The following is a 54986-nucleotide window of genomic DNA, read 5'->3' as shown; positions in this document are numbered from 1 at the left end:
CCGCCACCCTGCCGACCGCGGCCCTGACGGCGTGGCGCTCGCTGTTCGGCGACGACCGTCTCAAGCCCGGACAGAGCGTGCTGGTGCAGGGGACCGGCGGAGTTTCGATCTTCGCGCTGCAGTTCGCGAAGATGGCCGGCGCGCGGGTGATCGCCACCTCGTCGAGCGACGAGAAGCTCGCACGGCTGCGCGAACTCGGCGCCGACGAGACCCTCAACTATCGCAGCGATCCGAAATGGGGAGCGACGGCGCGCAGGCTGAGCGGCGGCGGGGTGGATCATGTCGTGGAGGTGGGCGGCGCGGGCACGCTGGCGCAGTCGATGGTGGCGGTGCGGGTCGCCGGCCACATCTCGGTGATCGGCATTCTCTCCGGCACCAGCGGCGAACTCGACCTGATGCCTGCGCTGGCCAAGCAGATCCGGCTGCAGGGCGTGCTGGTCGGCAGCCGGGCACAGCAGATCGAGATGATCCGCGCGATCGATGCGTCGGGGCTGCGGCCGGTGATCGATCGCAGCTTCGGGCTCGAGGAAATCGCCGACGCGTTCCGGTATCAGGAAAGCAACCGGCATTTCGGCAAGATCTGTCTGGAATTCTAGCGCGTTGCCCGGAAGCGCCAGCAGGCGCGGGCCCCCTGTCCGGCAGCGACAGGCTCGACATCGCGGCCAGGTCCAGGGACGCACCCTCGCCTCTGTCGTAAGACATCGTATCCCGAAGGCAGATTCCGGAAGTTCTTTGATTCTTTCTTTCAAGAAAGAACTTCTTCGTAGCGCCATACCCATAGCCGCGCCGCACCGTGCGTGCGTTCGGCCAGCAGCGCGCCTGCCGGTGCCGGCGCCTCGCGTCCGGTCTCGGCGACGATCAGCGCGCCGGGGGCCAACCAACCGGCGGCGGACAGGGCGGCGAGGGCGGGATCGATCAGCCCGGCAGCGTAGGGCGGGTCGAGAAACACCAGATCGCACGCGAAAGCCGAGCGCGGCGGGCGGGTGGCGTCGGCGGCGAGCCATGTGGCACGGGCGGCGGCGCCGGGCAGGCCAGCGATGTTGGCGCGGATCGCGGCCTGGGCGGCGCGGTCGGTATCGAAGAGGGTAGCGTGGGCAGCTCCCCGGGAGAGGGCTTCAAGAGCCAGTGCACCGGAACCGGCGAAGGCGTCGAGCACGATGCGACCCTCGATTCCGGGCGACCAGGGGGCGTGGGCGAGCATGTCGAACAGCGCCTGGCGGACGCGCTCGGCGGTGGGGCGGGTGGTCTGGCCGTCGGGGGCGACGAGGGCGCGGCCGCGCCAGACGCCGCCGACGATGCGCAGCGAGGCGGCGCGCGCCATCAGCCGCGTTTCGCGGGGCGGTCTTTCGCGACCTGGGCGCGCGAGGCGGTGGGGAGCTGGTCGCGCAGTACCTTGCCAGGCACCTCCTCCAGCTCGCCGCGGCCGAGGGTGCCGAGCTGGAACGGGCCGTAGGCGACGCGGATCAGCCGGTTGACGTGCAGGCCGAGCGCCTGGAGCACACGGCGGACCTCGCGGTTGCGGCCCTCGCGCAGCGAGACGGTGAGCCAGGCATTGTCGCCCTTGCGGCTGTCGAGCCCGGCCTCGATCGGGCCGTAGCGCACGCCCTCGACCTCGCAGCCATCGGCGAGCGCGGCGAGACGGCGCTCGTCGACCACGCCCCAGACCCGGGCGCGGTAGCGGCGCAGCCAGCCATTGCCGGGCAGCTCGAGCATGCGTGCGACGCCGCCATCGTTGGTGAGCAGCAGCAGGCCCTCGCTGTTGAGATCGAGACGGCCGACGCTGATGACGCGTGGCAGGGCTGCGGGGAGCTTCTCGAACACGGTCGGGCGGCCCTGCGGGTCGCGATGGGTGGTCACCAGGCCCTCGGGCTTGTGGTAGCGCCACAGCCGCGCGCGGCCGGGCGGCTCGACGGGCTGGCCGTCGACGGTGACGAGGTCGGATTCGGTGACGAAGGTGGCGGGCGTCTCGACGGGGGCGTTGTTGAGGCGGATGCGGCCCTCGGCGATCATGCGCTCGACGTCGCGGCGGCTGGCGACGCCGGCATGGGCGAGGTATTTGGCGATGCGGTCGCCGCGGGGCGCGTCAGGCGCAGCGTCGGGTGGGGTGTCGGTCATGCCGCGCACGCCGCGACGAAAGCGGCGAGCAGGCGTGCATCGCCCGGATCGGTCTCGAATTCGGGGTGCCACTGCACGCCGACACAGAAGCGCCGGCCGCGCGCCTCGATGCCCTCGATGACGCCGTCGGGGGCGAAGGCGCTGACCGTGGCGGTACCGGGATCGCGCACCGCCTGGTGGTGTGAGGAATTCACGAACATGGTCGGGGCGCCGACGATGTCGGCGAGGAGGGTGTCGGGCACCAGGGCGACCGGGTGACCAGGCATGTGACCTTCGTGTTCGAGCGCGTCCTCGATCGCGTCGGGGACGTGCTGATGCAGCGTACCGCCCAGTGCCACGGCCAGGAGCTGTTCGCCGCCGCAGATGCCGAGGACCGGGATGTCGCGCGCGATGGCGGCCTTGAGCAGGGCGAATTCGGCCGTGGTGCGCAGGGGCTTGACCTGCGTCTTGCCGTGCCAGACGTCGTCGCCATAGAGGGCGGGATCGACGTCGAAGGCGCCGCCGGTGACGACGAGGCCGTCGAGGCGTTCGATGAAGTCGATGGCGAGATCGGGCTCGTGCGGCAGGGCGACCGGCAGCGCGCCGGCGGCGGCGAGCGCGCCGAGATAGTTGGCGCGCAGCGCATACCACGGGTATTTCGAGTAGCCGGGCGCGTCTTCCGTGGCAGGCGGCTCGGCATCGAGAGTGACGCCGATCAGGGGGCGGGATTTGGTCATGACGCCTGTACTGCTAGCCCAAACACCGGGCGGATGCGATGGCTGAGACGCCGGATTCGGCAGCCCTCGGCGTTATGGCGATGACGCGCGCGCTCGACGAGGCGCGGGCGGCGGCCGCCCGGGGCGAGGTACCGGTGGGCGCGGTGGTGGTCGGGCCGGATGGTGCGGTGCTGGCGGCGCACGGCAACGAGATCGAGCAGCGGGCGGATGCGAGCGCGCATGCGGAGCTGCTGGCGATGCGGGCGGCCGCAGCCCTGCGCGGCAGCCGGCATCTGGCGGACTGCACGCTGGTGGCGACACTGGAGCCGTGCGCGATGTGTGCGGCCGCGGCGGGGCATTTCCGCATCCGGCGGATCGTGTTCGGCGCCTGGGACCCCAAGGGCGGCGCGGTGGATCACGGGCCGCGGCTGTTCGACCAGCCCGGCTGTCTGCATCGGCCGGACTGGGCGGGCGGGTTCGAACAAGACGTTTCCGCAACGTTACTGCGGGATTTCTTTCGGCAGCGGCGCTGAATCCGGCGTCGATTTCGCTGGTTTGTGGCTGCATGGACACAGTTTCATCGGCCCGTCAGTGGCCGGCAGAGGGCGTGCCGCGTAAAACATGGACGCGATGACGAAACGGACGGGCCACGGGCGGCCTTCTGTCAGGGTCGTCGCCCAGGAACAGGACACCGAGACACACCGATGCCAAACCAGCCGACCCCCCGCCCCGCCATGCACCGCGCACTGTCCCGCATCGCCCTTGCCGCCCTGCTGTGCGGCGGCACGGCATTCGCGACCTACGAGTTCGTCCCGGCCGGGCATGCCGAGCCGACGGCCAATGCGGCGCCGATCAAGCCGGTCGGGCCGAGCGAGCGGCTTCCGGACTTCTCGCACCTGGTCAAGCAGGTGAAGCCGGCGGTGGTGTCGATCACCTCGAAGATGCCCGACCCGGACGATGACGACCAGGGCGGCGGGCAGCAGTTCGGCGGCCAGCAGTTCGGCGGCGGACAGGGATTTCCGTTCCCCTTCCCGTTTCCGTTCCAGATGCAGCCGCAGGGCCGCTCCTCGCAGATGGTGGAGGCGCGCGGGTCGGGCTTCATCGTCTCGGCGGACGGCACGGTCATCACCAACAACCACGTCGTCAAGGGCGCGACCTCGATCAAGGTGACGCTCGATGACGGCACCGTGCTGCCGGCCAAGGTGGTCGGGCGCGATCCCGGCACCGACCTCGCCGTGCTCAAGGTGAGCTCGAAGACGCCGCTGCCCTATGTGGAACTCGGCGAGAGCGACGATGTCGAGCCGGGCCAGTGGGTGGTGGCGATCGGCAACCCGTTCGGCCTCGGTGGCACGGTGACGGCCGGCATCGTCTCGGCGCGCGGTCGCGACATCGGCGATGGAAAATATTCCTCGTTCCTGCAGATCGACGCGCCGATCAACCGCGGCAATTCCGGCGGTCCGCTGCTGACCCAGGACGGCAAGGTGATCGGGGTGAACACCGCGATCCTGTCGCCCTCGGGCGGCTCCATCGGCATCGGCTTCGCGATCCCGTCCGACACCGTGCGCAATGTCGAGGAACAGATCCTCAAGACCGGGCATGTGGTGCATGGCTATCTCGGCGTGCTGGCCCAACCGGTGAGCCCGGGCATCGCCAGCGCGCTGGGGCTGCCGAAGCCGGCCTCGGGGCCGGCCTCGGGCGCGCTGGTCGCCTCGGTGAGCAATGACAGTCCCGCCCAGAAGGCCGGTGTGAAGCCGGGTGACGTCATCACCGAGGTGCAGGGCAAGAAGATCGATACCCCGCACGACCTCCAGATCCAGGTGGGATCGGTGAAGCCCGGCAACACGCTGGCGCTGACGGTGATCCGCGACGGCAAGACACTGAACCTCTCGCCGGTGATCGGCAATCTCGCCGATGCCGACAAGGACAAGGGCAGCGAGGGCATGGGCGGCAGCACCGCCGGCGGCAAGAGCCTTGGCGTGTCGCTGACCGAACTGACGCCGCAGATCCGCCAGCAGCTCGGCATCAGCGGCTCCGTGCATGGCGCGGTGGTGCGCGGCGTGACCCCCGGCTCGCCGGCGGACCAGGCCGGGATCGGCGCCGGCGACGTGATCGTGGGGGTGAACAACAAGAGCGTGAACGATCCCTCCGAGACGGTGGCCGCGGTGCATGCCGCGCTGAAAGGCACCGGTACGGTCGCATTGCGGGTGCTGCATCAGGGACAGATGGCGTTCATCGCCATCACGCCGGGCGGTGGCAATGGTGATGGCGGCAGCGCCGGTGGCGGGTCGGACGACGATCAGAACGGCTGAGTCGCGTCTCGAGGGACATATGGGAGGGGGACCACGGGCCCCCTTTTCTCTGTATTGCTCACGATGTGGGTTTGCATCCCATATATTGACATCTGCGAGGCCGGGGTGATGATCGGCGCATGTCGCTCTCCCAGCCACATCCGGGCACGCAGGCGCTGTCGCGAGGACTCGCAGTGGTCGAGGCGGTGGCGGCCGGGGCGGAGACGCTGGCGGCGATCGGCGAGGCCATCGGATGCACGCGCAGCACCACGCAGCGTCTGACGGCGGCCCTCGTGCGGGCGGGCTATCTGCGCGTGGCGGGCGGCCTGCATCGGCTCGGGCCGGCGCTGATCCGGCTCGGCGCGGCGGCACGGACGCAGATGCCGCTCGCTTCCCTGGCGCGGCCGGAGCTGGAGCGTCTGGCCGCAGAGACCGGCGACACCGTGCATCTCGGCATCGAGGCCGGGGACCAGGTTCTGTATCTCGACAAGATCGGTGCGCGGCGGGGGCTGGAGATGCGGTCGCGCATCGGGTCGCTGCTGCCGCTGGCGCTGACCGGGGTGGGGCGGGCGCTGCTGCTCGACGCGGCACCGGCGCGCTGGCAGGCGCTGCATGCGGGGGCGGTGCCCGCGCATGGGCGGCGGAGCGGCTGGACGGAGTACGAGGCGTCGATGCAGGCGGCGCGCGGACGCGGGACGGTGTTCGACCTCGAGGACAACGAGACCGGGATACGCTGCGTCGCAGCCCCGGTCCGCGATGCGGACGGCGCGATCGTGGCGGCGATCTCTGTGGCGGGTGCGGTGCAGTTCATGCCGGAGGTGCGGATGCGGGCGCTGTCCGGGCGGGTGCTGGAAGCCGCCGGTGCGATCGCGGCACAGCTCGGGCATGGAGGAGCAGGCGCATGCTGATCGCGCTGGACTGGGGGACGTCGTCGCTGCGCGCGATGCTGCTCGATGGTGGCGGGGCGGTGGTGGAACGGCGCGAGCGCGACTGGGGCATCCTGTCGCTGCCTCAGGGCGGGTTTGCCGGGGCCTGTGCGGCGATCACCGAAGGTTGGCCGGCGGTGCCGGCGATCGCCTGCGGCATGGTCGGCAGCGCGCAGGGCTGGCGCGAAGTGCCGTATGTCGCCGCACCCGCCGGGATCGACGCGATCGCGTCGCGGCTGGTGCGGATCGCACCGGCGGGCGGGCCGGTGCTGCATCTGGTGCCCGGAGTGAGCGGGCGCGACGCGGCCGGCGCACCCAACGTGATGCGCGGCGAGGAGACGCAGGTGGCGGGGGCCGGCGTCGAGACGGGGCTGGTGCTGCTGCCCGGCACGCACAGCAAATGGGTGCGGCTGGAGGGCGGGCGCATCACCGGGTTCGACACCTTCATGACCGGCGAGCTGTTCGCGGTATTACGCGGGCATTCGATCCTGGGCCGGGCCGTCCCGGCGGATGGCGCGACGGCGCCCCTGTGTCGCGATGCGTTCACCCGCGGGCTGGCGGCGGCGCGTGCCTCGCATCAGGGGATCGCGCCGCTGCTGTTCTCGACCCGCGCGCTGGTGCTGAGCCGGCAGATCCGGGCGGAGGAAAGTCTCGACTACCTGTCCGGGCTGCTGATCGGCGACGAGCTGCGCGCCGGGCTGGCGACCGGAGGGCGCGCGCCCTGCACACTGATTGGCAGTGCGGCCCTCGTCGAGCGCTACCGCACGGGGCTGAAGCTGTTCGGCGCGCCGGCGGCGCGCGAGGTCGAGGACGCGGCGGCGTCCGGGCTGTGGCGGATCGCGCAGGCGGCGGGGATTGGACGATGAGCGTGACGTTCGAGGACTGTCTGGCGCGACTGCCGCTGGTGGCGATCCTGCGCGGCATCACGCCGGAGGAGATCGCCGCCGCGGGCGAGATCCTCACCGAAGCGGGGTTCGCGATGATCGAGGTGCCGCTCAATTCGCCGCGGCCGTTTGACAGCATCGCGCATCTGGCCAGGCAATATGCCGACACCTGTCTGGTCGGGGCGGGGACGGTGACCGATGTGGCGGATGTCGACCGGGTGGCGGATGCGGGCGGGCGGCTGCTGGTGATGCCGCATTCGGACGTGGCGGTGATCGGCCGGGCGGTGGCCCGGGGGATGGTCTGCCTGCCCGGGGCGGCGACGGCCACGGAAGGATTCGCGGCGCTGAGGGCCGGGGCGGCGGCCATCAAGCTGTTTCCGGCCGAATCACTGGGAATGGCGACGCTGTCGGCCTGGCGGAGCGTGTTTCCGCGCGCGACGCGCTTCCTGCCGGTGGGCGGCATCACGCCGGACAACATTCCGGCCTGGCGGGACGCGGGAGCTGCCGGATTCGGGCTGGGCTCGGCGCTCTACCGGGCCGGCATGAAGATGGACGAGCTCGAGCGCAACGCGCGGCGGTTCGCTCAGGCAGGAGACTGGCGATGAAGATCACCCGGCTGACCACCTATATGGTGCCGCCGCGCTGGCTGTTCCTCAAGATCGAGACCGATGCCGGGATCAGCGGCTGGGGCGAACCGGTGGTCGAGGGACGCGCGCATACGGTCGCAGCCGCGGTCGAGGAGCTTGCCGACTACCTGATCGGGCGTGATCCCAGGCTGATCGAGGACCACTGGCAGGTGATGTATCGCGGCGGATTCTATCGCGGCGGCGCCGTGCACATGAGTGCGATCGCCGGCATCGACCAGGCGCTGTGGGACATCAAGGGACGCGCGCTCGGCGTGCCGGTGCACGAGCTGCTGGGAGGGCGGGTGCGCGAGAAGATCCGTGTCTATAGCTGGATCGGCGGCGACCGCCCGGCCGATACCGCGCAAGCGGCGCAGGCGGTGGCGGGGCGCGGGTTCACGGCGGTGAAGATGAACGCCACCGAGGAACTGCAGTATGTCGACAGCCATGCGCGCATCGATGCGGCGGTGGCGCGGGTGGCGGCGATCCGTGCGGCGCTGGGGCCGGATTTCGGCATCGGCGTGGATTTCCATGGCCGCGTGCACCGGCCGATGGCGAAGATTCTGGCCCGCGAGCTCGATGCGTTCAATCTGATGTTCATCGAGGAGCCGGTGCTGAGCGAGAATTTCGAAGCCCTGCGCGACATCGCCGGCAGCGTGAAGACGCCGATCGCGCTGGGCGAGCGGCTGTTCTCGCGCTGGGACTTCAAGCGCATCCTCGAGGCCGGCGTCGTGGACATCATCCAGCCCGATCCGTCGCATGCCGGCGGGATCACCGAAACACGCAAGATCGCGGCGATGGCGGAGGCCTATGACGTGGCCGTCGCCCTGCACTGCCCGCTCGGGCCGATCGCACTGGCCGCCAATCTCGCGCTGGACGCGGTGTGCCACAACGCCTTCATCCAGGAGCAGTCGCTCGGTATCCACTACAACCAGGGCAACGATCTTCTCGACTATATCGCGGACAAATCGGTGTTCGACTACGCTGACGGCTTCGTCGCGATCCCCGGCGGACCGGGCCTGGGCATCGAGGTGAACGAGGACTACGTCGTCGAGCGCGCAGCGCAGGGGCATCGCTGGCGCAACCCGGTCTGGCGTCACGCGGACGGGAGTGTCGCCGAATGGTGAACAACACTTATCCGTCGCTGGCGGACCGGGTGGTGCTGATCACCGGGGGTGCGAGCGGTATCGGTGCGGCACTGGTCCGCGGCTTCGCGACACAGGGTGCGAAGGTCGGGTTCATCGACCTCGACGACGCCGCCGCCGAGGCTCTGGTTGCGGATCTGTTCCACGTGAAACATTCGCCGCTCTACCGCCATTGCGATCTGACCGATACGGCGGCCTTGCGCGCGACGATCGACGAGTTCCGCGCGCGGCTGGGCGCGATCGGCGTGCTGGTCAACAATGCCGCCAACGATGTCCGCCACGGCTTTGCCGATGTCTCGCCGGAGCGGTTCGACCAGCTCGTCGCGGTCAATCTGCGCCATCAGTTCTTCGCCACCCAGGCCGTGGCCGGGGACATGCGGGGCCTCGGCGGCGGCGCGGTGATCTGTCTCGGCTCGGTCGGCTGGATGCAGAAGAATGCCGGCTATCCGGTCTATGCCACTGCCAAGGCCGCCATTCACGGGCTGGTCGGCGGCCTGGCGCGCGAACTCGGCGCGAGCGCCATCCGCATCAACGCGCTGGTGCCCGGCTGGGTGATGACCGAGAAGCAGAAGACGCTGTGGCTCGATGCGGAGGGCGAGGCGACGATCGATCGCATGCAGTGCCTGCGCGCGCGCCTGCAACCCGACGACATCGCCCGCGCGGCGCTGTTCCTTGCCTCCGACGACGCGGCGATGATCACCGGGCAGTCGCTGATCGTCGATGCCGGCTGGGTCTAGCCCCGCCGCACGAACTCATGTCATGCACCGGTGTTTGGCCATATCGGCCGAACAACAAGAAACGCCAGGGGGAGACGGGATCATGGATGCAACAACGGAGCCGCAAGCCGGCTCGCTCGCCGAGGTCGGCCGCAACGGACAGGCCTTCTTCACCGGCCTCCTCGCAGCGCTCGCTGGGCTGATGTTCGGTCTCGACATCGGGGTGATCTCCGGGGCGCAGAGCCTGATCGCGAAACAATTCGCCGCAGACGACGACGCCATCCAGACCATCGTGAGCGCGATGATGGTGGGCGCCGCGATCGGCGCGCTCGCCGCCGGCTGGCTGTCGTTCCGGCTCGGGCGCAAGAAGTCGCTTGTGCTGGCGGCGGTCCTGTTCGTCGCCGGTTCGCTGTTCTGCGCCTTCGCCTGGTCGATCCCCTCGCTGGTGGTGGCGCGCTTCGTGCTCGGGCTGGCGATCGGCGTCGCGACCTTCGCAGCCCCGCTGTATCTGTCGGAAATCTCCGCCGAGCACGTGCGCGGCGCGATGATCTCGCTGTATCAGCTGATGGTCACCATCGGCATCCTGCTGGCCCTCCTCTCCGACCTCGCCTTCTCGCAGATGGCCGAAATCTCCGCCTGGCGCTGGATGCTCGGCATCGTCGCCGTGCCGGGCGCGCTGTTCCTCGCCGGCATCCTGTTCGTGCCGAACTCGCCGCGCTGGCTGATGATGCGCGGGCGCACCGACGAGGCACGGCACGTGCTGCTGACCCTGCGTCAGGATCACCAGGAGGTGGAGCGCGAGATCTCCGAGATCTCCGAGCAGATCCGGGTCAAGCAGCAGGGCCTGTCGATGTTCCTCGCCAATGCCAATTTCCGCCGCGCGGTGATGCTCGGCATCGCCTTGCAGGTGGTGCAGCAGTTCACCGGCATGAACGTGATGATGTATTATGCGCCCAAGGTGTTCGGCCTTGCCGGCTTCGGCGCCAATGCAGCCCTCTGGGCCACCGCCCTGGTCGGGCTGACCAACGTGCTCGCCACCTTCATCTCCATCGCCCTGGTCGACCGGCTCGGCCGGCGGCCGTTGCTCGTCATCAGCTTCGTGGTCATGGCGATCGGGCTCGGTGCGGTCGGCACGCTGCTGGGCCTCGGCACGCCGACCCACGCGATGCAGCTCGCCACGGTGGTGATGCTGCTGGTGTTCATCGTCGGCTTCGCGATGGCCGCCGGGCCGGTGATCTGGATCCTGTGCTCGGAGATCCAGCCGCTCAAGGGCCGCGATTTCGGCATCGCCGCCTCGACACTGACCAACTGGGTCGCCAACGCGATCGTGGGGGCGACCTTCCTCACCCTGATCAGCACGCTGGGGGCCGCGCACACCTTCTGGCTCTATGCGGCTTTCAACGTGGCGTTCATCCTGTTCACCCTCGCCCTGGTGCCGGAGACCAAGGGCGTCTCGCTCGAACATATCGAGAGCCGGCTGATGTCGGGCCGCAAGCTGCGCGACATCGGCGCCTGACAGGGACCCGCCCTTCGGGGGCGCGGCCCGGGCGTCAGCCGGTCGTGCCCTCGTAGAGGCGGAATCTCTTCGAGGGCCTGGGCACCAGCTGCTCGATCAGCCGGCGCATGGCGACGTTGTCTTCGAGAATCCAGCCGAGCTCGACGCTGCGCAGCGGCATCTCGCGACCGCGGGTCATCAGCTCGCCGATCATCAGCGACGGCAGCACCGCACCCAGCACGCTGCCCCGCAGCTCGGCGCGCACACCCAGCAGGATCACCCGCCCCGAGCGGAAACGATGGCCGAGCAGGCGGCGGGCGAACCGCAGCCAGCCGATCGGCGACGGGCTGCCGCCGAGATCGCCGACGATGTCATAGAGATTGGGCAGCACCAGCGTCACCGCGATCGGACGGCCGTCGCGCTCGACCAGCACCATGTGCTCCGGACGGATCAGCGGCTTGAGCTCGCGCGCCATGGCCCTCGTCTCGGCCCGGGTGATCGGCACGAAACCCCAGTTGTCGTGCCAGGCATCGTTGTAGATCTCGGCCATGATCGCCGCGTCCTCGGCCAGGCCCGGGCCGCGCGTGCGCATCCGCCGCACCGAGATGCCGCCGCCGAACGACTCCAGCCGTGTGCGCGACTGCGACAGCGCCGCCTCCGCCTTCGGCCCCACCGCCAGCTCGTAGGCGAGCAGGTCCTTCACCTTGCGCAGCCCGGACGCCTCGACATGCGCGCCGAGCCAGGCCGGATGCCACGGCGACATCAGCATCGCGCGTTCGGTCTGCCCCTCGATCAGCAGTCCGGGCTCGCCGTTCGGATTGAGCACATACGGCCCGACCATCCGGCGCATACCCTGGGCTGCCAGCCAGCCCCTTGCCGCGTCGATCAGTGCTGCGACCACCCCGGCATCGTCGATCGCGTCCAGCGCGCCGAACAGCCCGACCGGCTCGCGTGATTCGGGGTCCCACGCCGACTGCGTGACCGGATCGACCTGCGCGGAGATCCGTCCCACCGGCCGGCCGTCGCGCAGGGCGAGGAAGAACTGTGCGCGACCCTCTTCGTAGAAGGCCGACTTGCCCGGGGCGAGCATGCCGCGGCGCTCGAAATCCAGCGGCGGGACGAAGCCGGGCAGCCCGTGATACAGACGCCGCGGAAGCTGGATGAACTGCTTCAACGCCCGCCGCCCCGCGACCGGCACGATCTCGACCCCGGTGCTATCGGGGGGTGGGGCGGGCGAGTCGAGGGCGGCAGAGATCGTCATCGGTGGAAGATAAAGATGCAATCGTTGCCCGGCCGCAAGCGCGGCGCCTCCCGCATCCTCGTCACCGGGGCGTCCAGCGGCATCGGCGCCGCCCTGGCGCGGCATTACGCCGGTTCCGGACGCCGGCTGATGTTGTGGGGGCGCGACCGGACGCGACTCGATTCGGTGGCGGCGGAGTGCCGCGCGCTCGGCGCGCAGGTCGCCACCCGCTCGATCGACCTCGCCGACCCCCAGGCGGCCCGCGCCGCACTCGCGCTGGATGACGATGCGTTCGCCTTCGACCTTGCGATCCTCGCCGCGGGCCTGGGCGACATCCGTCCCGACGGCGCGTTGACCGAGCGGCCGGAGCTGGTCATCGAACTCGGCTGCGTCAACTTCACCACGCCGGCGATGATGGCGACCCTGCTCGCCGGCCACATGGCGGCACGCGGCGGCGGCCGGATCGGGCTGCTCGGCTCGGTCGCCGCCTTCCACGACCTGCCCTATGCCCCGGCCTATGCCGGCAGCAAGGCGGGGCTGACCCGCTTCGCGGCCGCGCTGAGGCTCGGGATGCGCGACCATGGCGTTTCGGTTACGCTGGCCTCGCCGGGCTTCGTGGACACGCCGATGAGCCGGCGGCTCGACTGCGCCAAGCCGTTCCTGCTCGACGTGGAGACTGCGGCGGCGCGAATCGCACGGGCGGTCGATGCCGGCCGTGCGCATCTGGTGCTGCCGTGGCCGTTCTCGGTGCTGCGCGCGGCACAGGCGCTGCTGCCGGGGCCGGTGGCGCGGGCGATCCTGACCCGCACACGGGTGGTGCAGACGCCGAGAGGGTGATCTTCTCCGTTCCCGCAGACAACGCGAGGGGCGCAGATGCTGATCCGCACCGATGAACAGGCCGATATCGGCACGCCCACCGGGGAGATGCGGGTGCATCTCGCCCGGCCGACCGCAGAGGGGCGCTTCGCGGCGATCGTGCTGTATTCGGAAATCTACCAGATCACCGATCCGATCCGGCGCCTCGCGGCCCAGCTCGCCGGCGAGGGATTCCTCGTCGCGATGCCGGAAGTCTATCACGAGCACGAACCCCCCGGCACGGTGCTGGCCTACGACACGCCGGGCACCGAGCGCGGCAATGCGCTGAAATTCGTCAAGCCGGCCACGGCGCACGATACCGACGCACGCGCGCTGTTCGACTGGCTCGAAGCCCATCCGGCCTGCACCGGGGCGTTGGGCACCTTCGGCGTCTGCCTCGGCGGCCATCTCGCCCTGCGCGCTTCGCTCGACCCACGCGTGCGCGCTGCGGTGTGCTTCTATCCGACCGACCTGCACACGCGCACGCTCGGCCGCGACGCCGGCGGCGACGACACCATGGCCCGGATCGACGAACTGCGCGGCGAGGCGATGCTGGTGTTCGGCCGTCAGGACCCGCACGTGCCGTTCGCCGGCCGCAGCGCGATCCGCGAGCGGCTGGAAGAGGCGGGCCGGTCCTACACCTGGTTCGAGGTCAATGCGCAGCACGCCTTCCTGCGCGACGGCGCGCCGCGCTTCGATGCCGCCCTCGCACGGCTGTCGATGGGTTGGGCACTCGCCCATCTCAGCCGCTGGCTGACGCCTCCGCGCTGAGAGGCGCCGGGGTCCGCCGCGTCACCAGCAGCTGGTTGATGCGGAAGCCTTCCACATCCACCACCTCGAACAGCAATCCCTCATACTCGACCCGGTCCGCCTTGCGCGCCATCCGCCGCAGCCGGTGACTGACGAAGCCGCCGATGGTCTCGTAGAGGCCCGAGGCCTCGAACGCGTCGACCTCGAGGGCGCGCGCGACATCGGCGAGCGGGGCGAGCCCGTCGATCAGCCAGGACCGGTCGTCGCGGCGCACGATCACCTGCTCGTCGAACGGGTTGGCGAGCCCGTCCATCACCGCGCCCATCACGTCCTTGAAGGTCAGCAGCCCCACCACCAGCCCGTATTCGCTCACCACCACCGCGAAGCCGGCACCGAACGCCTCGAACTGGGCGAGCGCCTCCCACAGGTTCAGCGTGTCGGGGATCGACAGCACGTCGCGCCGCATGCGGGCGAAATCGTCCGGCACCGAGCCGTCCTGCACGGTGGAGGCGAGCACGTCCTCGGCCCGGATCGCGCCGACCACGTTGTCGATGCCGCCACGGCAGAGCGGATAGCGCGAATAGGGCCGCGCGCGCACCTTGTCGCGCCGCGCCTCCGGCGTCTCGTCGAGATCGAGATAGACGATCTCGTCGCGCGGGGTCATCGCCGAGGTGACGGAACGGTCCTGCATGCCCAGCACGTTGGTGATCAGCCTGTGCTCCTGCTCGAGCAGCGCGCCCGAGGCGGTGCCGGCGGCCAGGGTGGCGCGCAGATCCTCCGCGGTGAGCGGATCGGCGACCACCCCTGTCGGCAGCCGCAGGAGGCGCAGGATCACGTTCGACAATTTCGCGAACAGCCACACGACCGGCCGCAGCACGCCGATCGCCAGCGACGGGAACCAAGCCACCGACAGCGCCACGCGCTCCGGCGCGATCAGCGCGGCCCGCTTGGGCACCAGGTCCGACAGCAGCACGAAGCTGCCGGTGACCAGGCAGAAGCCGAGGATGATGCCGGCCTGCCGCGCCCAGTCGCCCGCCCCCGCGTGCTGCAGAAGCTCGGTCAGCGGTGCGGCGATGAAGCGGTCCGACAGCATGCCGGCCAGGATGCCCACGGCGTTGAGGCAGATCTGCAGCGCGGTCACCACCCGGCCGGAATCGCGTCGCAGGGCCAGGAAGCGCGCCGCCCTTCGGTCGGTGCGGGCGAGGCCGCGGATGCGCGCCTCGCGCGCGGCAGCGAACGACATCTCCGACAGCGAGATCACGACGCTGAAGCCCAGCAACGCGATCATCAGCAGCAGCCCGACCGAGAGCAGCGCGGCAGCACTCATCGGGCGGCCGCCGCGTGAGGTTCCACCCGGTAGAGCACGGTATGCCGCTGGTCACGGTCCTCGAGCTCGCGGCTGGTCGGCACGTCATAGGCGGCGAGGGCGACCATCCCCTGTCCGGGGCGGTAGGTGCGGCCCGGATCGGCGACGATCACCTCGGCCGTCTCGGCCATGCGCCGCAGCCAGGGCATGATGTGTCGGGTCATCGGCTCCTCGTAGCAGACATCGCCGCACAGGATGACGTCCCAGCGGCAGGCGGCGCCGACGATGTCATCCGGCAGTGCGATGACATCGACGCCATTGGCGCGCGCGTTGATCCCGATCGCCGCGATCGCCAGCGGATCGATCTCGCTGGCCTCGACCGAGGCGGCCTGTCGCTGCGCGCAGGCGATGGCGGCGAGACCGCACCCCGAGGCGAAATCGAGCACGCGTCGGCCGGCGACCGGCAGGTGCCCGTCCAGCACGTGCCGCGCCAGCGCCTGCCCACCCGGCCAGGCGAACGCCCAGAACGGCGGTGCGACACCCGCGCGGGCCAGCCAGTCTTCCGAGGCCTGCCAGATCGGGGTGATCTCGGTGGCCAGCCGCAGGATGATCTCGCCGACCAGCGGCGCATGGCTCGGCGCGGTATGAGCCGCGATGAAGCGGGCCGTGTCGGCGCTGTCCCCGTCCATCGATCCTCCGCGTTACGGGCCGAGGGCCGTCATAGCCGCTCACGCAGGCGGGAGCCACCTGCGTGCGGCGCGGCGGTGGTGGTATAGGGGGCGATCCGCAGCGATCGCGCAGCAGCAGCAGCAGCCAGAGGTCCGATGCCCGACTCGATTTCCGACCCGATCGCCGATCCGGTCTCCGGCCCGATTTGCAACGCCGACGCCTTCGCCGCGCTGCGCGCCGAGACGCAGACACAGTCGCCGCTGCGCGCGGCGGTGAGTGCGGCACGCTTCGTGGGCGAGCGCGAGCGCGTCGCCGCCCTGCTGGCCGAGGCTCCAACCGCGTCGGAGGCGGCGGAGGCGCTGGCCGGTTTCCTGGTCCGCAAGCTGCGCGCGCACCGCCCCGGGCCGGTCGAGGCGCTGATGCGCGCCTTTCCGATCGGCACGCCGGCCGGGCTGGCGCTGATGAGCCTCGCCGAGGCGCTGCCGCGCATCCCCGATGCCACCACCCGGCAGGCGATGATCGAGGAGATGCTGTCGTCGGTGGACTGGAACGCGCTCGGCGCCGAGGGCGGCCGGTTCGGCCTGCGCCGGGTGATCGCGGAGGCGGTCGGCACCGGCCGGGCGGCGTCCGACATGCTGCCGGGGGCGAAGGCGGCGCTGCGCGTCGGCCTGTCGGCGGCGATCGGGCGCATCGGACGGCACTTCATCGCCGGCGCCACCATCGAGAGCGCGCTGCGCCACGCGGCCAGGCGCGAGGCGCTGGGGTATCGGCACTCCTTCGACATGCTCGGCGAGGCGGCGGTCTGCGAGGCGGATGCGGCGCGCTATCTCGATCTCTACCAGAACGCCATCCACGCCGTGGGCGCGGCGGCGTCCGACGGGCTGGTGGCACGCTTCGCCGACCGGCCGGTGGAGGGTCCCGGCGTGTCGGTCAAGCTCAGCGCGCTGCACCCGCGCTTCGTCCGCGCCCAGCGCGCGACCGTGATGAGCGTGCTGTTGCAGCGCCTGACCGGGCTGGCACGGCTGGCGGCGCGCTACGATATCGGGCTCACCATCGATGCCGAGGAGGTCGACCGCCTCGACCTGACCCACGACCTGTTCGAGGCGCTGTGCGCCGACGAGGTCACGCGCGACTGGCACGGACTTGGCATCGTGGTGCAGGCCTATCAGCGCGCAGCACCCGAGCTGATCGACCATCTCGTCGATCTGGCGCAGCGCAGCGGGCGGCGACTGATGGTGCGCCTGGTGAAGGGCGCCTACTGGGACAGCGAGATCAAGCGCGCGCAGCTCGCCGGGCTGGCCGATTTCGCGCTGTTTACCCGCAAGGAGCACACCGATCTGAGCTATCTGGTGTGCGCGCAGCGCCTGCTGGCGGCGGGTGGGGCGGTCTATCCGCAGTTCGCCACCCACAACGCCCAGACCGTGGCCGCGATCTGGCGCATGGCCGGCGGGCCGGAGGCGCCGCGCACGGCTTACGAGTTCCAGTGCCTGCACGGCATGGGCGAGCCGCTCTATGACGAGGTGGTGCCGCCCGACCGGCTGTATCGTCCAGCCCGCATCTACGCCCCGGTCGGCGGACATGATGCGCTGCTCGCCTATCTGGTGCGCCGATTGCTGGAAAACGGCGCCAACTCGGCCTTCGTCAACCGCATCGCCGACCCGCAGACCAGCGAGGCGGAGCTCACCCGCGCGCCGCAGGCCAGGATCGCGGCGGCCGACGAGCCGGGCGCGCCGTCGCCCTTCGTGGTCGCGCCGGACGCGCTGTTCGGCCCCCGGCGCAACGCCGCCGGGCTCGATCTGGCCCATGAGCCGACGCTGCATCGGCTGGCCGAGTCCCTTGCCGGCTGCGAGCTGCCGCTGGTCGATGACGGCGAGGGCGCCCGGGTCATCGCCGAGCCCGCCGACCCGTCGCGTCGCCTCGGGCGGGTGGCGGACACCACGCCGGCCTCGGTCGCCGCGGCCTTCGAGGCGGCACCCGCCTCCGGATGGGCGGCGACGGCAGCCGAACGCGCCGAAGTCCTGCGCGGCGCGGCCGACCGGCTCGAGGCCCAGATCACCGGTGCCGCACCTCCGGTGCTGCTGGCCCTGGTGGTGCGCGAGGCCGGCCGCACGCTGCCGGACGCGATCGGCGAGCTGCGCGAGGCGATCGATTTCCTGCGCTATTACGCCGACGCAGCCGGGCTCGATGCCGGCCCGGGCAGCACGCCGCTCGGACGGGTGGTGTGCATCAGCCCGTGGAATTTTCCCGTTGCCATCTTCGTGGGCCAGATCGCTGCGGCCCTCGCCGCGGGCAATGCGGTGCTGGCCAAACCGGCGGTGCAGACGCCGCTCTGCGGCCTGGCCGCCGGTGCGCTGCTGCACGCGGCCGGTGTGCCGCGGGACGTGCTTGGGGTGCTGCCCGGCGACGCGGCAACCGGCCAGGCACTGACCGCCGACCCGCGCTGCGACGGTGTGATGTTCACCGGCTCCACCACGGTCGGCCGCCAGATCGCCATCACCCTGGCCGGCCGGCTGGCCGCAGACGGTCGCCCGGTGCCGCTGATCGCCGAGACCGGCGGCCAGAACGCCATCGTGGTCGACTCCTCCGCCCTGCCCGAGCAGGTGGCGATCGACGTGCTGACCTCCGCCTTCAATTCGGCCGGGCAGCGCTGTTCCGCGGCGCGCATCCTGTGCCTGCCGACAGCCACGGCCGAGCATGTGCTGGGCCTGCTGCGCGGCGCGATGTCGGCCTTGCGCCTGGGGCCGCCCGAACGGCTGTCGAGCGATATCGGGCCGATGATCTCCGCCGCTGCCGTCGACCGTGTCGCAGCCCATGTCGGCCGCCTGCATGGCTGGGGGCGCCCGGTCTACACGGCCCCGTTCGCACCCTCGGGCGGACATTTCCTGTCGCCGACCCTGATCGAGATCGCCTCGGTCGAGGAAATCGGCGCCGAGGTGTTCGGCCCGGTGCTGCATGTGGTGCGCTACGGCGAGGGCGAGCTCGAATCGCTGGTCGACCGGATCGCCGCCCTGGGCTACGGGCTGACCTTCGGTGTGCAGTCCCGGCTGCGCGAGCGGGCCGCCGCCCTGGTCGAACGCTCCGGCGCCGGCAATGCCTATGTCAACCGCAACACGATCGGCGCTGTGGTCGGCGCGCAGCCTTTCGGCGGCCATGGCCTGTCGGGCACCGGCCCGAAAGCCGGCGGCCCGCTGATCCTGCGCCGCCTGATGGCACACGCGCCCGCGGCGCCACGACTGCCGCGGGCGAAGAGCCTGCCGGGCGCGTTCGTGATCTGGCGCTCGTGGCTGCATGGCAACAAGTTCGTCGAGTTGACGGACGGCCAGGAACAGACCGCTCTCGGCGCGGCCGAAACGCTGCCCGCGCCGGTCGGCGAACGCAATGTCTACAGGCTGGTGCCGCGCGGCGCCGGCCTGTGCCTGGCCACGGATCGTGCCGGCCTCTATCGGCAGATCGGCGCCGTGCTTGCCGCCGGCAGCCGCGCGATCGTGACGGAGGACGATGCGCAGCGCCTGGGCGGCCTCGACCGCCTGTCTGTCTTTCTCGACGGCGAAATCCGCCGCATGTCGCGCAAGGCAGCATTCGCGGCCGCCGATTTCGCCCTCGTCGAACCCGGCACCCCCTGGCAGACATTGCAGGAGCTGGCCACGGGCGCACACCGGATCGTTCCCCTCTTCGCGCCGGATGACACCGGTCACTACCCCGGCGAGCTGCTGGTGTCGGAACGGAGCGAGAGCATCAACACGGCAGCCATTGGCGGCGACGTCACGCTGCTCAGCTTGGCCTGAGCGGCGACGCAGGCCCAAGCATCAGGATGCCGCGATCTCGCAGTCCTGCCGAACGCCGCCCCCATTGTCCGCCACGCCGAGGACCGCATCCTCGTGCCGGATGATCCTGCGGGTCAGGCGCAGCGCGCGGTAGCAGTCGTCGACCGTCACGGCCTGCTCCACCTCATCGAGAATGAGGCGGGCGGCAGCCGAGGTGGTGGCGTCGCGAAACATCCTGATCAGCCGGCTGGCGATGCCACGGGCCTGCTCGCGCTCCTCGTCCGACCCGATATAGGCCGTCTGCAGCGCCGAATAGATCCGTCGCGCCGGCGTCGTGGCTTCTTCCGGCGCCATGATCTGCTTGCCGAACAGGAAACGCGCGCGGGAGGCGAGTTCGATCCGGCTTCGCGAGCGAAAACGGATCGCGGCTCCGTTGACCACCATCATCTCGCCAGCGCGCAACTCAAGAACCAGATTGGACATATTGTCTTTCCTAAATCCGGGCCCCATTCTGGGCGAAAATGGTTAAGACCCGGTCAACTCTACCGTCCGCGTATCGAGCGGATCACAGATAGGCGGCGAGCGAGAGATTCTTCATGTCGGCGATCAGGCTGTAGGACGCCGTCAGCTGTGACTGCACCGCAGATTGCTGCGTCGCCACCGTCGCCAGATCGACATCGGTCAGGTCGCCATACTGGGTGCTCAACGCGGTCGACATCATCTGGCTGACCGAGGACTGCGCCGTCAGCGCCTGCTGCTGCGCGCCGATCCCGGCGTTGGCATCGACAAGCCCGCTGGCCGCCGACGAGACCATCTGGCCGAGCTTCGACAGCAATCCGCTCGACTGGGCCGCCTGCAACTGTGTCGGTGACAGACCGGCAAGCACACTCAGTCCAGCGATCAGGTCGCGCACGGGCGAGCCGGTCGATACATCACTCGACGTGCCGGCGGACGTCGCGACATAGCCGGTCGCCTGCCGCGCCTGCGGTCCGGTCACCGTCGAGGATTGCAGCGCGGTGGCCGGCACGGATGTCAGGGGCGAGGAGAACGGGATATCGCTGCCGACTGCGGCGAGGATCGCCGACATCGCGGCACTTGCGTCTTCGGGGTTGTCATTGAGGGCGGACTGGACCGCGTCGGCGAGCGTGCCGCTCGAGAGGTCCGCGCCACTCTCGATCACCGGCGTATCCGACGCGGTACCCGAAAACACATACCGCCCGGCGCTCTGTGTGTTGAGCAGCGACTTGATGTTGCTCAGCCCGGCAAGGGCAGCACCTGTGACGGCAGACAACTTGTCGGTCGAACCATCCGACTGCAAGGCGACGAGCGAGGTCGAGAGCGAGGTCGCGATGTCCTGCATGCCGGTGAGCGCGGTGGCCGAGACGGACAGCCCCGCCTGCGCCTGGGTCATCGCGCCCTGGCAGGCCGACAGCGCGGAGAGTTGCGGTTGCAGCCGCAACACGCTGCCGGCACGCGCCCCCAGACCGGAGATGTCGTCGCTGATCAGCCCGCTGGATGCCTGTGCGGCGAGGGTCTGCTGCTCGCCCTGCATGCGCTGCACGCCCGCCATCAGGATTGCCAGACCGCCGCCATTGCCCAGAGCGCTGATCATCACTGCACCGCCGCGAGAAGGGACTGGAACATGCTCTGCACGGCGGAAATCACCTTGGCATTGGCGGCATAGGAATTCTGCAGCGAGACGATGGACGCCATCTCGTCATCGACATTGACGCCGACGGCGCTGGACAGCGAGGTGTCGAGCTTGGTCTGCACCGCCTGTTCGGTTGTGAGCTGCGAACTCGCCGAGGAGATGACCGATCCTTGCGATGCCCCCAGACTGCTCGCCAGCGCCGTCAGCGAGCCGCTGCCGCTGTAGCCCGTCGACAGCGAGCCGCCGACGCCGAGGCCCGACGAGGTGGCAGACGCGCCGGACGTGCCGAACGTGGTGTTGAGCACGGCGTCGATCACGGTCTGGTCGTCGGCGGTGCCTGTGGTGGCGGCACCGGACGTGCCGTCACGCAACTTGGACGGGTCGGCGATCACCGCGGGGTTGACGCTGATCTGCGCGGAAAAGCCGAGCTGTCCGGCAGGCGCCGGTTCGCTCCCCGACGCACCGGGCAAGGTGCCGGATGCCGTGGAGAACAGATCGAGCCCCGCCGCGTCGAAGCGATTGGCGACCGCGCCCGAGAGGGAATCGAGCTGGGCCTGCATCGTCGGCAGGGTCGTATCACGCAGCGTCAGTGCCGCACCGATCTTGCCGCCGGTGAGCAGGCTGGTGACGTCACGGCCGCCGAGCGTGATCGGCGCGATGGTCCCGGGATAGGCGTTCTGGAGATCGATGGTCACACCCGCCGGCGTCGACAGCGTGGCCGTACCGCGGGTCGGCAGCGACAGTCCGCTGGCCGTGCGAACGAGCATGTCGCCGGTGGGGGTCTGCTGGAACTGGACCGAGACGAACTGCGCGAGATCGCTCATCGCCGCGTCACGCTGGTTCTCGAGATCGGCCGTGTCGCTTCCCTGCGCCTTGAGCAGCACGATGCGGTCCGACAGGGTGCCGATGGTCGACAGATCGCTCGCTGCCGCCTGCACGCCGTCGGCGATGGTGTCCTGTGCGGTCTGCCGCTGCGCCTGGTAGGCCCCGGAGAGCCCGTTGACCCTGGTGGTGAAGAGCTTGGCCGCGGACAATACCCCCTGCTGCGCCGCCGCACCCGAGGGATCGCTGCTGAGGGTGACGAAGGCAGCCTGCACCGAGCCGAGCAGGTCCGACAGCGTCCCCGAGCCCTTCGACGCCGTACCCGTATCGGCCGAGGTCGTGCCCAGCAGGCTGTCGATGGCGCCAAGGGCATTGTCGGTCGTCTGCAGACCGGCGACCGTCGCGCTCTGCGCCCAGACCTGTTTCTGAAGCCCCGGATCGCTGGCGCGCAGGGTGAGGCCGGCACGTACACCGCTGCCGACGCCCTGACCCTCGACAGCGACGAGGCTGGCGCTCTCGCGGACATAGCCCGACGTGTTCGCATTCGAGACATTCTGCGACGCGACGGTGAGCGCATACTGCACACCGTTGAGGCCACTCGATGCGATCGAAAGGGCCGAGGTCAGACTCACGGCACGATCCTACCGGTGCTTGTCGACATCCTCGCATGCCTCCTTGCTGCAGGCGCCAGTGTCGACAGGCTTGGTTAAGGGGACGTTAACATACGAGATCGTGATCACTGCTTCATCTGAAGCGTCGTCTGAAGCATCTGGTCGGCGGTGGTGACGACCTTGGCATTGGCGCTGTAGGCCTGCTGCGCGACGATCAGCCTGGTGAGATCGGTGTCGATATTGACGTTCGACGCCTCGGTCGCACCGGTCTGCAAGGTTCCGGCGCCGGAGGTGCCGGCATCGTAGAGCCGCGCACTGCCCGACAGCGCAGACGCGGTGAAGGCCTGCCCGTTCTGTCGCTGCAGGCCGTCCGGATTGGCGAACTTCGCCAGCGGGACATGGGCAATCACCTGCGTCGAGCCATTGTCGAACACCGCCGAGACGTCGCCGTTGGTGCCCATCGCGATGCCCGTGTAGTTGGCGGTGGCGACACCGTCCTGGGAGAGTTCCGTGGCGCTGTAGCCGGTGGTGGAATCGGTCGCCTGCGTGGTACCGCCGCTGACGCCGATCTTGCCGAGATCGATCGCCACGCTGGCTCCGTTGACCGGCACGGAGAACGACGCCGTGCCGCCCAGCGTGGAGGTGGTCGTGCCGCCCGACGCGATCGAGGCGATCGTGCCGCTGCTGTTGAAGGTCACGGTGGCCTGCGTCGCGGCCGCACTGCTGCCATCGGGAGTGGCGGTGACCGTCCACTGGTTCGCATTGCTGGCGCTCTGCTGCCAGTTCAACGCCACGCTATGCGCATTGCCGGCCGAATCATACACGCTGACGCTTGAACTCGGCGTGGTGGTGCCCTGGCTCTGCGGCAGCGTGACGGTGGCCGAGATCGTCGAGGTCGGGACCGGACGGAATGCAACGTCGCTCACATTGATCGGCTGCAGGGTCGACGACAGCGCCCCGGTGCTGGCATTCGCCATGTAGCCTTCGAGATAATCGCCGGAGGTGTTGACCAGATAACCCTGGAGGTTCTGCGAGAAATCGCCGTTGCGGGTATAGAATTGCTGATTCTGGAAACTGGTGGTCTTGCCACTCGACGAACCCGAGACCTCGGCGACGTTGAAGAAGCCCGAGCCGGAGATGGCAAGGGCGAGCTTGTTGCTGCTCTGCGTGATGCTGCCCTGGACATCGTTTTCGTAATCCGGGGTGGCGACCACACTGCCGGAATCGTTCTGCCGCGCGCTGCTCGATGTGAGATAATCGGTGAAGCTGGTGCCGGTGGACTTGAAGCCGGTCGTCTGGCTGTTGGCGATGTTGTCGCTGATGTTGGTGAAGGCGGCGGACTGCGCGCTCAGTCCGCTGACGGCGGTACCCATGGCAGAAAAGATCGACATGCTCGACACTCCGGTTGCAAGACGCTGATGGCGAGTGCGATGCACAAGCCATGCCAGAGCGGCGACGCAGGATCCGCCGGCATTTGTGGAGCAACTGACCCGGCATTTTCTGCCGGGCACGCCGGATGTGCCGGGCAGAAACTGCCGTCGCGCGATGTTCGATGACGCGGAGCGGCGGCGTTATGGCGAAATCCCTCTGGCCCGCTTCTTGCTGAGAGTCAGTCATGACGCTCGTTATCGCAAGTTCCCCCGCCACAGCCGTCCAGGCGACCGGCGCACAGTCCTCGACATCACCGGCCGTGACGTCGAAGGCCAACCCGTTTGCCGAGGCCCTGGCCGGGATGGATCCGCAAGCGCAGACCGGCTCCCCTTCACGGCACGCCGACACACGGCCTGCGCACGGAACCAGGTCCGACGATGCGCATCCGCACCGCGACACCGTCACATCCGCCGATGACGATGCGTCAGGCCAGCCGGCACAGACTACCGGCACGACACTCGCCCTCCAGCCGCCGGCAACGCTGCCCTCGCTTCCCGATCCGTCGCAGCCTCGGCACGCCGGCGGCGGGTCGGCAGCGGGAGAGACCGGCCCCGTCGCGCCGGGCCGTGACGTGTCGCAGCGCGGCCCGCAGGTCACGCCGCCTCTTCCAGGCGATTCGCCGCTGCAGACCGGCCCAGCCACGAACGATGACACGCCGGCCTCCCAACCCCCGCCAGCCGCATCCGGCCCGTCGGGACAGGACGAACCGTCCGCCACGACCAATGATCAGACGCTGCTGTCACACCCCGCGGACACCGGCGGAGCCCTCGACCTGATCGTCGCACAGACCGTGCCGGTCGAGACCCGGGCGTCGGAGCCTGCTGCCACACACGAGACGGCCGCCACCGGTCATGCTTCCACAGCCACCCCGCTGACGTCGCAGGTCGCGCCTGCGATCATGACGCTCGTCGGCGGCTCGGGGCAGCCGGGTCAGATCGTGCTGCATCTGTCTCCGGACACACTCGGAACGGTGCGCGTGACCCTGTCGCGGGATGCGGCCGGGCATACGACGTTGACCTTCGAGGCGGGCCGGCCCGAAACCCTGCACGCCCTGGCGGGGGAGGTCGGACAACTCCGACACGCCGTCAATGAGGCCGGACTTGGCGAGCACAGCCCGGTCGAGGTGACGTTCCGGCAGGAATCGATTGCCCCTGTCCGACCGGTCGACACAGACAACACGCTGTCGATGTCCTTCGACGACAGGCAGCAGCATCATGCCCAGGCCACCGAACACTCAGCGGGTCTTAACGATGCTTTCACTTCCAGCGGGAATAATTCCGGCGGGAGCGAGCATGGGTCGTTTGGGCGGCCGGACCGGACGCAGAGAGATCGGTCGCGCATGCCCGGCATGGGCGAGGGGATGTCTGTCACCTGGCCAGATCGCGCCACCGCGCTGGCAGCCGGGTCCAGACCCGTCAACATCACCGTCTAGCCCGACCGCACCGATTGCACCACGGAGTTTGCCATGAGCCAGTCGACCCTTTCGACAAACAGCCTCACCCAAGCCGCCATCGCCAGCGCCCGTACGGCCGCAACCACCGCCGCCAGCGCGGACACGTCCGCCACGGCAGCGAGTTCGAGCAGCGCGCTGTCGTCACTGACCAGCAATTTCAACACATTTCTGACCTTGCTGACGACGCAGCTGCAGAATCAGGACCCGACCAGTCCGATGAGTTCGGACAGCTTCACAAGCGAACTCGCGCAATTCGCCGGCGTCGAGCAGCAGGTCAAGACCAACACCAATCTCACCCAGCTCATCACCGCCGGCCAGTCCAGCACGCTGACTTCCGCACAGTCGCTGATCGGCGACACCGTCAGCGTCTCCGGCAGTCAATTCGCATTGCAGAATTCCGCCGCGACTTTGCAGTTCTCGACCACCGGCGCCGAGCCGGTCGCCATCGCAATCACCGACAGCAGCGGCAACGTGATCCGGACCGAACAGGTGAACGCCACCAAGGGCGCCAACACCTGGACATGGGACGGAACCAGCGACGATGGCGTCGCCGAGCCCGACGGCACCTACACGGCCGCTCTCGTCGCCCAGGGCAGCGGCACCTCAACCACGCCACTCACCTTCGGCAGCACCGCCAAGGTGACCGGCATCACGCGCGCCACTGACGGCAGCACGCAGGCCCAATTCGGCAGTGCAACCATTCCACTCTCCAGCGTGAGCACGATCACGACCAAATCGACCAGCTGAGGACGGCCATCCCGGCATGATTTGCCGGGTCGTTAAGGGCTCATTCACCAACTCGGGCGCAAGATGGTTGCTGCCGGCAGGATGCCGGTCAGTCCGGGATATCCAACCATGCGATCGAGACCCTCGCCTGTTCCAACGCCGCAGATCGCCATTTACCCCTCGGGCATCGGCCTGCAATGAAGCCGCTGCTCGACAGCCTCAAATCACTTGGCCCGGCACGGCTGGGGGCGATGGGTGCGGTGGCGATCGGCATGCTTGCCATGCTGGTTGTGCTCGCCAGCGGTGGATCACACCCCGCGATGGCGTTGCTCTACGGTGATCTCGACCTTCGCGAGGCCGGGCAGATGGTCGATGCGCTCGACAAGGCGCATATCCCGAACCGGCTCGGCGGACAGGGTGACCGTATCGAGGTTCCCGAGAACCAGGTGCTCCAGGCACGGCTGCTGCTGGCGAAATCCGGGCTGCCGTCCGGTGGCTCGGTTGGCTACGAGATCTTCGATCGCGGCGACAACCTGACACAGACGCAGTTCGAACAGACCATCAACCAGACCCGCGCCCTGGAGGGCGAGCTGGTCCGCTCGATCAGCCTGGTGCACGGCGTTCGCACCGCTCGGGTGCATCTGGTGCTGCCTCATCGCGCGCCGTTCGCTTCCGACACCCAGCCGGCACAGGCGAGCGTGCTGCTGTCGCTCAGCGGTGCGGCCCGGCTCGATCCGGAGGCCGCCCAGGCGATCCAGACGCTGGTGGTTGCCGCGGTCCCCGAGCTCAAGGCACAGAACATCTCCATTATCGACACGCGCGGCAATGTCCTGGCCCGCGCGGGTGTCGCGCAGCCCGGGCTGGACGGCGCCGGCTCGATCGCCGATCTGCGCCAGCAGACCGAGCTTCGGCTCGAGCGGACCATCGAGGATCTGCTCGCACCCTCGCTCGGCGCCGGCAATGTCCGCGCCGAGGCTTCGGTCACCATGGACATGCAGCAGCGCCGCGAGACGCAGGAGAGCTTCAACCCCGACCAGCAGGTCCTGCGCAGCCAGAAGACCAGTTCGGACAAGTCCCGCAACAGCGAAGCGACACAGACCACCTCTGTTTCGAACAACCTGCCCAACGCCAATGCAGGTCAGCCCGCCAATGGCAGCCAGGCCGACCGTGAGGAAGAGACCAACAACTACGAGATCGGCAAGACCGTCCGCACCGTCATCGACGACGAGCCCAGGATCGGGCGTGTGACCGTCTCGGTGCTTGTCAATGGCGCCGACGAGACCACGGGTGGGCCGAATGCAGTCTTCAAGCCGAGATCGCAGGCGGAGCTCGACCAGATCACCAGCCTGGTCAAGACCGCGATCGGCTTCGACCCCAAGCGCGGCGATGCCGTCACCGTGGTCAGCATGCGCTTCTCCACCGGCGACGCGGCAATCGGCGCCGATACAGCGACAGCACCCTCGCGGTGGCTTTCTTTCGGCAGCCCGGATCTCATGCATGTTGTGCAGACGGCGCTTCTTGGCGTGTTTGTCCTGCTCGCCCTGCTGCTGGTGGTGCGTCCGACCATGTTGCGACTCGCCGCGCCTCCCGGCGACCAGTCGCCGGCGAACCTCCCGCCAGCCAGTGCGCTCGCGCGTCTGCCCGGACCGGAAGGGAACGCCGCCACGCCGGAGGATCTGCCCGCATTGGGGGTCGAGGCGTCGAACAGCGTCGATACGATGATCAACCTCGCCCGTGTGGATGGACAGCTCCGCGCATCGTCACTTCGCCAGATCAGCGATCTGGTCCGAACCCATCCGATGGAAAGCCTCAGCATCGTTCGCGGCTGGCTCGGACATGAGGCAGGCTGACATGACACACAATGAAACCCGCGTGCTCAACGGTCCGCAGAAGGTTGCCGTCCTGATGCTGGCGCTCGGCGAGGAGCAGTGCGCACAGATCTTCTCGATGCTGCATGAGGAGGAAATCCGCGACATCTCCTTCGCGATGTCGCAGCTTGGCAGCATCGATGCCACACTCGTCGAGCAGCTTTGTGGCGAATTCGCTCAGATGATGGGTCAGTCGAGCGCGCTTCTCGGTACGCTCGACAGCACCGAGCGCCTGCTGCAGAAGACTCTGTCTCGCGATCGGGCCACCCAGATCATGGAGGAGATCCGCGGCCCCGCGGGCCGCACGATGTGGGACAAGCTCGGCAACGTCAACGAATCGCTGCTCGCGAATTATCTCAAGAACGAGTATCCGCAGACCATCGCCGTCGTCCTGTCGAAGATCAAGCCAGAACATTCCGCAAGAGTTCTGGCGTTGCTGCCCGAGGCCCTCGCCAGCGACGTCGTCATGCGCATCCTGCGCATGGAGAGCATTCAGAAGGATGTCCTCACGGGCATCGAGAAAACCCTGCGGGCCGAGTTCATGTCGAACCTGACCCGCAGCGCGCGTCGCGACAGTCATGAGCTGATTGCCGAGATCATCAACAACCTCGACCGGTCGGTCGAGGCCCGCTTCATGGCGTCGCTCGAATCCCGTTCGCGGGAATCGGCGGACCGGGTCAGATCGCTGATGTTCACCTTCGAGGATCTCGGTCGTCTGTCGATGTCGGCGATCCAGACCCTCATGCGGGCCGTAGACAAGGAACTCCTGCCCCTCGCACTGAAGGGTGCATCCGAACAGGTCCGGAACACCTTTCTCTCCTGCTTGTCCGAACGCGCCGGCAAGATGATGCGCGATGACATCGCCTCCCTCGGTCCGGTCAGGCTTCGCGACGTCGACGACGCCCAGATGAAGATCGTCGCCAACGCGAAGGAGCTTGCAGCACAGGGTGAGATCGAGATCTCGGGTCGACAGGACGAGGAGATGGTGGAGTGACCCATCATGCTGCATGGGCCTGTCAGCTGCCCGACATTCTATACGCCGAGGATTTCGACGAGCCGCCACGGGTCGCGCCGCCGCCTGAACCCATGGCGGTCGCCATCCCTGATCCGACGGCGCTCGATGCGGCCTGGCAGGAAGGATTCGCAGCCGGCCAACATGAAGCGAGCGTCTCCATCGCCGCGTCGCAGGCCGCCGAGACTGTCCGTATGGTCGCGATGCTGCGCCAGGCCATCGACAGCGCCGACACCGCCCTCGCGGCGTCGCTCTCTGCGACTGCGAGCGAGGTCGTGGGGCTGGTCGGCGAGGCATTGCGTGCGATCCTGCCGTCCTTGCTGCGCGAGCATGGTCATCTCGATGTGCAGGCCGCACTGACGGCACTGCGCGCCGGTATCGACCCGGCCTGCCGGCTGGTGATCGAGACGAGTGCGGAGACACATCGACGACTGGCCGGGCTGCTGGCCGACCTGCCGCCCAACGCGGAGTGGTCGTGCAGCGACACGCTGGGGCCGGGGGACGTCAGGGTTCACTGGCGCCATGGGCATTTCACGCGCAGCGGGCAGACCATCCTGCAGACGCTGATGGCCTGCCTCGCCGATCTCTCCACCACGACCACAATCCGAGGACATCAAGCATGACACAGGAATTCGATGTGATCGACGCGAAGGGATTTGCGGGATCCGCGAGCAGCGATCTCGGATCGGGCCATGGCAGCCGCGCCGCCCAGGATCTCGACGCCGTCTACGACATCCCGGTCACCGTAAGCGCGGTACTGGGCAAGACCACGATGCAGGTCAGCCAGCTCCTCAAGCTGGGGCGGGGCGCCGTTGTCGAGCTCGACCGCAAGCTCGGCGAGGCCATCGACATCTACGTCAACAATCGCCTTGTCGCGCGCGGCGAGGTCGTGATGGTCGACGACAGCCGCCTGGGCGTGACGATGACCGAGATCGTCAAGGCCGATCGCGCCGTCTGAACTGAGGGAGGTCGCAGATGCATCTTCTGGTCATCGGACCCGATGACGTGGCGCTGACGTTCGGCAGCGCGGTCGCCGCGCAGCGCGGCACCGCGTTCACGCGCGTGGCCTCGGTCGCTGCGGGTATCGCGCGTCTTCGCGAGGAAGGCCGCTTTGATATCGTCATCTGCGACATCGACGGCGATCCGGACAGCGTGGGCAGGCTCGGCAGCGCAATGGCGAGCGAGCGTATCGCGCTGCCTGTCGTGGCGTGCGGCAGCCGGCTCGATCCGGTGGCGGCCGGACGCGCGATCCGCGACGGGGCACGTGAATTCATCGCACTGCCGCCTGATGCGGAAGCCATCGCGGCCATTCTGACAGGGCTTGTCGAACGCAGTGATCCTATGGTCGCGGTCGATCCACGCATGCGCCAGCTTCTGCGTCAGGCCGAAAAAATCGCAGCATCGGAAGCGACCGTGCTGATCTGCGGCGAGTCCGGCACAGGCAAGGAGGTGATGGCGCGCTACCTCCACCGACACTCCCGGCGTGCGCCGGCGGCGTTCGTCGCGATCAACTGCGCCGCGATTCCCGAGGCACTGCTGGAATCGGAGCTGTTCGGACACGAGAAGGGCGCGTTCAGTGGCGCTGTCGCCAGACGCATCGGCAAATTCGAGGCCGCCTCCGGCGGCACGCTGTTGCTCGACGAGATCAGCGAGATGGACCTGCGACTGCAGGCCAAGCTTCTGCGTGCCATCCAGGAGCGCGAGATCGACCGGCTGGGCGGCAGCGGGCCGGTGCGCGTCGACACCCGCATCATCGCCACCACCAACCGCGACCTCGCCGACGAGGTCGCGGCGGGTCGGTTCCGGGCCGATCTTTATTTTCGACTCGATGTCGTCAATCTCAGACTCCCCGCGCTGCGGGAACGGCCCGGCGATATCGGACCGCTTGCGCACCATTATGCCCAGCACTACGCCAGCCTGAATGGTCTGGAACCGCGCCGGCTCGCACCTTCGGCGCTCCAGGCGCTGGCGAGGCATGCCTGGCCGGGGAACATCCGCGAACTCCAGAACCTCGTGCATCGCGCCGTGCTGCTCGCCGAGGGCGAGGAAATCGATGCTGACGCGCTGGGTCTGACGAGCGCCACTGCCGTCACAGCACCCATGCCGGTCCACAATCTGGTCGGCCAGACCGTGGGCGGTCTGGAACAGAAACTCATCATCGAAACCCTGCATCATACGCTCGGCAACCGTACACATGCGGCGACCCTGCTTGGGATCTCGATCCGCGCACTGCGCAACAAGCTGCGCGACTATGCAGCACAGGGGGTCAGGGTGCCGTCACCTGAAATGAGATCCGCATGACCGGCGCGGTCCTGCCCGCCCCTCAGGTCGCCGCCGGCCAGCGCGCAACACTCGCGCTCGGCGGCCTTGGCGACATGGCCCGTCGGTGGCGCCGTTTCGCGCCCGGCGCCGATATCGGCCTCGCCATCGGCGTCGTGTGCCTGCTGTCGCTGCTGATCCTGCCGCTGCCCACCCTGCTGCTGGATTTCGGACTCGCCGTATCGGTCACGTCCTCCGTGCTGGTGCTGATGGTGGCCCTGTTCCTGCGTCGTCCGCTCGATTTCACCAGTTTTCCGACCCTTCTGCTGCTGACCACCCTGCTGCGGCTGTCTCTCGAGGTCGCGACGACGCGTCTGATCCTCGGGCACGGCCATGAAGGGCCACTCGCTGCCGGTCACATCGTGGCGGCGTTCGGCGGCTTCCTGATGGGCGGTGACGTGGTGATCGGCGTCATCCTTTTCGCCATCTTGATGATCGTCAACTTCATGGTGATCACCAAGGGTTCGGGCCGAATCGCCGAGGTGGCCGCGCGCTTCAGCCTCGATGCCATGCCCGGCAAGCAGATGGCTATCGACGCGGAACTTTCCGCCGGCGCGATCACCGAAAAGATTGCTCGGTTGCGGCGAAGCGAGCTCGAGCAGGAGAGCGCCTTCTACGGCGCGATGGATGGCGCGGCGAAGTTCGTCCGCGGGGATGCGATCGCCGGATTGCTGATCACCGCGATCAATATCGTCGGTGGACTGGCGATCGGATTGCTCCGACATGGCATGCCGTTCGCCGATGCGACATCCACTTTCACCACCCTGACCATCGGCGACGGGCTCGTGTCACAGATCCCGGCACTGATCGTCTCCACCGCCGCGGGCATCGTGGTCACGAAGGGCGGTATCGAAGGTACCGCGGATGCGGCCCTGATGCGACAGCTCGGCGGCAGCGAGAAGCCTCTGGCCCTCGCCGCTGCCGCCGCCGCGATCCTTGCCCTGATGCCCGGACTGCCGGCGATCCCGTTTCTGGGTCTGGCCGCGCTTGCGGGTGGCGCTGCCTGGTTGCGTCGGCGTCATCCGGTGCGCGCGGCGACCGACGACGACGATGCGAGCGTGATCGCGCCTGCCGCCAGCAGCGAGCCGCCGATCGCAGAGGCAATGCGCATCGACATGATCCGCCTCGAGCTCGGATTTGGCCTGCTGCCCATGGCGGGCGGCGACAGTCCACGCCTGACCGAACAGATCCGCACCCTGAGGCGCAGCTTCGCCTCTGAAATGGGCTTCGTCCTGCCGCCCGTGCGCATCCAGGACAACATGCAGCTCGGCGCCTCGCAATATGTCGTTCGTCTCAAGGAGATCGAGGCGGGTCGCGGCGAGGTGCATCCTGCCCGCCTGCTGGTGATGGACCCGAAAGGCGGCACGCCCGATCTGGCCGGCGAGCCGACCGTCGAGCCCGCCTTCGGCCTGCCGGCGCTGTGGATCGATACCGCGCAACGTGAGGATGCCCTGTTCCGCGGGCTGACCGTCGTCGATCCGGCCAGTGTGATCACCACGCATCTGTCCGAGATGGTCCGGCAGATGATGGCGGAGCTGTTGTCCTACAGCGAGACGCAGAAGCTTCTCGACGAACTGCCCCGCGAACAGCAGAAACTCGTTGCTGACATGATCCCCACACAGATCAGCGTCGGCGGCGTGCAGCGTGTCCTGCAGGCCCTGCTGGCCGAGCGGGTCTCGATCCGCGACCTGACCACGATCCTCGAGGGCGTGCAGGATGCGTGCAGCGTCGGCATGCGCGCCACCACTGCCATCGTCGCACACGTCCGAGCCAGGCTGGCGCGACAGATCAGCGACAGCCATGTCGGGCCAGGCGGCTATGTGCCACTCGTGACGCTCTCGCCGGAATGGGAAGCCGCGATCATCGAGAGTCTGGTCGGTCCGGCCGACGACCGGCATCTCGCGATGGCGCCGAGCCGTCTTTCGGACTTCATTAACCGTCTGCGTGCGACACTTGACCAGGTAGCGGCAACGGGAGAGTCGGCTGTGGTGCTGGTGAGCGGATCGATCCGGCCTCAGATTCGCGCCATCGTCGAGCGCATCCGTCCGCACACGCCGGTGCTGGCCCAGAACGAGATCTCACCCCGGGTCCGCATCCGCACGCTGGCCACCATCTGATGCGGGTCAAGGTGTTTTCCGCTCCGACCCTGCGCGGGGCGATCTCGCTGCTGCGCGAGGAGCTTGGTGCGGACGCTCTGCTGTTGTCCTCGCGCGAGATCGCGGGCGGCGTGGAGGTGACTGCGGCCATCGACCCGGAAGACGCCGCGCAGGACGAGCTGGAGCGTTTCGACGACGTGCCCGCGCCGCCACCGGATCCGGCGCTGATGGCGAGCTTCGTGTGGCACAATCTGCCACCGATCCTGGTCGATGCGCTCAGCCCTCGAACCGGGGAAAGCCTTTCCGATGCCTGTTCACGACGGTTCGTCTTCCGCCCGGCAAGCGACGATCGCGCCCGACAGGCTCTCCTCGTCTGCGGCGCTGCCGGCAGCGGGCGCACGAGCAGCATCGTTGCCCTCGCGCGGCGACATCTTCTTGCCGGCGGCCTGCCGATGGTCATCACCGCCGACCGGCGCCCCGGCGCTGCCGAGACCCTGGCTGCGGCGACGCGCGCGCTCGGGCTGACGCTCATCGTTGCCGACCGGCCCGACACGCTGCGGCGCGCTCTCGCGCGGCAGGATGCCGAGACGGTATTGCTGATCGACACCCCACCTCTGGATCCGTTCAGCCCCGATTCGGCCGAAAGCATCGGAGCGTTGGCCGAGACCGCCGGGGCGAGACCCATGATGACGATCGCCGCGGGGACCGATCCGCTGGAGGCGGCCGAGTTCGCCTGTGCCGCGCGACAGGCTCTGGACGAGCTGGACAGGCTCATCATCACCCGCTTCGCCAGTTCGGGACGCCTGGGCGGACCGCTGGCCGGCTGCCTCGCCGGCGAATTCTCGCTGGCCGCTGCCCTGCTCGGGACCGCCGGCATCAGTGATCTGGGTCCGGACCTGCTCGCCCGGCGGCTGGCCCAACGCCGACCGCTCGCACAGAGCGCGCCGATCAACATCGTGCCCGACGCGACACCCCGCACCTTCAATGACCGACATGCAGCCCTGATTAGCGCTCACATCGCCGCCCAGCAGGCAAGACGCTGACCGAGACAAGGACAACCCCGATGGTTTCCATCAACACCCTGCCCTCCCGAGCCCCGGCAGCCGCGCATGCCGTCGAGCGCCCGGCCGCGACGACCGTGCGGACGCCGGCCTCCGAACCCACGTCGCGGGTGATTGCCATTGCCTCCGGCAAGGGCGGCGTCGGCAAGACATGGTTCTCGGTAAGTGCGGCCTGCCTGCTGGCCCGCGCCGGGCAACGTGTGCTGCTGTTCGACGGCGACCTGGGACTGGCCAATGTCGATATCCAGCTCGGCCTGCTGCCGGAACGCGACCTGTCCAGCGTCATCGGCCGCGACGTGCCGCTCGAGGAGGCGGTGACGCGCTATGGCACGGAGCCCGGCCAGCGTTTCGACGTGCTGGCCGGACGGTCCGGGGCGGGGACACTGGCCGGCATGGATGCGCGCAGTCTCGAACGGCTGCTCGACGGCATGCGCCGCGCCTCCCAGTACGATACCGTGCTGCTTGATCTCGGCGCCGGGATCGATCCTGCGATGCGACGGCTGGCGGCCTCGGCCGATATCAGCCTGGTGCTCGCGACCGACGAGCCAACCTCGCTCACCGATGCCTATGCGGTGCTCAAGCTGCTGGATCGCGACCACCGTCACCTCCGTCGCGGAGCCGCCGCCGATGCACGCATCGTGATCAACCAGGCCAGCACGCTCGGCAGTGGCGAGAAGACCCACGCGATCCTGGCACGGGCCTGTCGGACCTTTCTGGGCAAGGAACCGCCGCTGGCGGGGGTGATCCGTCGCGACGAGCGCGTCAAGGATGCGATCCGCCACCAGGTGCCGCTGCCGGTACGACATCCGGGCAGCCTCGCCGCACGTGACATGCAGCGTGTGCTGACGACGCTGGGCTGAGCGGACAGGCGCGGCCGACATGACAGCCCGGACCTGAAATCCGGACCCGCCATGCAACCGCGCCAACGGCAAGGCGATGTGATGAGTATGATGACCCAGCGTTTCACAGGATCTGTGACACCACGCGGCCCGATCGATGGTTCTGCCTTCGATCTGTGGGTCGAGCGCTCGCTTGCCGGACGGTTTACCGGCTCCCTCGCCGAAGATCTTCCCGAGGAGTGGCTGACGCTCGCATCACGCCTTCCGGTTCGCATATCCGGGGGTACCGACGGCCACTGAGGCCCATCTTTCCCTAATCGGCATCGAGGTGCACGACGCGCGCAATTGAGATAGGACTGCCCCGGCCGGACATGCGGCGGAATTGAGGCGGGAGCGATCAGATCCATGCGCGTCAGCGTCGTGCAGACTTCGCCGGGGACGGACAAGCAGGCCAATATCGCGACCACGATCCGCTTGATCGACGAGGCCGTCGATGCGGACCGTCCGCAGCTGGTGGTGCTGCCGGAAGTGTGGAACAGCCTCGGCGGGACACGAGAGACCAAGTTCGCGAATGCCGAACCGCTGGCCGGCCGCGAACCGGGCGAGACATACGAGGCACTGTCGGACGCAGCGCGCAGGCATCGCATCGTGCTGCATGGCGGATCGATCGGTGAGCGTGACCCTCAGCGCCCGGATCGGCTTTTCAATACCTCGCTGGTGTTTGGTCCGAACGGAATGGAGCTGGCGCGCTACCGGAAGGTGCATCTGTTCGACATCGTCTCGCCGAGCGGCCACAGCTATCGCGAGAGCGACACCTATGCATGCGGCAGCCGGCTTGCGACGTTCGACGCGGGGGGGCTGATCGCAGGCTGCGCGATCTGTTACGATCTGCGCTTCGCCTACCTGTTTTCCGCGCTGAGGGCCGCAGGAAGCGAGTTGATCGTGTTGCCGGCGGCCTTCACGGCCGAAACCGGAGCGGCCCACTGGCATACACTGCTGCGGGCCAGGGCGATCGAGACGCAATGCTGGATCGCGGCAGCCGGAACGTGCGGGCCGCATGCCAACGAACAGGGCGCGACGCGGATGACCTTCGGCCATTCGCTGATCGTCGACCCATGGGGAACGGTGGTGGCCGAGGCCTCGCGCGGGCCGGGCTGGGCCAGCGCGCGGATCGACCGCGCACTCACCCGCCGCGTCCGGGCGGACATGCCAGTGGTCGAGCACCGGCGCGAGTTGTCCGCGTGAGCCGCATCGCCTTCACCGCATCGGCCACCGAGTCGGCGCAAGCCCTGCTGAGGCAGTTCGTCGCCCGTTATGGCGACGTTGGATTCGAGGCGGCGGAATACATCGTCTGCCTCGGCGGTGACGGCTTCATGCTGGAGACCCTGCATAGGGCGCTGCGCACCGGGACGCCCGTATACGGGATGAACTGCGGATCGGTGGGGTTTCTGATGAACGGCGTGCATCTCGACGATGTGCCGGACCTGCTTGCCCGGGCCCAGGCGGCGGTGCTGCACCCGCTGCGCATGCTGGCCACCACGCTGGACGGGCAGCGCCATGAGGCCCTCGCATTGAACGATGTCTTCCTGTTCCGCCAGACCCGGCAGGCCTGCAAGATCGAGATCACCGTGGACGCCAAGGTGCGGATGGAGGAGCTGATCTGCGACGGGGTGCTGGTGGCGACCCCGGCCGGGTCGACGGCCTACAACCTTTCCGCGCATGGGCCGATCGTGCCGCTTTCGGCCAATCTGCTGCCGCTCACACCGATCAGCGCCTTCAGGCCGCGGCGCTGGCGTGGCGCGTTGCTGCCCAGCACCGCCCGGGTGCGTTTCCGCATCGGCGAGGCGGACAAGCGGCCTGCCGCGGCGGTCGCGGACTTCACCGAGGTGCGCGACGTTGAGGAGGTCGAGGTCGCGGAAGATCGCCAGCTCGGAGTGACGGTCCTGTTCGATCCGGAACAGGGGCTGTCCGAGCGGATTGCGATCGAGCAGTTCACGACCTGAGCCGCTGCGGCCTCAGGCCGCAGCGGCGACAGGCGCTTTCGACAGAATGGATGCCGCCGACGCCGCGACGGGCGCGCGGGTTTCCTCACGCAGCATGTAGCCACGTCCCCACAGGGTGGCGATGAGATTGTCGGCCCCCGCCAGGGCGAGCTTCTTGCGAAGCTTGCAGACGAAGACGTCGATGATCTTCATTTCCGGCTCGTCGAGACCGCCATAGAGGTGGCTGAGGAAGGCGTCCTTGGTAAGGACCATGCCCTTGCGCAGCACCAGCAGTTCGAGGATCGCATATTCCTTGCCGGTGAGGTGGACCGGCCGGCCGGCGACCGCGGCCTCGCGCGTTTCCATGTGCAGGGTAATGTTGCCGACACTCAGTGCGGCGTTGCTGTAGCCGCGACTGCGGCGGACGATGGCGCGCAGCCGGGCAAGGAATTCGGCAGGGTCGACCGGAGCCGCCATCACGTCATCGGCGCCGGTCGCGAAAGCGCGCAGACGCAGGTCGCTGCGCGCGGGGGCGCCGATCATCATCACCGGCGCCAGATTGCGCGCGAGACGCAGGCGCCGCAGCAGTTCCACCCCATCCATGTCGGGCAGATCGGACGCGGTCACGACGATATCGTAGTCGTAATGGCGTGCCATCTCGAGTGCGTCGTCGCCGCTTTCAGCCACATCGGCCGTCAGCCTGGCGCTCTCGAACAGGGCACTCATCATCCGTGCATTGTGCAGGTCATTTTCAACCATAAGTACACGCATCACCAACTTCCTTTGGCTTGGTAACCTTTTGGTACCACTTTTGCGTGTATGAAAGCGAGGTAAATTCGCTTGCGAAGCGAATAATTCGTGTCATGTTGGTTAATGTTATGAAAAACCATGTTTTTTTGGGTAGGTGTCGCTCTTGATAATGCATCCTGAGGTTGTGTTGGCGCGTCATCACATCTCCGTAATGCCCTTTGGCGAGGTCTGCGGGCGGGTGACGGGTGTCTCGGGCCTTGCCGTTGCCGTGGAGGGACTCGGCGGTCATGTCGCGATCGGCGATCGGCTTGACCTGCGCAGTCGCGGCGGCGAGGGCATCGCGGCGGAAGTCGTCGGCTTCACCCTTCAGGAGGCGGACGCGCCGCCGGTGGCACAGGCCATGGTGTTCGGGTCGCTCGACGGGATCGGGCCTGGCACACAGGCCCGCCTCGATCTCTGGCTCGAGCCCGGCAGCCCCGATGCGTGCTTTCGCGACCGGCGACCAGGGTTGGCGGTGCATGAGAGCTGGCTCGGACGGGTCATTGATCCGCTCGGCCGTCCTGTCGACGGCAAGGGGTCACTTGTCAGCGGCGATGTGGTGCGCCCGGCGCGCGCCGCACCGCCGCAGGCCACCGACCGCGCCAGGCTGGGGCCGCGGATCGACCTTGGAGTACGGGCGCTGGATCTGTTCACCACCTGTCGGGCGGGACAGCGGCTCGGGCTGTTCGCGGGCTCGGGCGTAGGCAAGTCGACCCTGTTGTCGATGCTGGCCCGGCATGCGGATTGCGACGTCGCCGTCATCGCCCTGGTGGGAGAACGCGGCCGTGAGGTGCGCGAATTCCTCGAGGACGACCTTGGCCCGGATGGCGTGGCCAGGTCGGTGACCGTCATCGCCACCTCGGACAGTCCGCCGTTGATGCGGCGCGAGGCGGCCTATGCCGCGATGACCGTGGCCGAGCATTTCCGCGACCAGGGCCTGTCGGTCCTGCTGCTGATGGACAGCGTGACGCGGTTCTGTCTGGCGCTTCGGGAGATCGCCCTGTCGGCGGGTGAGATGCCGGCGACGCGCGGCTACCCGCCGAGCGTGTTCGCGGAACTGCCTCGGCTACTGGAACGTGCCGGGCCGGGGCCGGTGACACCGGCCGGCGCCGCGGGGCAGATCACGGCGCTGTTCACCGTGCTTGTCGAGGGTGATGACCACAACGAGCCGGTCGCAGACGCGGTACGCGGCATCCTCGACGGACATGTGGTGATGGACCGCCGTCTCGGCGAGGCGGGACGCTATCCGGCCATCGACGTCCTGCGCTCGCTGTCGCGCAGCGTGCCGCGCTGCAACGACGCCGACGAGAACGCCCTGACCTCGCGCGCACGCCGGGTGATGAGCACGCATGCCGAGATGTCCGACATGATCCGGCTGGGGGCCTACAAGGCCGGCAGCGATCCGGATGTCGACGAGGCGATCGTGCTGATGCCGCGGCTCGAGAAAGTGCTCCGGCAGGGACGCGACGAGCACATGTCGCGTCTCGACGCCTTTGCACAGCTTCGCTTGGCACTCGACCCGGCCTCGGCCGCACCAGGAGGGAACAGCTGATGAAGGACCCGCTACTGTCGCTGTTGCGGCTACGCAAACAGGCCATGGACGATGCACGGCGCATGGTGGCCGAGAGTCTCGATGCCCATCATGTCGCCCAGCATCGCCTCCATTTGGCCGAGGAGAACCTCGAACGGGAGACGCGGGCGGCCAGTGCCCTGGACGCCGGCGACGGCGCGGTGGAAGCATTCGCCCGCTGGCTGCACATCGGTCAGGCCGAGATTACCCGATGCCGCGACACCGAGCGCGAGGCCGGCGGGGCGGTCGACCGGGCTCGGGCAGCGCTCGGCCTCGCCAGGGCGGCGGTGGAAGTGGTCGAAAGGCTGATCGCGAGCCGTGCCGAGGCGGAGGCGCGACAGGCGATACGGCGCGAACAGGCACAGATCGACGAACTGCGTCGCCGGGCCCTGTAGCGCCGTGCGGACCGGGCTGGACCGACGGCGCCGGGCCCGTGTTTTAGCGGCGTCTGACCGAGCGGCGGATCAGCCCCACCAGCGCCATCCCCGCCCGGCGCCCGATCGGGCCGGTCAGGGCGGCGGTGAGCGCGGTCAGCGCGAAGGCGTTGCGCATCTCCGTCAGGGAGCGGTCACGGGTGATGCGGGCCTCGATCTCGATCGGATCGGCCACCTTGCCCCGCCCCAGCATCAGCCCGATCAGGGCGATGACCAGATCGACCGCAAGGATGATGACCGACGCCCAGATCGGGCCGACCGCGTCAGGACGCGCCAGCGCCTCCCAGCCGAGCACGTGCAGGAACGCCAGCGCGAACAGGCCGAACAGCCCGGCGACGACGAAGGCTGCGACCTGCGTCCCGGTCCGGCGAACGATGCGTTTGACGCGAAGCAGTTCGGCCTGCGCTGCGACCTTGCCGAGTTCGATGCCGCGCATGCCCTCAGCCCGCCACGCGACCGATGAGATAGCCGGCCGCTGCGGCCAGGGCCAGAGCCACCAGCGGCTGACCGTGGACCTGCTCGGTCACCGTGGCGAGGTTCTCGCTGGTGAAATCACGGGCGGTGTTCAGCGCACTCTCCGCGCGATCGGCCGCATCGGCGACGGCGGGCGTGACGCGTTCGTTCAGGAGCTGTTCGACCTGTTCGCGCAGCGAACTGACCTGTGCCGCGATTTCGTCGGCCTTGCCCTTCGGATCGTCGATCACCTCGGCAGACGCCGATTTCGCCTTGCTGAACCAGCCCATGTTATCCTCCACCTATGACCCGACCGATGTCTACCGAGGTCTGCCTGCCTGCGATACCCGTGCCGTGCCGGCATGGCACGGGTGATGGTTGTGACCGATACGAACGTGATCCGGCCGGGCGGGTTTCCGTATCCCGTCCGCGGGAGCGGTGGCGATGCTGACCCTGAGCGGACTGGCGACCTGCGGATGCGGTCCGGTGAGCCTCGAGCTGGGCCGTGGGGAGGCAGTCGCCCTGCTGTGCCGTCCGTTGTCGTCGGGCAGCGAGTTGTTCGCCGCACTGTCGGGGCGACAGGCGGCGATCGCGGGACTTGGCTGCATCGACGGACGGCCGATCGCAGGCCCCGGGCTGGGAACCATCCGGCGCGATTCGACACCACGGCCCGATCCGCGCCTGGTGGGACTCGCCAGCGCACGGGATCCGTTGCTGGCGCATCTCGACCTGGCTGCGAATGTCGCGCTCGGGCTGCGGATCATCGGCCATGACCGGGACCGGGCACTGGCACGCGCCTCGGAGATGCTGGCCTGGCTCGGGCTGGACGCGGTGGCACATTTGCGACCGACGCAGGTCTCGGCCGCCGAGCGCGTGCGGGCCCATATCGCTCGGGCCCTCGCCTGCCGGCCGCGCCTGCTGCTGCTGGACGATCCGGGCGGCGGCCTCGCACCGCCCGAACGCAGCACCCTGCTGGCGCGGCTGCGGCGACTGATCCTGGCGCACGGGCTGACGGCGATGCTGGCGACCGACGATCCCGACGAGGCATTGGCTTTCGGGGCACGCGCGGGGCTGCTGGAGGCAGGCGGCCTGCGGCAGGAGGGGCGCGCGCGCACGCTGCTCGAGGAACCGTGGCACGCGGCGGTGGCCGAGGCGTTCGGCCATGCCAACCTGCTGCCCGGGCAGGTGCTGGACCTGGACGACATGCTCGACGTCCGGCTCGCCTGTGGGGCGCGGATCGGGGCAATGGCGCCGCGCCGGCCCGGGGCGGGGGCGCTGGCGGAAGGATCGCCCTGCGAGGTGGCGATCCGGCCCGACCGACTGGCGGTCGCCTTCGTCGACCGGCTGCCGGAGCAGACCGAGCGCGGCGATCTCGCCGCGACACTGCTCGATGCGCAGCCGCTGGGCGAGCGCGTACGGCTGCGTTTCCGGCTCGCCGACGGCACGGAGCTGGTGGCCTTGCGGCCGGCCCAGGCGATCCGCGGTGCGCTGGAGCGCGACCGGCCCGCCCTGCTCGCCTGCCGGTCCAGCGACGCGATCGCCTTCCCGCAGGACTGAGCGAGGCGGGGCGGCCGTTGCCCGATACGGCGCGATGGGTTAGCTGCGAGACGTGTCCCCGATCAGGTTCGCCCCCGTCTGGCCTGCCGCGCTGCTGGCCACTGCGCTCGGTTGTGGCGCACACCCGGCACCGGCCAGGGCGGGACGTGTGCCGGCGCCGCGGATCGGCATGCCGGCAGGGCAGCTCAGCAGGCTCGTGGGTCAGGCGATGTCCGGCGGCGGGGCCCGGATGGCGAGCTGGGAGGGCGATCCGTCCGGGATCGGGAGCGGCGCGGGCGCGCCGTCGCCCTTTGCCGTGGTCTACCTCGCCGACAGCTCCGCAACCCTCGCCTGTCGAAACCGGTTGCTGCTGGCCCTGCACCCCGGAGAGGATGGATGCCTGCGTGCAGCACCCGGTCAGAGCCTGGTTCCCGCCGCCCACCCGCGTCGATCGCCTGCGCCGCAAGGGTGGTCGAGCCTGTGGGACCCTGTGCGTTTTCCCGGACGGCGCGGCCTGCCACGCGATCCGCGCGGCACGTTGGAGGTTGCCCTGCTGGCCGACGGGGTGCCGCCGTCGGACATCTACCGACAGCTCGAGACGCCCGCCGGGCTCGACCGGGCGTTCCGCCGGCTCGATCAGCTCCGGCCCTATATCGCCTGGTGGAGCAGCCCGGCGCAGGCGATGGAGCTGCTGCGGCGCGGCGATGTGGTGATGGTCGCAGCCCCTGCCCGGGACGCGGAGGGCCGCGTGATGGCCGGGCCCGCGGTGCCGTTGGCGGCCGACTGGGCGATCCCGGCCGCGCAGACGCCGGCCTTGCGACGACAGGCCCTGGCATTGCTGGACCGGCTCGACGGTGCCACCAAGGCGCTGTCTGACTCCGCCCCGACGTCCCGAGGGCTGGATGCGAAAGTCTCGACCGCGTTCTGGCGCGCCCGTTACACGGTGTTGCGGCAACGCTTCGACGCCTGGCTGGCCGCCGGATGAAACGGATGCCCGCCGGCCAGGCATGGATCGAGGCCGGCTGGAGCCTCGCGCTGACGCTGGCCCTCCCGGGCGCGGCGGTGGGTGGATGGCTGGTCCGACATGGCATCGGGGACATCTCGTCGGGCCGGGCGGTGGGGCTGGCCTGTGTGTTCCTGCTGCCGGTGATCGTGCTGCCGGGACTGGCGCGCGCCCGGCGCAATGCGCTGGGCGAGGCGCGGCTGCTGCGCGATCTGGGGGCGAGCCGGATGGCGCGCTGGCGTCTGCTGTGGGGGCCGGTCTATGCGCCGAGACTGCTGCTCGGGATCGGGCTGGCCGCGCTGTGGCTGGGCGCGGCTGCGCTCGCCCCGCCGCTGTCGCGATGGCTGCCCGCACAATTCTTGCACCCGCATCCACCGCGCCCTCTATAAGGAGTCATGGTCGACCTTCCCTTCTGGCGGACGACGCCGCTCGACGCGATGACCGATGCGCAGTGGGAGTCGCTGTGCGATGGCTGCGGGCGCTGCTGCCTGCACAAGCTGCGCGACGAGGATGACGACATCCTCTACACCGAGGTCTCCTGCCGCCTGCTCGATACGCAGAGCTGCCGCTGTTCGGACTATGCCAACCGTCAGGCGAAGGTCCCGGACTGCGTGCGGCTGACCCCGGCGGAGCTCGCCACCATCGACTGGCTGCCGCCGAGTTGCGCCTACCGGTGCGTCGCCGAAGGACGCGGGCTGGCCTGGTGGCACCCGCTGGTGTCCGGCCGGGCAGAGAGCGTGCACGAGGCCGGGGTCTCGGTGCGCGGCCGCGCGATCGACGAACGCGAGGCCGGGATGCTGGAAGACCATATCGTCGCCTGGCCGGCACGCACGCCGAAGGGTGTGGGACTGCGCGCACGCAAGCCGGCCAGCGCGCGGTGAGCCGCCCGCCGGCAACACCGCTGCGACGGGATGCCGACGATGCCGTCGAGGTGATCGAACTGGGCTGCGGACCGGTGCCGGTGCGCTGGCGGGTCAGCCGCAGGGCGCGACGGCTGTCGCTGCGCATCGATCCGAGCGGCGGGCATGTGGTGGTCACCCTGCCGCCGCGGGCATCGCGGTCCACGGGCCGGGCGCTGCTGGGACGGCATTCGGACTGGATTGCCGGCCGGCTGGCGGCGCTGCCGAGCCGGATCGATTTCGCCGACGGCGTGTGCATCCCCCTCGACGGGCTGACGCATCGGATTCGTCACGATCCGCTGTCGCGCGGCGGGGTGCGGGTCGACGCCGGCATGCTGGTGGTCAGCGGGGAGGCGCAGTTCCTGCCGCGCCGGCTGTCGGATTTCCTGCGTGCCGAGGCGCGGCGGCGGCTGGCGGTGCATGTCGGCCGGATTGGCGCGGGTCTCGAGCGGCGGCCGCGGCGGCTGTCGATCAAGGATGTGCGGTCGCGCTGGGGGAGTTGCACCGCAGATGGCACCCTGATGCTGAGTTGGCGACTGGTGATGGCGCCGCCCACGGTGCAGGACTATGTGGTGGCGCACGAGATGGCGCATCTGTCGCACATGGACCATGGCGAGGCGTTCTGGCGGCTGGTGGACCGGTTGACCCCGAATCGGCTGATGGCCGAACGCTGGCTGCGCGAACAGGGGCCGGCCCTGTTGCGAATCGGCTGACCCTGGGGCACGTTCAGATCAAGTGCGGACGTGGCGAAACGGTAGACGCAGCAGACTTTAACGACCCAATTGGAGTGCGCGCGCGGAAACGCGCGACGTAGAACCGCTCAAAGTCGGGGAACGCTTCCGGGCCGGTGGTCCGATGCCGATCCCGAGCCAAGCCCGTCGCCATGGCGGGAAGGTGTAGAGACTGGACGGGTGGCGCCTGGGGCCCGGATTCCGGGTGATGGCGAAGGGACAGTCCAGCCCACGAACGCTGCCTTCGGGTGGCGGCGGCGAAAGCCGAAGTGGGATGAAAATCTGCTTTCCGACAGGAAGTGCGGGTTCGAAACCCGCCGTCCGCACCAGACTTGCGGGGCTCTGCCGCGCGCCCCGGCAGGAGCCTGAGGCTCCTGCACCTGCATCAATGTCGGGGAGGTGCAGGGCGGCGCCCTGCGATCAGGCCTGCGCGGTCTCGACCCAGGCCTGCGCCGACAGGACCGCGTCCTGCAACGGCAGCAAGGTGGTGATGTCGGACTTGTCGGCGTCGTCATAGGCCTTCTGGGCCGCCGCAAGACGCGTCTCGCCCTCGGCGCGGGACAGCTCGGCGAGCGGGGTCGCCTCGTCGGCCAGCACCGTGCAGCGCTCGGGGGTGATTTCGGCGAAGCCGGCGGAGACGAAGAACCGGTCGGTCACCGAGCCGCCCTCGTGCAGCTCGACCACGCCGCCGCGCAGCAGGGTGATCAGCGGCGCGTGGCCCTCCATCGCGGCGAGATCGCCCTCCGAGCCCGGAATGACGACCATGTCGACATCGCGGGCCAGCAGCTCCTTCGCGGGGCTGACGATCTGGAGCGCGACCGGCATCAGGCTTTCGCCTTCGCGCTCTCGGCCTTGGCGATCGCCTCGTCGATCGAGCCGACCATGTAGAAAGCGCTCTCGGGGAGGTGGTCATATTCGCCGGCGACGATGCCCTTGAAGCTGCGCACCGTGTCCTCGATCGAAACCAGCTTGCCAGGCGCGCCGGTGAACACCTCGGCGACATGGAAGGGCTGGCTGAGGAAGCGCTGGATGCGACGGGCGCGGGCGACGGTCTGCTTGTCGTCTTCCGAGAGCTCGTCCATGCCGAGAATGGCGATGATGTCCTGCAGCGACTTGTAGGTCTGCAGGATGCGCTGCACGTCACGCGCGACCTGGTAGTGCTCCTCGCCGACGATCTTCGGATCGAGAGAGCGCGAGGTCGAATCCAGCGGATCGACGGCCGGGTAGATGCCGAGCTCGGCGATCGAGCGGTTCAGCACCGTGGTCGCGTCGAGATGGGCGAAGGAGGTGGCGGGCGCGGGGTCGGTGAGGTCGTCGGCCGGCACGTAGATCGCCTGCACCGAGGTGATCGAGCCCTTCTTGGTCGAGGTGATGCGCTCCTGAAGCGCGCCCATGTCGGTGGACAGCGTCGGCTGGTAGCCCACCGCAGACGGGATGCGGCCGAGCAGGGCCGAGACCTCGGAGCCCGCCTGGGTGAAGCGGAAGATGTTGTCGACGAAGAACAGCACGTCCTGGCCTTCCTCGTCGCGGAAGTATTCCGCGATCGACAGGCCGGTCAGCGCGACGCGGGCGCGCGCACCCGGCGGCTCGTTCATCTGGCCGTAGACCAGGGCCACCTTGGAGCCCTCGGTGGTGCCCTCGCCGAGCTTGATCACGCCGGCATCGATCATCTCGTAATAGAGGTCGTTGCCCTCGCGGGTGCGCTCGCCGACGCCGGCGAACACCGACACGCCGCCATGCGCCTTGGCGATGTTGTTGATCAGCTCCTGGATCAGCACCGTCTTGCCGACGCCCGCACCACCGAACAGGCCGATCTTGCCGCCCTTGAGGTAGGGGCAGAGCAGGTCGACCACCTTGATGCCGGTAACCAGGATCTCGGCCGAGGCGGCCTGATCCTCGAAGGCCGGCGCGTCGCGATGGATCGACCAATGGGCCACGGCCTGCACCGGGCCGCGCTCGTCGATCGGCTCGCCGATGACGTTGAGGATGCGACCCAGCGTGCCCGGACCGACCGGGACCGAGATCGGGCCGCCGGTGTCGGTGACTTCCGCGCCACGCACCAGACCGTCGGTGGTGTCCATGGCGATGGCACGCACGGTGCGCTCGCCGATCTCCTGGGCGACTTCGAGCACCAGCGTGCTGTCACCGACCTTCACGGTCAGCGCGTTCTGGATGAAGGGCAGTTCGCCCTCGAACTGCACGTCCACCACCGCGCCGCGGACCTGGGTGACGCGGCCGACATTGTTGCGGCCCTGGGTTTGTGTCTCGGACATCGGGGTGCTCTCCGGTCGTGCTTTTCGTGATCGCGATCAGACGGCTTCGGCGCCGGAGATGATCTCGATGAGTTCCTTGGTGATGTTGGCCTGGCGGGTGCGGTTGTAGTTCAGCGTCAGCCGGTCGATCATCTTGCCGGCATTGCGGGTGGCGGAGTCCATCGCCGTCATCCGCGCTCCCTGCTCGCCGGCCGCACTCTCCAGCATCGCGCGATAGATCTGCATCGACAGGTTCTGCGGCAGCAGCCGTGCGAGGATGGTCTCCTCGTCGGGCTCGAACTCGTATTGCGGCGCGTCGGCGTCATCGGCCGCGTCTTCGGCGTCGTCGAGTGCCAGCGGGATCAGCTGCACGGTGATCGGCGTCTGCGACATCACGTTGTTGAAGCGGTTGAACACCAGCGTGCAGACGTCGAACTCGCCCTTGCTCAGCATGTCGTTGATCTTGGCGCCGATCGACGCCGCCTGGCCGTAATCGGTCGGCTTGTTGCCGATCAGCTCGCGGTGCACGAGATCGCCGCGGAACTCGCGTTCGAGGTAGTCCGCACCCTTGCGGCCGATGGGCAGGAACTTCACGGTCTTGCCATCGGCACGCAGCTTGCGCGCATGGTTGCGCGCGGCCCGGCCGACATTGGAGTTGAAGCCGCCGGCGAGGCCGCGATCGGCACTCACCACCACCAGCAGATGGGTCTGATCGCGGCCGGTGCCGGCAAGCAGCGGCGAGGCGTTGGGCTGCCCGGCCAGCGATTTCGCCAGCGCGTTCAGCATCCGCTGCATCGCTTCCGCATAGGGACGCGCCGCCTCTGCCGCGCCCTGGGCACGCTTGAGCTTCGACGCCGCGACCATCTTCATCGCGGAAGTGATCTTCTTCGTCGACTTGACGGAGTTGATACGCCCGCGGAGCTCCTTCAGGCTCGGCATGTCAGTCGGCCGTGAAGCGACGGGCGAACTCGCCGAGAACGCCCGAAAGCTTCTCCTCGGTGTCCTTCTTGATCTCGCGGGCGTCGCGGATCGCGGTCAGGATGTCGGCATGGTTGGCGCGCATGTCGGCAAGCAGCGCCGCCTCGAAGGCGACGACCTTGTTCACCGGCACCTTGTCGACGAAGCCGCGGGTGCCGGCGAACAGCACCACCACCTGCTCCTCGACCGGCAGCGGCGAGTTCTGCGGCTGCTTGAGCAGCTCGGTCAGGCGCGCGCCGCGGGCCAGCATCTGCTGGGTGGCCGGGTCGAGGTCGGAAGCGAACTGCGAGAACGCCGCCATCTCGCGATACTGGGCGAGCTCCAGCTTGATCTTGCCGGCGACCTGCTTCATCGCCTTGATCTGGGCCGCCGAGCCGACGCGGGAGACCGAGCCGCCGACGTTCACCGCCGGGCGGATGCCCTTGAAGAACAGGTCGGTCTCGAGAAAGATCTGGCCGTCGGTGATCGAGATCACGTTGGTCGGGATATAGGCCGAGACGTCGCCGGCCTGGGTCTCGATGACCGGGAGTGCGGTCAGCGAGCCGCCGCCATTGGCGTCCGACATCTTCGCCGCCCGCTCCAGCAGGCGCGAATGCAGGTAGAACACGTCGCCCGGATAGGCCTCGCGCGCCGGCGGACGGCGCAGCAGCAGCGACATCTGGCGATAGGCGACCGCCTGCTTGGTGAGGTCGTCATAGGCGATCAGGGCGTGGCGGCCGTTGTCGCGGAAGAACTCGCCCATCGTCGCACCCGTGTAGGGGGCGAGATACTGCATCGGCGCAGGGTCCGACGCGGTGGCGGCGACGACGATGGAGTATTCCATCGCGCCCTCTTCCTCGAGCGTGCGCACGATCTGCGCCACCGTCGAGCGCTTCTGGCCGACCGAGACGTAGATGCAGTAGAGCTTGCGGCTCTCGTCGTCGCCGGCATTGACCGGCTTCTGGGCGAGGAAGGTGTCGAGGATGATGGTGGTCTTGCCGGTCTGGCGGTCGCCGATGATCAGCTCGCGCTGACCGCGCCCGATCGGCACCAGCGCGTCGATCGCCTTGATGCCGGTCTGCATCGGCTCGGTGACCGACTGGCGCGGCATGATGCCCGGCGCCTTCACCTCGGCGCGCTTGCGCTCGACATTGGTGAGCGGACCCTTGCCGTCGATCGGGTTGCCGAGACCGTCGACCACGCGGCCGAGCAGGCCGAGGCCGACGGGGACGTCGACGATGTCCTTCGTGCGGGTGACGGTGTCGCCCTCGCGGATCTGGCGGTCATCGCCGAAGATCACCACGCCGACATTGTCGGTCTCGAGATTGAGCGCCATGCCGCGCAGCCCGGCATTGGGAAACTCGACCAGCTCGCCCGACATGACGTTGGCCAGGCCGAACACGCGCGCGATGCCGTCGCCGACGGTCAGCACCTGACCGGTCTCGGCGATGTCGGCCTCGCTGTCGAACGAGGCGATCTGCTGCTTGAGGATGTCCGAAATCTCGGCGGGACGGATATCCATCACGCGGCTCCCTTCATGGCGTGTTGCAGGCGCTGCAGGCGCGATCTGATGGTGGCGTCGTAGAGGCGGGCGCCGATGCGCAAGGAAAGCCCGCCCAGCAGGGCGGGATCGACCGTCTCGCGCAGATCGACCTTCGAATAGCCGGCCTCGGTGAGGCGGGCGCGCAACTGGGTGCGCTGCAGGTCGGTCAGCGGGAAGGCGGAGGTGACATCGGCCGCCACCACGCCGCGGCGCGCGGCGAGCAGGGCGGCGAAGGCGCTCACGATCCGGCGCAGTTCGGGCAGGCGGCGATTGGCGGCGACGACGCCGGCGAAATCGGTGACGGTCTTGCCGAAGCCCTGCGCGGCGAGCACGGCGTCCAGCGCCTTCGCTCCTTCGCGGATATCGACCAGGGGGCTGGCCAGCAGGCGGCGCAGGTCGGCGCTCTCGTCGATCAGCCGGCCGAGGGAGGCGATCTGGTCGGCGACGGCATCGACCTCGCGGCGCTCGTCAGCCAGGGCGTAGAGCGCGCGCGCATAACGCTCGGCGAGGCCGTCGCTCGCCGGGTCGAGAGTGCTGGTCGGGGTCGAGATCGCCGCTTCTGTTCCGCCCGGGGCCACGCGCACGTTTCCATCTTGTTTTGTTGCGTCCGGATCACCGGACCGGTCGCTTCCGCGCGGCCTCTAGCATGCCATGGTGAAGATACGCAACAAGCCGACCTATCTCCGCGGGTGCAAACCTCGCACCTTCCGGAGGCGTTGTCGCGGCATCGAGACAGGAGCGGATCGGTCGATGAGTGAACGCACAGCTTTCGTGGTGATCGCCGAGTTCGTGGCGCGGCCGGAGCGGATGGGCGATTTCCTGGTCGAATGCCGGGCGGATGCGGCGAGTTCGGTCGGGCTCGAACCCGGCTGCCGAAGCTTCGACGCGGTGGTGCCGGACGACGCGCCGGACCATGTCGTGCTTTATGAGGTTTATGACAGCGCAGCCGCGTTCGCGGCGCACAAGGCGACGGCGCATTACGCTCGGTTCGCGCAGGCGGTGGCGGAGATGACGGTGGGAACGCCGGTCGTGCGGAGCTGCACGCGCGTCGGTTGAGACGATCAGGACGTGCGCGGGTGATAAAGGGCGGTCGGGCCGAGGGGTGAAAGTGTGGTGCTGCCCGGGTGCCCGGTCACCAGGGAGGCGCTGGCCGCGGCCGGGGTGCCGTCGCCGTGCCAGCAGCCGAAGGCAAATCCGACGCGGTAGAAACCCTGCTTGAGGCCGAGCTGGACCGGCTCGTAGACCAGCTCCTTGCCCGCAGGCAGTCCGAGCTGGACATCGGAGATCGCCAGCACATGGCCGATGCCGACGCGCGAGAGGCAGTTCGCCGGAGCGGTGTCCCGGCCGGCTGGCCGGGTGATGCGTACAGACAGGGCGGTCTGTCCGCCATCGCGCACCAGCCAGACCCCGGTCGCCGCGAGAACGTGCCGCCCGGGGCCGGGCGCAGCCGCGATGAGACTGGCCATGTCGAGGGTGGTTTTCGGCAGATCGACGGTGCCGAGCGGCAGCTCGGCAAGACCGAGATCGAGGTCCTCGCGGCCCTGCACGGACAGGATCTGTCCCAGCCAGCCGGGCGCGAGCCGCGACAGTGCGGTCGCCGGGCCGTCGGGCGGCATCGCCTCGTCGGGGGCGATCGCGGTGACGGTGCCGTCCTGCGGCAGGCCGGCGCCGGGCAGCGGCTTCGCCCATCCGGCAGCACCCGACGGGGTCGCACCCGGCCAGGGGATCGCCGCCCAGGCCTGGGCGAGCCAGGCGGGCGCGGTGCCGGCGCGCAGTTTCGTCAGCTCATGCGCGGCCCCCAGGGCGAGGCCGAGCCCGAGCAGCACCGGCGGGCCAAGCACGATGGCGATGCGGTAGGTTTCATCGCGCTGCCACAGCCAGGCATGGGCGAAACGCGCCCGGGCGAACAGCAGCCTCATGGCTCGGCGTCCTCGGTCAGTACGGCGCGGATATCGGCGACCTCGATCAGTTGCAGGTCGATATCGCGCTGGCCAAGCGACGGGCCGAGGCGTACCGCCTGCGCCTCGCGGGCGCGTTCGAGCACGGTGCGGGCGGTGCGGGCGTTGGCGAAATCCGGCAGGCCGGAGGCCCAGTCGAACCAGGCACGCAGCTCGGGCGCGGCCTTGGGGCTGATGTGCAGGCCGTCGTCCTGGGCCATGTTGTAGATGATGCCCACCAGCTCGTCGGCCGAGTAGGGCGGAAAATCCAGAGACTTGGTGAAGCGCGACGGCAGGCCGGGATTGCTGCGCAGGAAGTGCTGCATCGGGCCCGGGTAGCCGGCGACGATCACCACCAGCCGGTCGCGATGGTCCTCCATCTCCTTCATCAGCGTGTCGATCGCCTCCAGCCCGTATGGGTCGGCCATGCCGGGGCTGCGCCCGGCCAGCGCATAGGCCTCGTCGATGAACAGCACGCCGTCATGCGCGGAGGCCAGCACCTCACGGGTCTTGATCGCGGTCTGGCCGGTATAGCCCGCCACCAGCCCGGAGCGGTCGGTCTCGATCACGTGACCGCGTTCCAGCACGCCGAGGGCTCGGAGCAGTTCGCCATACAGCCGGGCGACCACCGTCTTGCCGGTGCCGGGCGGACCGGCGAACACCATGTGCAGCGAGGCGGGCGCGACGGGCAGGCCGCCCTCGCGCCGCGCCGCCTCGACGCGCAGGCGTTCGACCAGGCGGTGGATCTCGGCCTTGACCGGTTCCAGCCCGACCATCGCATCAAGCTCGGCGAGCAGGCGCGGGACTTCGCGCGGGTCGCCGGAGCGGACATGGAGCGCGCGTTCGCTGCGACCGGCGATCCGCGGCCAGAGCCGTGCGAGGCGAAAGCCGGCATAGAGCGTGCCGGCGAGGCCGAGCACGGCCACCAGCCCGAGCGCGTCGGCCTGCGAGACGCGCGGCACGGCATGGAAGGCGACGAGCACCGAGACGGCGGTCATCACCACCATCGAGGCGCCGATCACCGGCGAGGGGCCGAGGGCGCGGCGGATCCACATCATGTCGGGCGACCGCCGCTCAGAACGGCTTGTCGCAGTCGGGGCCGGGCGTCCAGCTCACCGCCTGCGTGTTCGGCCCGTCGGGCAGCACGTGCCATGACGGCAGCAGCGAGACGACCGCGCCGCCGCTGGCGATGACCGAGATGGTGCCGTGGCCGGTCGAGAACGGAGCAGGATAGGGGATCGCCACGCGCAGCGGGGTCGGGCCGAGCGCGAATAGCGGCGAGACATAGCCGCCGGAGACGATCCGCGCGCCGGCCTCACCCTGCGCGGGGGCGGCGGGATCGCGCTGGAGCGTGATGTAGGCGAGATGCATCGGGCAGGTGCGGTCATTCTCGGCGAGCTTCTGCGCGAAGGTGCCGCGATGCGACAGGGTGGTCAGCGCCGAGGTGAGATCGCCCTGCGCGACCGCCGACAGCGCAAGGGGCTGCTCGGGATCGGCGATCCGCGGCGGCGCCTGCATCGCGTCGGCCGCGACCCAGGCGCCGAAGCCGGTGGCGGCGGCGAGCGACAGGCCGGCGGCGAGCCTGCCGGGGGTGGCCGCACGTCTGGGGGCGAGACGCGCGCGGCGCCGCATCTGAGGTGTCTGCACGTGCTGTCCGCTGCTCCCGTCCGCCTGCGCGATGCGAGGCTAACGCAGGAGCGGCGCAAATGTCGTTAATTTCGCGTCACCGCGTTAACCGCTTGCTCATCTGCTGCGGCGATACTGGCCGCGAACCTGGTCGGAGCCCCTGATGAGCGGCAGCGTCGGCGACACCACCAACATCACCGTCGTCGCGCCGCACCCGCCGGCGGCGGCGGCGACGACGCATGGGCTGAGCTTTCATTCCATCCTGTCGGCCCTGAACCCGCTGCAGCTGATCCCGGTGGTGGGGTCGATCTATCGGGCGGTGACCGGCGACGAGGGGGATCCGACGGTGCGGTTCTTCGGCTCGCTGGCGGTCAGCGGACTGACCGGCGGGCCGATCGGGCTGGGGATCAACATCCTCGAGAAGATCACCGGCATCGACCCCGAGGCGATCGCCTTCAAGCTGCTCGGCATCCACATGCATCACGAGGCGGCGACCGCGACTTCGGCCGAGACCCCTGCCCCCGCCGCTGCGTCTTCCCCTTCCCTAGCCACTGCCACGCCGGCGGCCGATCCGGCGGCGGGCGGTGGGTGGAGCCAGGCGGCGCTGCGCGCCTATGGGGTGTCCGACACGAGACTGCACCAGGCGGGGGCGGATGAGCTCAACGGGCTGGAGCTGACGCGGCTGCACCGGACCGTCTGACGGGGGCGCTGCGGGGTCCGACACGGCCTTTCGGGGCGGGTTGGGACAGTGTGTACATGGGGTGTACACGCTGAAATGGGGCTGTGTCGGCAAAATGGCGGGCGAACGGGTCGGGATCAGGGCCCTGAGGGGTGATCTTACCAGCTATCTACGTCGCGTGCAGGCGGGCGAGACGTTGCTGGTGACGTCGAACGAGGCGGTGGTGGCGGAGCTGCGGCCGGCGGAAGGGTCGATGCGGCCGGCGCGGCAGCCGGGGGCGCTGGCGGGGCGGATCGGGGTGTCGACGGAGGTGTGGGACACGGCGCAGGATCTGCTCGACGCGCTGATGCAGGCGCCATGAAGATCCTGGTCGGTGCGCATACCCTGCTGCTGTGGCTGGCGGGAGGCGAGGGCCTCGGCCCGAAGACGAGGGCGATGATCGCCAGCCCGGCCAACGAGCTGATGGTCAGTGTGGTGTCATTGTGGGAGATCGCGGTGCAGATCCGGGCCGGCGCGGCGGTGGCGGATCTCGACGAGATCATCGGCGTGCTGCCGGCGGAGGGCTTCAGGGTGCTGCCTCTGGAGATGACACATCTGGCGCGGTTGCAGAAGGTGTCGGTCAGGCATCGCGACCCGTTCTTTCACGTGCTGATGGCGCAGGCGAAGGCGGAAGGCGCGATGTTGATCACGAATCTGCCGAGAGGGTGCGCTGAGTGACGGCACCCTTTCACGCACAGCGTCGCGGGGCGGCCGGAGGCCGAGTGGGAGCTGCTGCGGGTGCATCTGCGCGAGGTGGCGGAGGAGGCCGGGCGGCTGGCGGGACGGCTGGGTCTCGAGGCTGTCGGACAGATCGCCGGGCTGCTGTATGATCTGGGCAAGTATCTCGATGCGTTCCAGCGCCGGCTGCACGGCGGGCCGCGCATGGATCATGCGGCGGCGGGGGCGCGGTGGGCGCGCGACAGGTTGCCGGCCCCGTGGGGCGGGCTGATCGCGCATGTGGTGGCGGGGCATCATACCGGGCTGCGGGACGGGCTGCTGCAGCCGGATGGGCGGCTCGCACAGGCGGGGGCCGCGGCGGACATCGCGGCGAACGGCGGATATGTATGCTCGGTTCGACGAGGTGCTGGTCCAGCGCCTGGCTAGGGCTGGGACCCATAAAGTAGATTCCCACGACGGCTTCGACGTGATTCAAAGTCTCCGGAAGGAGACCACCGTTGGACCGAGACCATTTCTGG

58 protein-coding genes (1 of these 58 running past the window's edge) are annotated in these 54986 nt (G+C 69.0%); 37 read left to right on the top strand and 21 right to left on the bottom strand.

Annotated elements, in window-relative coordinates:
* Nucleotides 1-596 carry the 3' portion of a zinc-dependent alcohol dehydrogenase family protein gene (locus tag FHR90_RS13085; RefSeq protein ID WP_176624752.1) on the top strand. The gene continues 409 nt to the left of window position 1, outside the view, so 596 of the gene's 1005 nt are visible here — the last part of the coding sequence; its start codon lies beyond the left edge, outside the window; its stop codon occupies nucleotides 594-596.
* 149 nt (nucleotides 597-745) lie between these two features.
* Here the strand turns inward: FHR90_RS13085 and rsmD are convergent, their stop codons facing one another.
* Genes rsmD through FHR90_RS13070 form a run of 3 tightly spaced genes read right to left on the bottom strand, consistent with a single transcriptional unit; the run spans nucleotide 746 to nucleotide 2831 of the window.
* Complete coding sequence (rsmD, locus tag FHR90_RS13080) at nucleotides 746-1321, bottom strand: 16S rRNA (guanine(966)-N(2))-methyltransferase RsmD (RefSeq protein WP_183275363.1); 576 nt, start codon at nucleotides 1319-1321, stop codon at nucleotides 746-748.
* Nucleotides 1321-2115: a pseudouridine synthase gene (locus FHR90_RS13075; RefSeq protein WP_176626403.1), complete on the bottom strand. Its 795-nt coding sequence runs from the start codon at nucleotides 2113-2115 to the stop codon at nucleotides 1321-1323. Before FHR90_RS13075 ends, rsmD begins: the two co-directional genes overlap by 1 nt.
* Nucleotides 2112-2831: a gamma-glutamyl-gamma-aminobutyrate hydrolase family protein gene (locus FHR90_RS13070; protein ID WP_176626401.1), complete on the bottom strand. Its 720-nt coding sequence runs from the start codon at nucleotides 2829-2831 to the stop codon at nucleotides 2112-2114. Before FHR90_RS13070 ends, FHR90_RS13075 begins: the two co-directional genes overlap by 4 nt.
* Before the next feature lie 38 nt (nucleotides 2832-2869).
* Between FHR90_RS13070 and FHR90_RS13065 the strand changes: the two genes are divergently transcribed.
* The 8 genes from FHR90_RS13065 to FHR90_RS13030 all read left to right on the top strand — a co-directional run bounded on the left by FHR90_RS13065 (nucleotide 2870) and on the right by FHR90_RS13030 (nucleotide 10908).
* Entirely contained in the window at nucleotides 2870-3343 is a 474-nt protein-coding gene (locus FHR90_RS13065; RefSeq protein WP_246330258.1) for a nucleoside deaminase, read from the top strand.
* A gap of 171 nt (nucleotides 3344-3514) precedes the next feature.
* Nucleotides 3515-5119, top strand: coding sequence for a trypsin-like peptidase domain-containing protein (locus tag FHR90_RS13060; RefSeq protein WP_246330257.1), 1605 nt, complete (start codon nucleotides 3515-3517; stop codon nucleotides 5117-5119).
* A gap of 119 nt (nucleotides 5120-5238) precedes the next feature.
* Entirely contained in the window at nucleotides 5239-6006 is a 768-nt protein-coding gene (locus FHR90_RS13055; protein WP_183275362.1) for an IclR family transcriptional regulator, read from the top strand.
* Nucleotides 6000-6890 (top strand): 2-dehydro-3-deoxygalactonokinase, encoded by an 891-nt coding sequence (locus tag FHR90_RS13050; protein WP_183275361.1) that lies wholly within the window; start codon nucleotides 6000-6002, stop codon nucleotides 6888-6890. The genes FHR90_RS13055 and FHR90_RS13050 overlap by 7 nt, the downstream gene beginning before the upstream one ends.
* The gene (locus FHR90_RS13045) at nucleotides 6887-7513 is read left to right on the top strand and encodes a 2-dehydro-3-deoxy-6-phosphogalactonate aldolase (RefSeq protein WP_176624206.1); all 627 of its coding nucleotides are present in this window, start codon (nucleotides 6887-6889) and stop codon (nucleotides 7511-7513) included. Before FHR90_RS13050 ends, FHR90_RS13045 begins: the two co-directional genes overlap by 4 nt.
* Complete coding sequence (gene dgoD / locus FHR90_RS13040; protein WP_176624208.1) at nucleotides 7510-8658, top strand: galactonate dehydratase; 1149 nt, start codon at nucleotides 7510-7512, stop codon at nucleotides 8656-8658. The genes FHR90_RS13045 and dgoD overlap by 4 nt, the downstream gene beginning before the upstream one ends.
* A complete protein-coding gene (locus FHR90_RS13035) occupies nucleotides 8652-9413 on the top strand; it encodes an SDR family NAD(P)-dependent oxidoreductase (RefSeq protein WP_176624210.1) in 762 nt (253 codons plus the stop codon). The genes dgoD and FHR90_RS13035 overlap by 7 nt, the downstream gene beginning before the upstream one ends.
* An 82-nt stretch (nucleotides 9414-9495) precedes the next feature.
* Nucleotides 9496-10908 carry a sugar porter family MFS transporter gene (locus FHR90_RS13030; protein WP_176624212.1) on the top strand — a complete coding sequence of 471 codons (1413 nt, stop codon included), beginning with the start codon at nucleotides 9496-9498 and terminating at the stop codon, nucleotides 10906-10908.
* 34 nt (nucleotides 10909-10942) lie between these two features.
* Here FHR90_RS13030 and FHR90_RS13025 read toward each other — a convergent pair whose 3' ends face one another.
* A complete protein-coding gene (locus tag FHR90_RS13025) occupies nucleotides 10943-12148 on the bottom strand; it encodes a GNAT family N-acetyltransferase (protein WP_176624214.1) in 1206 nt (401 codons plus the stop codon).
* 15 nt (nucleotides 12149-12163) lie between these two features.
* Here FHR90_RS13025 and FHR90_RS13020 point away from each other — a divergent pair, with 15 nt between their 5' ends.
* A complete protein-coding gene (locus tag FHR90_RS13020; RefSeq protein ID WP_183275360.1) occupies nucleotides 12164-12964 on the top strand; it encodes an SDR family NAD(P)-dependent oxidoreductase in 801 nt (266 codons plus the stop codon).
* Between the two features lie 36 nt (nucleotides 12965-13000).
* Nucleotides 13001-13753, top strand: a complete 753-nt coding sequence (locus FHR90_RS13015; protein WP_176625484.1) for a dienelactone hydrolase family protein — start codon at nucleotides 13001-13003, stop codon at nucleotides 13751-13753.
* On the opposite strand, the gene FHR90_RS13010 is transcribed toward FHR90_RS13015, so the two are convergent.
* Nucleotides 13725-15059 carry a hemolysin family protein gene (locus FHR90_RS13010; RefSeq protein WP_176625486.1) on the bottom strand — a complete coding sequence of 445 codons (1335 nt, stop codon included), beginning with the start codon at nucleotides 15057-15059 and terminating at the stop codon, nucleotides 13725-13727. The genes FHR90_RS13015 and FHR90_RS13010 overlap by 29 nt on opposite strands.
* Nucleotides 15056-15727, bottom strand: coding sequence for a class I SAM-dependent methyltransferase (locus FHR90_RS13005; protein WP_183275359.1), 672 nt, complete (start codon nucleotides 15725-15727; stop codon nucleotides 15056-15058). Before FHR90_RS13005 ends, FHR90_RS13010 begins: the two co-directional genes overlap by 4 nt.
* 135 nt (nucleotides 15728-15862) lie before the next feature.
* Here FHR90_RS13005 and putA point away from each other — a divergent pair, with 135 nt between their 5' ends.
* On the top strand, nucleotides 15863-19492 hold the full coding sequence (gene putA, locus FHR90_RS13000; protein ID WP_183275358.1) for a bifunctional proline dehydrogenase/L-glutamate gamma-semialdehyde dehydrogenase PutA: 3630 nt from the start codon (nucleotides 15863-15865) through the stop codon (nucleotides 19490-19492).
* 21 nt (nucleotides 19493-19513) lie between these two features.
* Here the strand turns inward: putA and FHR90_RS12995 are convergent, their stop codons facing one another.
* The 4 genes from FHR90_RS12995 to flgE all read right to left on the bottom strand — a co-directional run bounded on the left by FHR90_RS12995 (nucleotide 19514) and on the right by flgE (nucleotide 23946).
* Nucleotides 19514-19933: a flagellar biosynthesis repressor FlbT gene (locus tag FHR90_RS12995; RefSeq protein WP_246330256.1), complete on the bottom strand. Its 420-nt coding sequence runs from the start codon at nucleotides 19931-19933 to the stop codon at nucleotides 19514-19516.
* 103 nt (nucleotides 19934-20036) lie between these two features.
* Entirely contained in the window at nucleotides 20037-21083 is a 1047-nt protein-coding gene (locus FHR90_RS12990; protein ID WP_176623883.1) for a flagellin N-terminal helical domain-containing protein, read from the bottom strand.
* Entirely contained in the window at nucleotides 21083-22576 is a 1494-nt protein-coding gene (flgK, locus tag FHR90_RS12985; protein ID WP_176623885.1) for a flagellar hook-associated protein FlgK, read from the bottom strand. The genes FHR90_RS12990 and flgK overlap by 1 nt, the downstream gene beginning before the upstream one ends.
* Before the next feature lie 104 nt (nucleotides 22577-22680).
* Nucleotides 22681-23946 carry a flagellar hook protein FlgE gene (flgE, locus tag FHR90_RS12980; RefSeq protein WP_176623887.1) on the bottom strand — a complete coding sequence of 422 codons (1266 nt, stop codon included), beginning with the start codon at nucleotides 23944-23946 and terminating at the stop codon, nucleotides 22681-22683.
* A 611-nt stretch (nucleotides 23947-24557) separates the two neighbouring features.
* On the opposite strand from flgE, the gene FHR90_RS17750 reads away from it, so the two are divergent.
* From FHR90_RS17750 to FHR90_RS12915, 13 genes are all read left to right on the top strand, one after another.
* Nucleotides 24558-25418 (top strand): flagellar hook-length control protein FliK, encoded by an 861-nt coding sequence (locus FHR90_RS17750; RefSeq protein WP_176622906.1) that lies wholly within the window; start codon nucleotides 24558-24560, stop codon nucleotides 25416-25418.
* A gap of 33 nt (nucleotides 25419-25451) precedes the next feature.
* Nucleotides 25452-26186 (top strand): flagellar hook assembly protein FlgD, encoded by a 735-nt coding sequence (locus FHR90_RS12970; RefSeq protein WP_176622908.1) that lies wholly within the window; start codon nucleotides 25452-25454, stop codon nucleotides 26184-26186.
* A gap of 176 nt (nucleotides 26187-26362) precedes the next feature.
* Nucleotides 26363-28015, top strand: coding sequence for a flagellar basal-body MS-ring/collar protein FliF (fliF, locus tag FHR90_RS12965; RefSeq protein ID WP_176622910.1), 1653 nt, complete (start codon nucleotides 26363-26365; stop codon nucleotides 28013-28015).
* Between the two features lies 1 nt (nucleotide 28016).
* Nucleotides 28017-29027 carry a flagellar motor switch protein FliG gene (fliG, locus tag FHR90_RS12960; RefSeq protein ID WP_176622919.1) on the top strand — a complete coding sequence of 337 codons (1011 nt, stop codon included), beginning with the start codon at nucleotides 28017-28019 and terminating at the stop codon, nucleotides 29025-29027.
* Nucleotides 29024-29668: a FliH/SctL family protein gene (locus tag FHR90_RS12955; RefSeq protein ID WP_176622912.1), complete on the top strand. Its 645-nt coding sequence runs from the start codon at nucleotides 29024-29026 to the stop codon at nucleotides 29666-29668. Before fliG ends, FHR90_RS12955 begins: the two co-directional genes overlap by 4 nt.
* Nucleotides 29665-30003: a flagellar motor switch protein FliN gene (gene fliN / locus FHR90_RS12950; RefSeq protein ID WP_246330254.1), complete on the top strand. Its 339-nt coding sequence runs from the start codon at nucleotides 29665-29667 to the stop codon at nucleotides 30001-30003. Before FHR90_RS12955 ends, fliN begins: the two co-directional genes overlap by 4 nt.
* A gap of 17 nt (nucleotides 30004-30020) precedes the next feature.
* The gene (locus tag FHR90_RS12945) at nucleotides 30021-31346 is read left to right on the top strand and encodes a sigma-54-dependent transcriptional regulator (RefSeq protein WP_176622914.1); all 1326 of its coding nucleotides are present in this window, start codon (nucleotides 30021-30023) and stop codon (nucleotides 31344-31346) included.
* A gap of 74 nt (nucleotides 31347-31420) precedes the next feature.
* Nucleotides 31421-33481, top strand: coding sequence for a flagellar biosynthesis protein FlhA (gene flhA / locus FHR90_RS12940; RefSeq protein WP_246330265.1), 2061 nt, complete (start codon nucleotides 31421-31423; stop codon nucleotides 33479-33481).
* Entirely contained in the window at nucleotides 33481-34503 is a 1023-nt protein-coding gene (locus FHR90_RS12935; RefSeq protein WP_183275357.1) for a hypothetical protein, read from the top strand. The genes flhA and FHR90_RS12935 overlap by 1 nt, the downstream gene beginning before the upstream one ends.
* 20 nt (nucleotides 34504-34523) lie before the next feature.
* Complete coding sequence (locus FHR90_RS12930; protein ID WP_176623373.1) at nucleotides 34524-35381, top strand: nucleotide-binding protein; 858 nt, start codon at nucleotides 34524-34526, stop codon at nucleotides 35379-35381.
* Between the two features lie 81 nt (nucleotides 35382-35462).
* The gene (locus FHR90_RS12925) at nucleotides 35463-35660 is read left to right on the top strand and encodes a hypothetical protein (RefSeq protein WP_176623371.1); all 198 of its coding nucleotides are present in this window, start codon (nucleotides 35463-35465) and stop codon (nucleotides 35658-35660) included.
* 105 nt (nucleotides 35661-35765) lie between these two features.
* Nucleotides 35766-36605 (top strand): carbon-nitrogen hydrolase family protein, encoded by an 840-nt coding sequence (locus tag FHR90_RS12920; RefSeq protein WP_246330253.1) that lies wholly within the window; start codon nucleotides 35766-35768, stop codon nucleotides 36603-36605.
* The gene (locus tag FHR90_RS12915; protein ID WP_266152822.1) at nucleotides 36602-37363 is read left to right on the top strand and encodes an NAD kinase; all 762 of its coding nucleotides are present in this window, start codon (nucleotides 36602-36604) and stop codon (nucleotides 37361-37363) included. The genes FHR90_RS12920 and FHR90_RS12915 overlap by 4 nt, the downstream gene beginning before the upstream one ends.
* A gap of 12 nt (nucleotides 37364-37375) precedes the next feature.
* Here the strand turns inward: FHR90_RS12915 and FHR90_RS12910 are convergent, their stop codons facing one another.
* The gene (locus FHR90_RS12910; protein ID WP_176623367.1) at nucleotides 37376-38113 is read right to left on the bottom strand and encodes a response regulator transcription factor; all 738 of its coding nucleotides are present in this window, start codon (nucleotides 38111-38113) and stop codon (nucleotides 37376-37378) included.
* Between the two features lie 148 nt (nucleotides 38114-38261).
* On the opposite strand from FHR90_RS12910, the gene FHR90_RS12905 reads away from it, so the two are divergent.
* Both FHR90_RS12905 and FHR90_RS12900 read left to right on the top strand, forming a co-directional pair.
* Nucleotides 38262-39683: a FliI/YscN family ATPase gene (locus FHR90_RS12905; protein WP_176623365.1), complete on the top strand. Its 1422-nt coding sequence runs from the start codon at nucleotides 38262-38264 to the stop codon at nucleotides 39681-39683.
* On the top strand, nucleotides 39683-40096 hold the full coding sequence (locus FHR90_RS12900; protein WP_176623362.1) for a flagellar FliJ family protein: 414 nt from the start codon (nucleotides 39683-39685) through the stop codon (nucleotides 40094-40096). Before FHR90_RS12905 ends, FHR90_RS12900 begins: the two co-directional genes overlap by 1 nt.
* A gap of 43 nt (nucleotides 40097-40139) precedes the next feature.
* Here the strand turns inward: FHR90_RS12900 and FHR90_RS12895 are convergent, their stop codons facing one another.
* Nucleotides 40140-40571, bottom strand: a complete 432-nt coding sequence (locus tag FHR90_RS12895; protein ID WP_176623360.1) for a phage holin family protein — start codon at nucleotides 40569-40571, stop codon at nucleotides 40140-40142.
* 4 nt (nucleotides 40572-40575) lie between these two features.
* Complete coding sequence (locus FHR90_RS12890; protein WP_176623359.1) at nucleotides 40576-40839, bottom strand: hypothetical protein; 264 nt, start codon at nucleotides 40837-40839, stop codon at nucleotides 40576-40578.
* A 193-nt stretch (nucleotides 40840-41032) separates the two neighbouring features.
* Between FHR90_RS12890 and FHR90_RS12885 the strand changes: the two genes are divergently transcribed.
* From FHR90_RS12885 to FHR90_RS12865, 5 genes are read left to right on the top strand one after another with little or no spacing between them, the layout of a single operon-like run.
* On the top strand, nucleotides 41033-42145 hold the full coding sequence (locus tag FHR90_RS12885) for an ATP-binding cassette domain-containing protein (protein ID WP_183275356.1): 1113 nt from the start codon (nucleotides 41033-41035) through the stop codon (nucleotides 42143-42145).
* A gap of 52 nt (nucleotides 42146-42197) precedes the next feature.
* On the top strand, nucleotides 42198-43109 hold the full coding sequence (locus tag FHR90_RS12880) for an extracellular solute-binding protein (RefSeq protein WP_266152821.1): 912 nt from the start codon (nucleotides 42198-42200) through the stop codon (nucleotides 43107-43109).
* A complete protein-coding gene (locus tag FHR90_RS12875) occupies nucleotides 43106-43516 on the top strand; it encodes a hypothetical protein (RefSeq protein ID WP_183275355.1) in 411 nt (136 codons plus the stop codon). The genes FHR90_RS12880 and FHR90_RS12875 overlap by 4 nt, the downstream gene beginning before the upstream one ends.
* Before the next feature lie 6 nt (nucleotides 43517-43522).
* Entirely contained in the window at nucleotides 43523-44008 is a 486-nt protein-coding gene (locus tag FHR90_RS12870) for a YcgN family cysteine cluster protein (protein WP_176627153.1), read from the top strand.
* Nucleotides 44005-44739, top strand: coding sequence for a YgjP-like metallopeptidase domain-containing protein (locus FHR90_RS12865; protein WP_266152820.1), 735 nt, complete (start codon nucleotides 44005-44007; stop codon nucleotides 44737-44739). The genes FHR90_RS12870 and FHR90_RS12865 overlap by 4 nt, the downstream gene beginning before the upstream one ends.
* 438 nt (nucleotides 44740-45177) lie before the next feature.
* On the opposite strand, the gene atpC is transcribed toward FHR90_RS12865, so the two are convergent.
* The 5 genes from atpC to FHR90_RS12840 are packed head-to-tail and all read right to left on the bottom strand — an operon-like array spanning nucleotide 45178 to nucleotide 50087.
* Nucleotides 45178-45582 (bottom strand): ATP synthase F1 subunit epsilon, encoded by a 405-nt coding sequence (gene atpC, locus FHR90_RS12860; RefSeq protein ID WP_176623688.1) that lies wholly within the window; start codon nucleotides 45580-45582, stop codon nucleotides 45178-45180.
* Nucleotides 45582-47030, bottom strand: coding sequence for a F0F1 ATP synthase subunit beta (atpD, locus tag FHR90_RS12855; RefSeq protein ID WP_176623686.1), 1449 nt, complete (start codon nucleotides 47028-47030; stop codon nucleotides 45582-45584). The genes atpC and atpD overlap by 1 nt, the downstream gene beginning before the upstream one ends.
* A 36-nt stretch (nucleotides 47031-47066) precedes the next feature.
* On the bottom strand, nucleotides 47067-47948 hold the full coding sequence (locus FHR90_RS12850; protein ID WP_176623684.1) for a F0F1 ATP synthase subunit gamma: 882 nt from the start codon (nucleotides 47946-47948) through the stop codon (nucleotides 47067-47069).
* Between the two features lies 1 nt (nucleotide 47949).
* Nucleotides 47950-49488: a F0F1 ATP synthase subunit alpha gene (gene atpA, locus FHR90_RS12845; RefSeq protein WP_176623682.1), complete on the bottom strand. Its 1539-nt coding sequence runs from the start codon at nucleotides 49486-49488 to the stop codon at nucleotides 47950-47952.
* The gene (locus tag FHR90_RS12840; RefSeq protein ID WP_394367836.1) at nucleotides 49488-50087 is read right to left on the bottom strand and encodes a F0F1 ATP synthase subunit delta; all 600 of its coding nucleotides are present in this window, start codon (nucleotides 50085-50087) and stop codon (nucleotides 49488-49490) included. Before FHR90_RS12840 ends, atpA begins: the two co-directional genes overlap by 1 nt.
* 172 nt (nucleotides 50088-50259) lie before the next feature.
* On the opposite strand from FHR90_RS12840, the gene FHR90_RS12835 reads away from it, so the two are divergent.
* Nucleotides 50260-50565, top strand: coding sequence for a putative quinol monooxygenase (locus FHR90_RS12835; RefSeq protein ID WP_176623680.1), 306 nt, complete (start codon nucleotides 50260-50262; stop codon nucleotides 50563-50565).
* 5 nt (nucleotides 50566-50570) lie between these two features.
* Here the strand turns inward: FHR90_RS12835 and FHR90_RS12830 are convergent, their stop codons facing one another.
* The 3 genes from FHR90_RS12830 to FHR90_RS12820 are packed head-to-tail and all read right to left on the bottom strand — an operon-like array spanning nucleotide 50571 to nucleotide 53093.
* Nucleotides 50571-51428 carry a hypothetical protein gene (locus FHR90_RS12830; protein WP_183275354.1) on the bottom strand — a complete coding sequence of 286 codons (858 nt, stop codon included), beginning with the start codon at nucleotides 51426-51428 and terminating at the stop codon, nucleotides 50571-50573.
* Complete coding sequence (locus FHR90_RS12825; RefSeq protein ID WP_221188274.1) at nucleotides 51425-52504, bottom strand: AAA family ATPase; 1080 nt, start codon at nucleotides 52502-52504, stop codon at nucleotides 51425-51427. Before FHR90_RS12825 ends, FHR90_RS12830 begins: the two co-directional genes overlap by 4 nt.
* Before the next feature lie 16 nt (nucleotides 52505-52520).
* The gene (locus tag FHR90_RS12820) at nucleotides 52521-53093 is read right to left on the bottom strand and encodes a hypothetical protein (protein ID WP_183275353.1); all 573 of its coding nucleotides are present in this window, start codon (nucleotides 53091-53093) and stop codon (nucleotides 52521-52523) included.
* A gap of 142 nt (nucleotides 53094-53235) precedes the next feature.
* On the opposite strand from FHR90_RS12820, the gene FHR90_RS12815 reads away from it, so the two are divergent.
* The 4 genes from FHR90_RS12815 to FHR90_RS12800 all read left to right on the top strand — a co-directional run bounded on the left by FHR90_RS12815 (nucleotide 53236) and on the right by FHR90_RS12800 (nucleotide 54894).
* Nucleotides 53236-53772, top strand: a complete 537-nt coding sequence (locus FHR90_RS12815) for a hypothetical protein (protein ID WP_176626371.1) — start codon at nucleotides 53236-53238, stop codon at nucleotides 53770-53772.
* 94 nt (nucleotides 53773-53866) lie between these two features.
* Nucleotides 53867-54112, top strand: a complete 246-nt coding sequence (locus tag FHR90_RS12810; protein WP_176626369.1) for a type II toxin-antitoxin system Phd/YefM family antitoxin — start codon at nucleotides 53867-53869, stop codon at nucleotides 54110-54112.
* Nucleotides 54109-54468 (top strand): type II toxin-antitoxin system VapC family toxin, encoded by a 360-nt coding sequence (locus FHR90_RS12805; protein ID WP_176626367.1) that lies wholly within the window; start codon nucleotides 54109-54111, stop codon nucleotides 54466-54468. Before FHR90_RS12810 ends, FHR90_RS12805 begins: the two co-directional genes overlap by 4 nt.
* A gap of 60 nt (nucleotides 54469-54528) precedes the next feature.
* Nucleotides 54529-54894 carry a CRISPR-associated endonuclease Cas3'' gene (locus FHR90_RS12800; protein WP_221188273.1) on the top strand — a complete coding sequence of 122 codons (366 nt, stop codon included), beginning with the start codon at nucleotides 54529-54531 and terminating at the stop codon, nucleotides 54892-54894.
* Nucleotides 54895-54986 lie beyond the last annotated feature (92 nt).

Origin of the sequence: Endobacter medicaginis, from assembly GCF_014192375.1 — a bacterium.
Taxonomy (GTDB): Bacteria; Pseudomonadota; Alphaproteobacteria; order Acetobacterales; family Acetobacteraceae; genus Endobacter; species Endobacter medicaginis.
The sequence above is the reverse complement of the archived record's forward strand: the minus strand, read 5'-3'. Positions and strand labels throughout refer to the sequence as shown.

Excerpts from the sequence above, each read along its gene's own strand:
- FHR90_RS13035 (WP_176624210.1), top strand. The coding sequence starts at position 8,652 with ATGGTGAACAACACTTATCCGTCGCTGGCGGACCGGGTGGTGCTGATC.
- FHR90_RS12805 (WP_176626367.1), top strand. The coding sequence starts at position 54,109 with ATGAAGATCCTGGTCGGTGCGCATACCCTGCTGCTGTGGCTGGCGGGA.
- FHR90_RS12910 (WP_176623367.1), bottom strand. The coding sequence starts at position 38,113 with ATGCGTGTACTTATGGTTGAAAATGACCTGCACAATGCACGGATGATG.
- FHR90_RS12905 (WP_176623365.1), top strand. The coding sequence starts at position 38,262 with ATGCATCCTGAGGTTGTGTTGGCGCGTCATCACATCTCCGTAATGCCC.
- FHR90_RS13070 (WP_176626401.1), bottom strand. The coding sequence starts at position 2,831 with ATGACCAAATCCCGCCCCCTGATCGGCGTCACTCTCGATGCCGAGCCG.
- FHR90_RS12815 (WP_176626371.1), top strand. The coding sequence starts at position 53,236 with ATGAGCGGCAGCGTCGGCGACACCACCAACATCACCGTCGTCGCGCCG.
- dgoD (WP_176624208.1), top strand. The coding sequence starts at position 7,510 with ATGAAGATCACCCGGCTGACCACCTATATGGTGCCGCCGCGCTGGCTG.
- FHR90_RS13045 (WP_176624206.1), top strand. The coding sequence starts at position 6,887 with ATGAGCGTGACGTTCGAGGACTGTCTGGCGCGACTGCCGCTGGTGGCG.
- FHR90_RS12875 (WP_183275355.1), top strand. The coding sequence starts at position 43,106 with ATGAAACGGATGCCCGCCGGCCAGGCATGGATCGAGGCCGGCTGGAGC.
- FHR90_RS12895 (WP_176623360.1), bottom strand. The coding sequence starts at position 40,571 with ATGCGCGGCATCGAACTCGGCAAGGTCGCAGCGCAGGCCGAACTGCTT.
- FHR90_RS13065 (WP_246330258.1), top strand. The coding sequence starts at position 2,870 with ATGGCTGAGACGCCGGATTCGGCAGCCCTCGGCGTTATGGCGATGACG.
- FHR90_RS12945 (WP_176622914.1), top strand. The coding sequence starts at position 30,021 with ATGCATCTTCTGGTCATCGGACCCGATGACGTGGCGCTGACGTTCGGC.
- FHR90_RS13015 (WP_176625484.1), top strand. The coding sequence starts at position 13,001 with ATGCTGATCCGCACCGATGAACAGGCCGATATCGGCACGCCCACCGGG.
- FHR90_RS12900 (WP_176623362.1), top strand. The coding sequence starts at position 39,683 with ATGAAGGACCCGCTACTGTCGCTGTTGCGGCTACGCAAACAGGCCATG.
- atpD (WP_176623686.1), bottom strand. The coding sequence starts at position 47,030 with ATGTCCGAGACACAAACCCAGGGCCGCAACAATGTCGGCCGCGTCACC.
- FHR90_RS12925 (WP_176623371.1), top strand. The coding sequence starts at position 35,463 with ATGAGTATGATGACCCAGCGTTTCACAGGATCTGTGACACCACGCGGC.
- atpA (WP_176623682.1), bottom strand. The coding sequence starts at position 49,488 with ATGGATATCCGTCCCGCCGAGATTTCGGACATCCTCAAGCAGCAGATC.
- FHR90_RS12935 (WP_183275357.1), top strand. The coding sequence starts at position 33,481 with ATGCGGGTCAAGGTGTTTTCCGCTCCGACCCTGCGCGGGGCGATCTCG.
- FHR90_RS13025 (WP_176624214.1), bottom strand. The coding sequence starts at position 12,148 with ATGACGATCTCTGCCGCCCTCGACTCGCCCGCCCCACCCCCCGATAGC.
- FHR90_RS12850 (WP_176623684.1), bottom strand. The coding sequence starts at position 47,948 with ATGCCGAGCCTGAAGGAGCTCCGCGGGCGTATCAACTCCGTCAAGTCG.
- atpC (WP_176623688.1), bottom strand. The coding sequence starts at position 45,582 with ATGCCGGTCGCGCTCCAGATCGTCAGCCCCGCGAAGGAGCTGCTGGCC.
- FHR90_RS12810 (WP_176626369.1), top strand. The coding sequence starts at position 53,867 with ATGGCGGGCGAACGGGTCGGGATCAGGGCCCTGAGGGGTGATCTTACC.
- FHR90_RS12930 (WP_176623373.1), top strand. The coding sequence starts at position 34,524 with ATGGTTTCCATCAACACCCTGCCCTCCCGAGCCCCGGCAGCCGCGCAT.
- flgE (WP_176623887.1), bottom strand. The coding sequence starts at position 23,946 with ATGTCGATCTTTTCTGCCATGGGTACCGCCGTCAGCGGACTGAGCGCG.
- FHR90_RS12970 (WP_176622908.1), top strand. The coding sequence starts at position 25,452 with ATGAGCCAGTCGACCCTTTCGACAAACAGCCTCACCCAAGCCGCCATC.
- FHR90_RS13010 (WP_176625486.1), bottom strand. The coding sequence starts at position 15,059 with ATGAGTGCTGCCGCGCTGCTCTCGGTCGGGCTGCTGCTGATGATCGCG.
- FHR90_RS13075 (WP_176626403.1), bottom strand. The coding sequence starts at position 2,115 with ATGACCGACACCCCACCCGACGCTGCGCCTGACGCGCCCCGCGGCGAC.
- FHR90_RS13055 (WP_183275362.1), top strand. The coding sequence starts at position 5,239 with ATGTCGCTCTCCCAGCCACATCCGGGCACGCAGGCGCTGTCGCGAGGA.
- FHR90_RS13060 (WP_246330257.1), top strand. The coding sequence starts at position 3,515 with ATGCCAAACCAGCCGACCCCCCGCCCCGCCATGCACCGCGCACTGTCC.
- FHR90_RS12920 (WP_246330253.1), top strand. The coding sequence starts at position 35,766 with ATGCGCGTCAGCGTCGTGCAGACTTCGCCGGGGACGGACAAGCAGGCC.
- putA (WP_183275358.1), top strand. The coding sequence starts at position 15,863 with ATGCCCGACTCGATTTCCGACCCGATCGCCGATCCGGTCTCCGGCCCG.
- FHR90_RS13030 (WP_176624212.1), top strand. The coding sequence starts at position 9,496 with ATGGATGCAACAACGGAGCCGCAAGCCGGCTCGCTCGCCGAGGTCGGC.
- FHR90_RS13020 (WP_183275360.1), top strand. The coding sequence starts at position 12,164 with ATGCAATCGTTGCCCGGCCGCAAGCGCGGCGCCTCCCGCATCCTCGTC.
- FHR90_RS13005 (WP_183275359.1), bottom strand. The coding sequence starts at position 15,727 with ATGGACGGGGACAGCGCCGACACGGCCCGCTTCATCGCGGCTCATACC.
- FHR90_RS12870 (WP_176627153.1), top strand. The coding sequence starts at position 43,523 with ATGGTCGACCTTCCCTTCTGGCGGACGACGCCGCTCGACGCGATGACC.
- FHR90_RS12825 (WP_221188274.1), bottom strand. The coding sequence starts at position 52,504 with ATGATGTGGATCCGCCGCGCCCTCGGCCCCTCGCCGGTGATCGGCGCC.
- rsmD (WP_183275363.1), bottom strand. The coding sequence starts at position 1,321 with ATGGCGCGCGCCGCCTCGCTGCGCATCGTCGGCGGCGTCTGGCGCGGC.
- fliG (WP_176622919.1), top strand. The coding sequence starts at position 28,017 with ATGACACACAATGAAACCCGCGTGCTCAACGGTCCGCAGAAGGTTGCC.
- FHR90_RS13050 (WP_183275361.1), top strand. The coding sequence starts at position 6,000 with ATGCTGATCGCGCTGGACTGGGGGACGTCGTCGCTGCGCGCGATGCTG.
- FHR90_RS12830 (WP_183275354.1), bottom strand. The coding sequence starts at position 51,428 with ATGAGGCTGCTGTTCGCCCGGGCGCGTTTCGCCCATGCCTGGCTGTGG.
- FHR90_RS12885 (WP_183275356.1), top strand. The coding sequence starts at position 41,033 with ATGCTGACCCTGAGCGGACTGGCGACCTGCGGATGCGGTCCGGTGAGC.
- FHR90_RS12990 (WP_176623883.1), bottom strand. The coding sequence starts at position 21,083 with ATGATCAGCGCTCTGGGCAATGGCGGCGGTCTGGCAATCCTGATGGCG.
- FHR90_RS12835 (WP_176623680.1), top strand. The coding sequence starts at position 50,260 with ATGAGTGAACGCACAGCTTTCGTGGTGATCGCCGAGTTCGTGGCGCGG.
- fliF (WP_176622910.1), top strand. The coding sequence starts at position 26,363 with ATGAAGCCGCTGCTCGACAGCCTCAAATCACTTGGCCCGGCACGGCTG.
- fliN (WP_246330254.1), top strand. The coding sequence starts at position 29,665 with ATGACACAGGAATTCGATGTGATCGACGCGAAGGGATTTGCGGGATCC.
- flhA (WP_246330265.1), top strand. The coding sequence starts at position 31,421 with ATGGCCCGTCGGTGGCGCCGTTTCGCGCCCGGCGCCGATATCGGCCTC.